General features: G+C 58.7%; 67 protein-coding genes and 1 pseudogene (1 of these 68 only partly in view). 19 read left to right on the top strand and 49 right to left on the bottom strand.

Annotated elements, in window-relative coordinates; all coding sequences use genetic code 11:
• Positions 1-197 precede the first annotated feature (197 nt).
• From tssD (LC531_RS20910) to LC531_RS20885, 6 genes and pseudogenes are all read left to right on the top strand, one after another.
• Positions 198-596: pseudogene (gene tssD, locus LC531_RS20910) on the top strand (type VI secretion system tube protein TssD).
• A gap of 89 nt (positions 597-685) precedes the next feature.
• Entirely contained in the window at positions 686-1,015 is a 330-nt protein-coding gene (gene tssD, locus LC531_RS20905) for a type VI secretion system tube protein TssD (protein WP_223653759.1), read from the top strand.
• A gap of 140 nt (positions 1,016-1,155) precedes the next feature.
• Positions 1,156-1,698: a hypothetical protein gene (locus LC531_RS20900; protein WP_223653758.1), complete on the top strand. Its 543-nt coding sequence runs from the start codon at positions 1,156-1,158 to the stop codon at positions 1,696-1,698.
• Positions 1,699-1,921: 223 nt separating this feature from the next.
• Complete coding sequence (locus tag LC531_RS20895) at positions 1,922-2,137, top strand: hypothetical protein (protein ID WP_223653757.1); 216 nt, start codon at positions 1,922-1,924, stop codon at positions 2,135-2,137.
• A 101-nt stretch (positions 2,138-2,238) separates the two neighbouring features.
• The gene (locus LC531_RS20890) at positions 2,239-2,541 is read left to right on the top strand and encodes a hypothetical protein (protein ID WP_223653756.1); all 303 of its coding nucleotides are present in this window, start codon (positions 2,239-2,241) and stop codon (positions 2,539-2,541) included.
• A 29-nt stretch (positions 2,542-2,570) separates the two neighbouring features.
• On the top strand, positions 2,571-2,729 hold the full coding sequence (locus LC531_RS20885) for a hypothetical protein (protein ID WP_223653755.1): 159 nt from the start codon (positions 2,571-2,573) through the stop codon (positions 2,727-2,729).
• Positions 2,730-2,906: 177 nt separating this feature from the next.
• Here LC531_RS20885 and LC531_RS20880 read toward each other — a convergent pair whose 3' ends face one another.
• The 30 genes from LC531_RS20880 to rpsH all read right to left on the bottom strand — a co-directional run bounded on the left by LC531_RS20880 (position 2,907) and on the right by rpsH (position 24,074).
• Positions 2,907-3,362, bottom strand: coding sequence for a hypothetical protein (locus tag LC531_RS20880; RefSeq protein ID WP_223653753.1), 456 nt, complete (start codon positions 3,360-3,362; stop codon positions 2,907-2,909).
• 547 nt (positions 3,363-3,909) lie between these two features.
• The gene (locus LC531_RS20875) at positions 3,910-4,062 is read right to left on the bottom strand and encodes a hypothetical protein (RefSeq protein WP_223653751.1); all 153 of its coding nucleotides are present in this window, start codon (positions 4,060-4,062) and stop codon (positions 3,910-3,912) included.
• A complete protein-coding gene (locus tag LC531_RS20870; protein WP_223653749.1) occupies positions 4,059-4,973 on the bottom strand; it encodes a hypothetical protein in 915 nt (304 codons plus the stop codon). The genes LC531_RS20875 and LC531_RS20870 overlap by 4 nt, the downstream gene beginning before the upstream one ends.
• A 376-nt stretch (positions 4,974-5,349) precedes the next feature.
• Positions 5,350-6,093, bottom strand: coding sequence for a hypothetical protein (locus tag LC531_RS20865; RefSeq protein ID WP_223653741.1), 744 nt, complete (start codon positions 6,091-6,093; stop codon positions 5,350-5,352).
• Positions 6,090-7,004: a hypothetical protein gene (locus LC531_RS20860; RefSeq protein WP_223653738.1), complete on the bottom strand. Its 915-nt coding sequence runs from the start codon at positions 7,002-7,004 to the stop codon at positions 6,090-6,092. Before LC531_RS20860 ends, LC531_RS20865 begins: the two co-directional genes overlap by 4 nt.
• A gap of 181 nt (positions 7,005-7,185) precedes the next feature.
• Positions 7,186-7,923, bottom strand: coding sequence for an SDR family oxidoreductase (locus LC531_RS20855; protein WP_223653730.1), 738 nt, complete (start codon positions 7,921-7,923; stop codon positions 7,186-7,188).
• Positions 7,924-8,019: 96 nt separating this feature from the next.
• Complete coding sequence (locus LC531_RS20850; protein WP_223653728.1) at positions 8,020-8,856, bottom strand: helix-turn-helix domain-containing protein; 837 nt, start codon at positions 8,854-8,856, stop codon at positions 8,020-8,022.
• Positions 8,857-8,954: 98 nt separating this feature from the next.
• Positions 8,955-9,080: a hypothetical protein gene (locus LC531_RS22790; RefSeq protein ID WP_262903310.1), complete on the bottom strand. Its 126-nt coding sequence runs from the start codon at positions 9,078-9,080 to the stop codon at positions 8,955-8,957.
• 358 nt (positions 9,081-9,438) lie between these two features.
• Entirely contained in the window at positions 9,439-10,308 is an 870-nt protein-coding gene (locus tag LC531_RS20845; RefSeq protein WP_223653726.1) for an oxidoreductase, read from the bottom strand.
• Positions 10,309-10,408: 100 nt separating this feature from the next.
• The gene (locus LC531_RS20840) at positions 10,409-11,311 is read right to left on the bottom strand and encodes a helix-turn-helix domain-containing protein (protein WP_223653725.1); all 903 of its coding nucleotides are present in this window, start codon (positions 11,309-11,311) and stop codon (positions 10,409-10,411) included.
• 27 nt (positions 11,312-11,338) lie between these two features.
• Complete coding sequence (locus LC531_RS20835) at positions 11,339-11,869, bottom strand: PaaI family thioesterase (RefSeq protein ID WP_223653723.1); 531 nt, start codon at positions 11,867-11,869, stop codon at positions 11,339-11,341.
• Between the two features lie 26 nt (positions 11,870-11,895).
• Entirely contained in the window at positions 11,896-12,414 is a 519-nt protein-coding gene (locus tag LC531_RS20830) for a PPC domain-containing DNA-binding protein (protein ID WP_223653721.1), read from the bottom strand.
• A 12-nt stretch (positions 12,415-12,426) separates the two neighbouring features.
• Entirely contained in the window at positions 12,427-13,626 is a 1,200-nt protein-coding gene (locus LC531_RS20825; RefSeq protein ID WP_223653719.1) for a hypothetical protein, read from the bottom strand.
• On the bottom strand, positions 13,616-14,374 hold the full coding sequence (locus LC531_RS20820) for a hypothetical protein (protein WP_223653716.1): 759 nt from the start codon (positions 14,372-14,374) through the stop codon (positions 13,616-13,618). Before LC531_RS20820 ends, LC531_RS20825 begins: the two co-directional genes overlap by 11 nt.
• Positions 14,375-14,517: 143 nt before the next feature.
• Positions 14,518-15,093, bottom strand: coding sequence for an RNA polymerase sigma factor (locus LC531_RS20815; RefSeq protein ID WP_223653714.1), 576 nt, complete (start codon positions 15,091-15,093; stop codon positions 14,518-14,520).
• A gap of 215 nt (positions 15,094-15,308) precedes the next feature.
• A complete protein-coding gene (rplQ, locus tag LC531_RS20810) occupies positions 15,309-15,944 on the bottom strand; it encodes a 50S ribosomal protein L17 (protein ID WP_223653712.1) in 636 nt (211 codons plus the stop codon).
• A gap of 213 nt (positions 15,945-16,157) precedes the next feature.
• On the bottom strand, positions 16,158-17,147 hold the full coding sequence (locus LC531_RS20805) for a DNA-directed RNA polymerase subunit alpha (protein ID WP_223653710.1): 990 nt from the start codon (positions 17,145-17,147) through the stop codon (positions 16,158-16,160).
• A 182-nt stretch (positions 17,148-17,329) separates the two neighbouring features.
• Positions 17,330-17,935 carry a 30S ribosomal protein S4 gene (rpsD, locus tag LC531_RS20800; RefSeq protein ID WP_223653708.1) on the bottom strand — a complete coding sequence of 202 codons (606 nt, stop codon included), beginning with the start codon at positions 17,933-17,935 and terminating at the stop codon, positions 17,330-17,332.
• A gap of 26 nt (positions 17,936-17,961) precedes the next feature.
• Positions 17,962-18,354 carry a 30S ribosomal protein S11 gene (gene rpsK / locus LC531_RS20795; protein ID WP_068340513.1) on the bottom strand — a complete coding sequence of 131 codons (393 nt, stop codon included), beginning with the start codon at positions 18,352-18,354 and terminating at the stop codon, positions 17,962-17,964.
• A gap of 126 nt (positions 18,355-18,480) precedes the next feature.
• On the bottom strand, positions 18,481-18,858 hold the full coding sequence (rpsM, locus tag LC531_RS20790; protein ID WP_223653707.1) for a 30S ribosomal protein S13: 378 nt from the start codon (positions 18,856-18,858) through the stop codon (positions 18,481-18,483).
• A gap of 108 nt (positions 18,859-18,966) precedes the next feature.
• The gene (rpmJ, locus tag LC531_RS20785) at positions 18,967-19,083 is read right to left on the bottom strand and encodes a 50S ribosomal protein L36 (protein WP_068340511.1); all 117 of its coding nucleotides are present in this window, start codon (positions 19,081-19,083) and stop codon (positions 18,967-18,969) included.
• Between the two features lie 23 nt (positions 19,084-19,106).
• Entirely contained in the window at positions 19,107-19,325 is a 219-nt protein-coding gene (gene infA, locus LC531_RS20780; RefSeq protein WP_035567874.1) for a translation initiation factor IF-1, read from the bottom strand.
• A gap of 6 nt (positions 19,326-19,331) precedes the next feature.
• Positions 19,332-20,117, bottom strand: a complete 786-nt coding sequence (gene map, locus LC531_RS20775; RefSeq protein WP_223653706.1) for a type I methionyl aminopeptidase — start codon at positions 20,115-20,117, stop codon at positions 19,332-19,334.
• Between the two features lie 10 nt (positions 20,118-20,127).
• The gene (secY, locus tag LC531_RS20770) at positions 20,128-21,444 is read right to left on the bottom strand and encodes a preprotein translocase subunit SecY (protein ID WP_223654025.1); all 1,317 of its coding nucleotides are present in this window, start codon (positions 21,442-21,444) and stop codon (positions 20,128-20,130) included.
• A 22-nt stretch (positions 21,445-21,466) separates the two neighbouring features.
• Positions 21,467-21,913 (bottom strand): 50S ribosomal protein L15, encoded by a 447-nt coding sequence (gene rplO, locus LC531_RS20765; protein ID WP_223653703.1) that lies wholly within the window; start codon positions 21,911-21,913, stop codon positions 21,467-21,469.
• A 15-nt stretch (positions 21,914-21,928) separates the two neighbouring features.
• Positions 21,929-22,108 (bottom strand): 50S ribosomal protein L30, encoded by a 180-nt coding sequence (rpmD, locus tag LC531_RS20760; protein ID WP_223653701.1) that lies wholly within the window; start codon positions 22,106-22,108, stop codon positions 21,929-21,931.
• A 7-nt stretch (positions 22,109-22,115) separates the two neighbouring features.
• The gene (rpsE, locus tag LC531_RS20755) at positions 22,116-22,730 is read right to left on the bottom strand and encodes a 30S ribosomal protein S5 (RefSeq protein WP_133656913.1); all 615 of its coding nucleotides are present in this window, start codon (positions 22,728-22,730) and stop codon (positions 22,116-22,118) included.
• Between the two features lie 6 nt (positions 22,731-22,736).
• The gene (gene rplR / locus LC531_RS20750; protein ID WP_223653693.1) at positions 22,737-23,087 is read right to left on the bottom strand and encodes a 50S ribosomal protein L18; all 351 of its coding nucleotides are present in this window, start codon (positions 23,085-23,087) and stop codon (positions 22,737-22,739) included.
• A gap of 9 nt (positions 23,088-23,096) precedes the next feature.
• Positions 23,097-23,654 (bottom strand): 50S ribosomal protein L6, encoded by a 558-nt coding sequence (rplF, locus tag LC531_RS20745; RefSeq protein ID WP_223653691.1) that lies wholly within the window; start codon positions 23,652-23,654, stop codon positions 23,097-23,099.
• 21 nt (positions 23,655-23,675) lie between these two features.
• A complete protein-coding gene (rpsH, locus tag LC531_RS20740) occupies positions 23,676-24,074 on the bottom strand; it encodes a 30S ribosomal protein S8 (RefSeq protein WP_223653689.1) in 399 nt (132 codons plus the stop codon).
• A 282-nt stretch (positions 24,075-24,356) separates the two neighbouring features.
• Here rpsH and LC531_RS20735 point away from each other — a divergent pair, with 282 nt between their 5' ends.
• The 5 genes from LC531_RS20735 to LC531_RS20715 all read left to right on the top strand — a co-directional run bounded on the left by LC531_RS20735 (position 24,357) and on the right by LC531_RS20715 (position 32,477).
• On the top strand, positions 24,357-25,031 hold the full coding sequence (locus LC531_RS20735) for a response regulator transcription factor (RefSeq protein ID WP_223653687.1): 675 nt from the start codon (positions 24,357-24,359) through the stop codon (positions 25,029-25,031).
• 38 nt (positions 25,032-25,069) lie between these two features.
• Positions 25,070-26,446: a sensor histidine kinase gene (locus LC531_RS20730; protein WP_223653685.1), complete on the top strand. Its 1,377-nt coding sequence runs from the start codon at positions 25,070-25,072 to the stop codon at positions 26,444-26,446.
• Positions 26,447-26,588: 142 nt separating this feature from the next.
• A complete protein-coding gene (locus LC531_RS20725; protein WP_223653684.1) occupies positions 26,589-27,989 on the top strand; it encodes a TolC family protein in 1,401 nt (466 codons plus the stop codon).
• Positions 27,990-28,028: 39 nt separating this feature from the next.
• On the top strand, positions 28,029-31,286 hold the full coding sequence (locus LC531_RS20720) for an efflux RND transporter permease subunit (protein WP_223653683.1): 3,258 nt from the start codon (positions 28,029-28,031) through the stop codon (positions 31,284-31,286).
• 66 nt (positions 31,287-31,352) lie between these two features.
• On the top strand, positions 31,353-32,477 hold the full coding sequence (locus LC531_RS20715; protein ID WP_223653682.1) for an efflux RND transporter periplasmic adaptor subunit: 1,125 nt from the start codon (positions 31,353-31,355) through the stop codon (positions 32,475-32,477).
• 143 nt (positions 32,478-32,620) lie between these two features.
• On the opposite strand, the gene LC531_RS20710 is transcribed toward LC531_RS20715, so the two are convergent.
• The 16 genes from LC531_RS20710 to LC531_RS20635 all read right to left on the bottom strand — a co-directional run bounded on the left by LC531_RS20710 (position 32,621) and on the right by LC531_RS20635 (position 41,135).
• The gene (locus LC531_RS20710; protein ID WP_223653681.1) at positions 32,621-32,995 is read right to left on the bottom strand and encodes a hypothetical protein; all 375 of its coding nucleotides are present in this window, start codon (positions 32,993-32,995) and stop codon (positions 32,621-32,623) included.
• A 122-nt stretch (positions 32,996-33,117) separates the two neighbouring features.
• Complete coding sequence (gene rpsN / locus LC531_RS20705; RefSeq protein ID WP_223653680.1) at positions 33,118-33,387, bottom strand: 30S ribosomal protein S14; 270 nt, start codon at positions 33,385-33,387, stop codon at positions 33,118-33,120.
• Complete coding sequence (gene rplE / locus LC531_RS20700) at positions 33,387-33,944, bottom strand: 50S ribosomal protein L5 (RefSeq protein WP_133656908.1); 558 nt, start codon at positions 33,942-33,944, stop codon at positions 33,387-33,389. The genes rpsN and rplE overlap by 1 nt, the downstream gene beginning before the upstream one ends.
• A 12-nt stretch (positions 33,945-33,956) precedes the next feature.
• Positions 33,957-34,220, bottom strand: coding sequence for a 50S ribosomal protein L24 (gene rplX / locus LC531_RS20695; RefSeq protein WP_223653679.1), 264 nt, complete (start codon positions 34,218-34,220; stop codon positions 33,957-33,959).
• A gap of 3 nt (positions 34,221-34,223) precedes the next feature.
• Positions 34,224-34,592, bottom strand: coding sequence for a 50S ribosomal protein L14 (gene rplN, locus LC531_RS20690; protein WP_223653678.1), 369 nt, complete (start codon positions 34,590-34,592; stop codon positions 34,224-34,226).
• 9 nt (positions 34,593-34,601) lie between these two features.
• Complete coding sequence (gene rpsQ, locus LC531_RS20685) at positions 34,602-34,901, bottom strand: 30S ribosomal protein S17 (RefSeq protein WP_133656906.1); 300 nt, start codon at positions 34,899-34,901, stop codon at positions 34,602-34,604.
• On the bottom strand, positions 34,901-35,113 hold the full coding sequence (gene rpmC, locus LC531_RS20680) for a 50S ribosomal protein L29 (RefSeq protein WP_223653676.1): 213 nt from the start codon (positions 35,111-35,113) through the stop codon (positions 34,901-34,903). The genes rpsQ and rpmC overlap by 1 nt, the downstream gene beginning before the upstream one ends.
• A 4-nt stretch (positions 35,114-35,117) precedes the next feature.
• Positions 35,118-35,546 carry a 50S ribosomal protein L16 gene (rplP, locus tag LC531_RS20675; RefSeq protein ID WP_068340453.1) on the bottom strand — a complete coding sequence of 143 codons (429 nt, stop codon included), beginning with the start codon at positions 35,544-35,546 and terminating at the stop codon, positions 35,118-35,120.
• A gap of 93 nt (positions 35,547-35,639) precedes the next feature.
• Positions 35,640-36,551 carry a 30S ribosomal protein S3 gene (gene rpsC / locus LC531_RS20670; protein WP_223653674.1) on the bottom strand — a complete coding sequence of 304 codons (912 nt, stop codon included), beginning with the start codon at positions 36,549-36,551 and terminating at the stop codon, positions 35,640-35,642.
• A gap of 6 nt (positions 36,552-36,557) precedes the next feature.
• Entirely contained in the window at positions 36,558-36,980 is a 423-nt protein-coding gene (gene rplV, locus LC531_RS20665) for a 50S ribosomal protein L22 (protein ID WP_223653672.1), read from the bottom strand.
• A 1-nt stretch (position 36,981) separates the two neighbouring features.
• Positions 36,982-37,260 (bottom strand): 30S ribosomal protein S19, encoded by a 279-nt coding sequence (gene rpsS / locus LC531_RS20660; protein WP_068340444.1) that lies wholly within the window; start codon positions 37,258-37,260, stop codon positions 36,982-36,984.
• Positions 37,261-37,263: 3 nt separating this feature from the next.
• Positions 37,264-38,091: a 50S ribosomal protein L2 gene (rplB, locus tag LC531_RS20655; protein WP_223653667.1), complete on the bottom strand. Its 828-nt coding sequence runs from the start codon at positions 38,089-38,091 to the stop codon at positions 37,264-37,266.
• A gap of 33 nt (positions 38,092-38,124) precedes the next feature.
• Entirely contained in the window at positions 38,125-38,412 is a 288-nt protein-coding gene (gene rplW / locus LC531_RS20650) for a 50S ribosomal protein L23 (RefSeq protein WP_223653664.1), read from the bottom strand.
• Positions 38,412-39,059 (bottom strand): 50S ribosomal protein L4, encoded by a 648-nt coding sequence (rplD, locus tag LC531_RS20645; RefSeq protein WP_223653662.1) that lies wholly within the window; start codon positions 39,057-39,059, stop codon positions 38,412-38,414. The genes rplW and rplD overlap by 1 nt, the downstream gene beginning before the upstream one ends.
• Positions 39,060-39,078: 19 nt before the next feature.
• Positions 39,079-39,699, bottom strand: coding sequence for a 50S ribosomal protein L3 (rplC, locus tag LC531_RS20640; protein WP_223653660.1), 621 nt, complete (start codon positions 39,697-39,699; stop codon positions 39,079-39,081).
• Positions 39,700-39,884: 185 nt separating this feature from the next.
• Complete coding sequence (locus LC531_RS20635; protein ID WP_223653657.1) at positions 39,885-41,135, bottom strand: O-antigen ligase family protein; 1,251 nt, start codon at positions 41,133-41,135, stop codon at positions 39,885-39,887.
• Positions 41,136-41,283: 148 nt separating this feature from the next.
• Here LC531_RS20635 and LC531_RS20630 point away from each other — a divergent pair, with 148 nt between their 5' ends.
• Positions 41,284-42,105, top strand: coding sequence for a glycosyltransferase (locus LC531_RS20630; RefSeq protein WP_223653655.1), 822 nt, complete (start codon positions 41,284-41,286; stop codon positions 42,103-42,105).
• 40 nt (positions 42,106-42,145) lie between these two features.
• On the opposite strand, the gene proS is transcribed toward LC531_RS20630, so the two are convergent.
• Positions 42,146-43,621: a proline--tRNA ligase gene (gene proS, locus LC531_RS20625; RefSeq protein ID WP_223653653.1), complete on the bottom strand. Its 1,476-nt coding sequence runs from the start codon at positions 43,619-43,621 to the stop codon at positions 42,146-42,148.
• A 261-nt stretch (positions 43,622-43,882) separates the two neighbouring features.
• Here proS and LC531_RS20620 point away from each other — a divergent pair, with 261 nt between their 5' ends.
• From LC531_RS20620 to LC531_RS20600, 5 genes are all read left to right on the top strand, one after another.
• Positions 43,883-45,286, top strand: coding sequence for a hypothetical protein (locus LC531_RS20620; RefSeq protein ID WP_223653651.1), 1,404 nt, complete (start codon positions 43,883-43,885; stop codon positions 45,284-45,286).
• Between the two features lie 90 nt (positions 45,287-45,376).
• Positions 45,377-47,011, top strand: coding sequence for an OmpP1/FadL family transporter (locus LC531_RS20615; protein ID WP_223653648.1), 1,635 nt, complete (start codon positions 45,377-45,379; stop codon positions 47,009-47,011).
• Between the two features lie 165 nt (positions 47,012-47,176).
• The gene (gene serA / locus LC531_RS20610) at positions 47,177-49,078 is read left to right on the top strand and encodes a phosphoglycerate dehydrogenase (protein WP_223653646.1); all 1,902 of its coding nucleotides are present in this window, start codon (positions 47,177-47,179) and stop codon (positions 49,076-49,078) included.
• A gap of 63 nt (positions 49,079-49,141) precedes the next feature.
• Positions 49,142-49,402 carry a DUF6364 family protein gene (locus LC531_RS20605; RefSeq protein ID WP_223653644.1) on the top strand — a complete coding sequence of 87 codons (261 nt, stop codon included), beginning with the start codon at positions 49,142-49,144 and terminating at the stop codon, positions 49,400-49,402.
• Positions 49,399-49,815 carry a type II toxin-antitoxin system VapC family toxin gene (locus LC531_RS20600; RefSeq protein ID WP_223653642.1) on the top strand — a complete coding sequence of 139 codons (417 nt, stop codon included), beginning with the start codon at positions 49,399-49,401 and terminating at the stop codon, positions 49,813-49,815. Before LC531_RS20605 ends, LC531_RS20600 begins: the two co-directional genes overlap by 4 nt.
• Before the next feature lie 4 nt (positions 49,816-49,819).
• Here LC531_RS20600 and LC531_RS20595 read toward each other — a convergent pair whose 3' ends face one another.
• Positions 49,820-51,292, bottom strand: coding sequence for a D-alanyl-D-alanine carboxypeptidase (locus LC531_RS20595; RefSeq protein ID WP_223653640.1), 1,473 nt, complete (start codon positions 51,290-51,292; stop codon positions 49,820-49,822).
• A gap of 81 nt (positions 51,293-51,373) precedes the next feature.
• Here LC531_RS20595 and LC531_RS20590 point away from each other — a divergent pair, with 81 nt between their 5' ends.
• A complete protein-coding gene (locus LC531_RS20590; protein WP_223653638.1) occupies positions 51,374-52,372 on the top strand; it encodes an alpha/beta hydrolase family protein in 999 nt (332 codons plus the stop codon).
• Between the two features lie 247 nt (positions 52,373-52,619).
• Positions 52,620-53,423 (top strand): TraB/GumN family protein, encoded by an 804-nt coding sequence (locus LC531_RS20585; RefSeq protein ID WP_223653636.1) that lies wholly within the window; start codon positions 52,620-52,622, stop codon positions 53,421-53,423.
• Between the two features lie 41 nt (positions 53,424-53,464).
• On the opposite strand, the gene LC531_RS20580 is transcribed toward LC531_RS20585, so the two are convergent.
• Positions 53,465-53,786, bottom strand: partial view of a hypothetical protein gene (locus tag LC531_RS20580; RefSeq protein WP_223653634.1) — the 3' portion only. The gene runs 1,190 nt beyond the window's last position; 322 of the gene's 1,512 nt are visible here — the last part of the coding sequence; its start codon lies beyond the right edge, outside the window; it ends in the stop codon at positions 53,465-53,467.

Raw genomic sequence — 53,786 nt, 5'->3', positions numbered from 1 at the left:
CTTTTTCCTTCCCGAAGCCCTCGTAAGCATCTTGAAAGTATGGGTAGCCCGGAGGGGCTTAGGAGCCCTTTGGCGGTACTTACGGAGGCTTCGGGAGGACTAGCGGGTCCTGATGGGGCAAGCGGAGATATTTTACTGCTTTCCTATCTAGCTTTACCAGAGGTATTCATTAGCAGCTTTCTCCTAAACTTTCCCCAATGGCCTTTACCGCAACCCTCCAACTTACGACCGAAGCGGCCACCTGGGCCGTCCGCGAGTTTCACTGGGCGCTCGTGCAAAATATCGACGAGCAGACCCGGCCCCAGGCCGGCGTACACGGCGGCCAGCTCAGCCTGGCTCTCGACCACCTGCACCACCCCGTGCTGGATGCCTAGATGGCCAGCCCTACCAAGCTGCTTGATGGCAGCCTCACCGTGCTGGCGGCCGATGGGCACCGCTTCCGCACGGTGCGCTTCGAGAATGCCTTTTGCGTGAGCGAGGGGCTGCACTTCGACTCCACCGGCCTCGGCCCCTCCGCCACCATGTCGCTGCTGATTTCGGCCGAGCGCCTGGATATCGATGGGGCCGTGCAGGTGGATAATCACTGGCCCCTCTAGGTATTTTTCACTTGCTTTTCTCCTCCTTCGATGGCCTCCTTTCATGCCCTGCTGGTGCTCGGTGACTACTCGTCGCCGGGCAGCCTGGCTTGAGCCAGCCCCATTACCCGCTCGACATCTGCACTCACCACGTGCAGCAGAACACCGGCCCGCGCGGCAAAGCCAGCGCCGCCGATGCCGACCTGCTCCACTGGGCCAACGACCCGCTCAAGCGCCTGACGTGCTGCGTGGTTTTTGTGGACCTCGACGGCCAGGGGCCTTCCCTGGTGCTGCGCCTCGACCGGGCCACCTGCGTGAGCTACTCCGAGCACTTCCAGCCCGATGCCAGCGGCAACGTGGCCTACTTCTGCCAGCTCAGCATCGTGGCCGAGCGCTTTACCAAGCAGGGCACCGAGTTTTTGAACAACTGGCCGTCGTAGCCGGCCGGCTGTCACTTTTTATTTCTGCGCCCATATCTCCCCGCGCCCTACCCGGCTGGCCGCCCGGCCCCGGCCCTACCCCCCCCGCCCAGGCCCAGGCGGCCCACCAGGCCCAGCTGGCCGCCACCCTCCGGCGGGCCGTGACCAACAGCGAGCGCGCCCTGCGCGCCCTGCGCGTGCCAGATGCCCCCGCCCGCGCCGCCCGCCAGCAGCTGGCCCTGAGCGCCGGTCGCCGCGATGCTACCCGCCGCAATCAGCTCGATACGCTGGCGCGGGCGGGCCACGCCCGCTACGCCAGCCGGCTCACGGCCCAGCCCTACGCCACCATTGGGCCGGGAATGACCCCAGAGCAAAGGCTCTGGCAGCACGTGGTGGCCACCATGCCCTACGAGTTGGCCCTGATGGCCCGCCTGGACCCGGTGACGCGCTCGATAGGCGGGGCCGTGGTGGTGGGCAGCGTGCAGGCCGCCCCGCTGGCCTACACCGCCGTCGAAGATGCCACGCTGGCCGGCCTGCAAAACAGCGCCGCCCTGCTCAAAAATAATGGCGCGGCCATCGCGGCTCATTTGCGGGCCGTGACTTTGAAGACGTTTCTCCAGGGAGCTGTTATCAATGGGGGTCGGGCAAGGGGTAGGCAACTACATTGTCAAGCACGATGCTATCGAGGCCGGGCTGAACATTAACCTTTTATCTGCTGCTGCATCTGGCTTGGGCGTCCCATTAACTTATAATTCGTTATTTTCAGCAGGCTTTAGCTTCTCTCCGTCAAAGGGTTTCAAATCAATAGTCACTGGTAGTATCAGCACTTATGAGTTTGAGCGGGATGCTGTTTTCAACTACACCTTCGGCAAAGTAGCGGCGGGCTTTAAGCTGCCGGAGGGGTGGGGCGGGCGCGCGTGGTTCGGCTTGAACAATCTGCCCAAAACGCAGCTCATGAGCGACGGGGTGGGCTTTGGCACCTACCAGGCCATGCTGCGCCTGGGCCCTGTCACGGGCTACGGGATGGGCGTGGGCCTGAACACGGGCCTGGAGCAGGGCAACCGAATCCTGCTAGGGGCGGCCAAAAAAGTGCTCAGTGCCAAGCTGAAAGAAAAACTTCCAGATGCCCATAAAAAGCCATGAGCACGCATGATGAATTTATCAACAGCCTACCTAAATGGCTTCAAGATGTATTAGCAGTAGCAGGAGCAGTCATGTTCATTGGTGGCTTTGGCTACTACTTTGTGTCTTCTCATGCCCTCAATGCTAACCCCCGCTACACGATTGGCTATGTAACGGGCACGGATTACGTCGTCGGCCCCAGCTCGCACAGCGTGGCCTTCTTCACCTACTCAGTAGGCGACTCCACCTACCATAGCAGCTCGGACGGCGACCTGGCCGAGGGCTGCACCCGCTGCCTGGTCAAGTTCGCCGCCGCCGACCCCACCAACAAGGAGTTTTTTAACAAAGTCTGCGTGCCCGACAGCATCGCCCGCGCCCCGGCCCTGGGCTGGACCGAGCCGCCCTTCCCCGTGCCGGGGGAGTAAGACGGGCCGGGTCATAAAAGGCGGCCCAATTGGTCGCTACCCTGGCCCCCGGCCGGGCGCTCTTCCCCAACCACCACCCGAGCCTGCCCAATAAAACAATTTTTTCTATCAACCCCTGCCTGGTGGTGAGCGAAGACGGCATGGTGGACGTGCTCACCAAGGAAAACCTGGCCGAAACCCGGCAGTAAAATTCTGACAAAGCCACTTAAAAAGACCGCCTCAATACTCCGGACGGTCTTTTTAAGTGGCAAAAGTCTTACCCCCATGCCCGCCAAGGTACTTGTCCGTATATCTTAGCTTTCACTGCCGGCCCTGACGAAAGCCGCCGGCCAGTAGTAACCCTTCGGCAGAGCAGGTAGTGCAGGCTAAGGCTTGCCTTTAGTAGTATCGCGGGGCACTTTGGCAGTATCGCGGGGCACTCGGATAGTGTCATGGGGCAACACCGGCGGCTTGGGTAGGCGCGTGGTGTCAGCGCTCAGGCAGGTGAGGCGCACGGGCCGACTTAGCGGCACCCGGCACCCGGAGCTGCTCGAATCAGTGGCTGTTACGTATTCAATGAACACGCGCTGGCCATCACGGGTTTTGGGCAGGAAAGACTGCCACAGCTGCCCCGTAGGCCGAAGCAGCGCGCCCGGTTCGCTGGCCAACTGAAGGACGAAACTGCGGCAGCTGTCGCGGGTGACGAAGCTGCGCACCGTGGCCGGAATGGAGCAGTGCGGGCCGGGTACTTCGGACTGGTGCTGGCAGGAGGCCAGCAGGCTACCGAAAGCCAGGGCCGGCAGCCAAGCGGCGGCGAGCCGCGTAAAAAAACGTTGTAGCATAGGAAAGAGGGGGGCAAGTGGAATCTCCTAGGCTTGACCGCCCGCTCGCCGGGCGCGTTGCGTGAGTCAGAGATATTTTTGGAGCCGACCGCAGCAGGACCGCGCCGACAAAAATGAAGACGAAAACGCCCAGCATGAACCAGGGATACACGTTCGAGCGCATCCCCCAGATGCGCGAGACCGAGGGCAAAAAGCCCACGTACTCGACCGAGACTTTGGAGCCGCTCCTGACCGGCTCGTATCCTCCGGTGGTATCTGCTGAAGCGCCCTCAATCAGGAGGCCGTCGCGGAGGTCGTCCCCTGCATCGCCGGCATTATCTCCTACGTAAGGGGTTCCTCGTCTCAACTGGCCGCCGGGCAAGGCGTAAGTGTACTGAAATGCGACTATTGGCCGAGTGCCATAGTCCTTATGCAAGCCGCCGACGGAGGAACTTGAGCCGGTGCTTCCCAGAATTGGCGTTGCTTCCAAGCTTGTCACCGTGCCTAAAGCGTGCTGCGGGGCCAGAAATAGCAGGGACTTGACATCGGCCCCAAAGGCGCAGTTGAATCAGAACAGCAGCATACCAAAGTTCAGAAAAAGCCAACCGAGCTGGGTAGCCAGCAGCAGATATAGCACTACCCCCAGCGGCACGGGGCGCGGCGGCGGGGCGAGCAGGCGCGGGGTGGGGCGCGGTGCTGCGTGGGGGTCCTGCTGGCTCATTTCACGATTACCCAGTGGCCATTAATCAGAGAGAGGTAGACATCGAAGGTGGTGGTCCCGCCATCTTTGTCTGGCGTGGACGTAAAAGCCGGGTGGCCGTTCGGGGCGTGAACGCGGACTACTCGCCCGCCGCCATACAGAGCGTACTCCAAAGCCTCGTAGTTAATCGGGCTGAGCCCCCAATTCGGCCAGCGGAACTGCTCCTCGTAAATTTTGCGCTGGTCGCCGGCAGGGTCTCCCAGCGGCAGGCCAAAACCGACTTCCTGGTCGTGGGCTTCGGAGGTGAGTAGTGCCGTGGTTTCTGCCGCATTTTTAGTTTTAAGTGCCTCATAAAGCCGTTTAGTCTGGGCGTTGATGCCGGCCTTGTCCAGCGTCGCCAAGCTTAGCTTGGTGGCATTCTGCCAACTCAACGGCTCCGAAAGCGGGGTGGTCTGGAACTGGCCGCGGACGCTCGGCAGGGGCAGCTGAGCGTCTTTCATCTTCCAGTCATAGCTATAGAGCACCTTGCCCTTCCCGTCGCCGCCGCCCTGACCAGGAAAGGCGGTGACATCAACGTGGATGGCGGCATTTCCGAGGGGCTGGGCCTTACCCTGGGGCGGTTTTGCCATCACGGTGATGATGTTTTCCGAACCGGTGAGCAGGTCGTTGACAACGTGTATCCCGGCTCCGTTTTCCTCTTCGTTCATAATAACGGGCATGTCATTGACCCGCACATCCAACCGGACGCCATCGTAATTGGCCGTCAACTGGTAGTAGTCCCTGGCTTTCCTTTTTGCGGAGTTGCCAGGGCTGGGCGCTGAGACCGGCGCAACAGCTTTCGCTGCTGCGGTTTGAGTTGCGGGCTCGGCCTGGCAGGCACCCAGCAATGCTGCTCCCAAAATCACCCATAAAGCGTAGCGAAGAGTATCCATATTTTTCTCGCTCCTTTCTCAGGAGATTAAATTGACAGCGGTGACAGGCAGGAAAGCATCCTTCCCGAAAGTTGTGGAGTAATTACGTTTACCCCAAACGTAAACAAGCAAGCAAGAAGCGGCTTTACTCCTATCTCCGAGACGGCTCGCGGCCGGGGCCGGGTCCTCTTTAAGCTCGAAGCCAACTGACCCTACCCGGTGAGCGCGTGCCAGGTGTAGAAGATTGCCGCCCAGTGATACCAGAGGTAGGCCGCGCTGATGAGAAAATCCCCAACCGGCAGCAGCAACACTACTACCCACGCCAGCGGGCCAGGCGCGTGGAGCTACCCGTCCCGGATGCCCAGCAGGCGGGGGGCCGGGTCCGTCAGCGGCAGGCTCAGGAGGTGTCCGGCCGGTCCTCCAGGGTCTGGCGCTTGGTATTCTCCACGCCCGCCCCCAGCAGGAACCCGACGCGGCGCAGGTTCCTGGGCGTGGACCACAGCAGCCCCACCCCAATGAGCGCGAAGACGAGTACCCCCAAGGCGTAAGCGGGGTAGACGTTGGAGCGCATTCCCAGGACGCGGGAGGCCGTGGGGAAGGCGCGGACGTACTGCACCGGCACCAGCAGGCCGACCGCGACATCCTCGCGTTCCCCCGTGTACTGGTCGGGGGGTAGCGGCTGCGCACCCGTCCACAAGTTACTCCCGGCGGTCTCGACGGTCAGCCCGAACTCCGCGGTATCGCCCTGGCAGGAAGTCCCGTGCCCGGTCCTGCCGCCGGGGAGGGGGTAGGTGTAGTGGACGGTAAAAATCGGCTGGGTGCCGGTCGAGTAGCGCGGGTCGCCAGCGACGTAAGAGGTGCCGGTTCCTGCGATGAGCGGTGTCCGCTCGAATCCGGTGACGGTGGCGGCGACGGTGCGGGTGGGGGCGAAGAACAATACGGCTTTAACGTCCGCCCCGAACGCGCAGTTGAACCAGAAGGCAAACAGGCCGACGCCTAAAAAGAGCCAGCCCAACTGGGTCGCCAGCAGAACGAGGTACAGCGGAAGCAGGCGCGGCACCGGCCGCGGCGGCGCGGCCAGGCGGGGAGCTTCGGTACCCGCCTGGGGTAGGAACTCATCCGCTGGGGGTCGGTTTTTCAAAGCACCAGGGTCCACTGGCCGTGGAGCAGGGCAACGCGGACGGTAAATTCGGAGGTGCTCCCATTGGCGTCCGGGGCGGAGACGAGCGGGGCGCTGCCGTTAGGGTTCGCCACGGCCACAATTCGATTATCCGCACAAAGATGATACTGAAGATGGGCGTAATCCACGGGCTTGACGCGCCAGTGTGAATCAGCAAACTCTTCCTGGTACCGCCGCTTTTGGCCGGCCTCGATGTCGGCCAACGGGCGTCCCAAGGCAATGGACGCATCCCGTGACGAATTGCGCAGCAGCTCGCTGAGCTGGCCCGCGTCCTTGGCCGCCAGGGCAGCGTAGTAGCGCTTGACGAGTGCGTTGATAGCCGCTTCCGATTGGGCATTCAGGGTAATTTTCGGCGCGGCCTGCCAGCTCAAAGGCTCGGCGCGCACCACCGGCGGCAGCACGGCGTGAATCGTGGCGGGCAGCGGCTTGGCCGGGTTAGTCTGCCGCCACTCGTAGTGGTAGACCAGCTCCGGCTTGCTGGTTCGCACGCGCCCGAAAGCATTGATGTTGAAGATGACAAACGCGCCAGCGGGCGGCCGGGCGGCCCCTTTGGGGGGATGCAGCGTAATGGTGAGGTGGTTTGGCTCACCCAGCAGAAACGTGTTCAGGAGTTGCCCGCCGCTGCCGCCCTCGTCGGACTCGACGGAGATGCCATTAATCTCAACGTCGAGGCCGAGTTCGTCCGAATGCACCTCAGACTGATAGAATTTCATGCTCCCGCTTTCTGCGGGTGAAGTAGGTTTTTGGGTCTGGGCGCGAACGAGGCCGCCCGCCACCGGAGCTGCCAGCACCGCTACGCCGGTGAACAGGGCAACGCCAACGAGCTTGGTGGCAATGCCGATACTTTTTGACTTGATGATGCGCCTTATCATACTAATGATTTGGTGATATTGTCTCGGTTCAAGCTGCTGCCTGCTGCGAGTTGCAGCCAAGTAAAAACAAAAGTAAGTGGCTCTTATGCGTGGTGTTAGTCTTCAGCAAGGAGAGTGCCTTTTGCCCAAACCGTACCTGAGGGAGTCGGGTAAAAATGGACACGGAGAAAGCGCCTGGAGCTTACCACGGGCACATTGCCGGGGCCGGGAAGTATTCTTCGCTGAAGAACTTCCCGGTTGGCCCGTCCGGGCCCAGTAGCGCGTACTTCACGATGCGCTGCCCGGCCTCCTCCACCGTGCTGGTGCCCTGGTGGCCCGTGAAGTCGGTTTTGGTGTAGCCGGGGCACACCGCGTTGACCTTAAAAGGGGTGTCGCGCAGTGCGTAGGCTAGGTTGATAGTGTACATATTCAGGGCCGTTTTCGACGCCTGGTACACCGGAAAACGGTAGGCGAAATTATCATTGTCGAAGTCGGCGTACAGCGTCAGGGACGCCATTGCGCTGCTCACGTTGACGATGCGCGGCTGCGGCGACTTGCGCAGCAGGTCCACAAACGCCTGCGTGACCCCGGCCACGCCGAACAAGTTGGTTTCAAACACGGCTCGGAATTGCTCCAGCGTGGCTTCCAGGGCCAGCTGCGACATGCCGCCGGAAATACCGGCGTTATTCACCAGCACATCCAGAACCGGCGTTTTCTCGCCAATCGTCACCCTGGCTGCCCGGATGGAATCGGGATTAGTGACATCCAATTGCACGGCTGCGAGGTTAGCGAGCCCGGCGGCTTGGAGCTGCTGAACGGCGGCTTCCCCGCTTGCCAGCTCGCGGCTGCCGAGGTACACGAAGAATCCGTGCTGAGCGAGGAGTTTGGCGACTTCCAGGCCAATGCCCTTATTAGCACCCGTTACCAAGGCTGATTTCATGTGCGGAACTACTTGAATTTAAAAAGAAAAATGAACCGGCGGAATCCTTCCGGCCGGGCAAACTAGTGGGTATGCCAGGGTTATTGCCGCGTCGGCTTAGCCAACTGCCGGCCGGTGGCCCGCCCCCGGCCCAACCAGGGCGGTAGGGGGGTAGCCAAACTGCTTTTTGAAAGCCACCGAAAAATGCGCTAGGTTCTCAAAGCCCACCTCCAGGTACAGCTCCGCGGGCTTGCGCTTTTTCTCCGCCAGCTGGTAATGAGCCAGCGTCAGTCTTTTCTGCGTGAGCCAGCGCTGAGGGCTTAGCTCAAAGGCTTTTTTAAAGTCCCGCTTGAAGGTGGTCAGGCTGCGGCCGGTCAGGTAGCTGAACTTGGCCAGGGGGATGTTGAACCGATAGTTAGCTTCCATAAAATCGACCAGGTTGATTTTGCCGGGCTCGGCGAAGTCGGCCAGCACGCCATCACTGCGCGGGTCGAGGCTGCGCAGTATCTCCATAACCTCCGTTATTTTCACGGCGAGAACCCGCGCTGGCAAGCGGTGTTCCAGCTCTAGGTAGGGCAGCAGGGAGGCGAACAGGCTCCGTAAAAGCGGGCTTTGGGAGAAAACCAGCACGCCGGTGGCCGCCGGCCGGCCGGGCTCCGGGGCGTGTTGCGCGTAGTACGCCCGCACCAGGGCCGTGGGCAGCTTCATCAGCACGGCCTGATACGCAACGCCGTCCTTCGGATATTTCAGCAGGGTTGCCGGTTGGTGGCGGGGTAGCAGCAGCGTGTCGCCCGCGCCGCAGTAATGCGTGCGGTCGGCCTGCACCACCTTCAGTTCGCCGGCCAGCACCCCCACCAAAACGTTATCCTCAAAGGTCGTCTCCCGCCCGTAGCGCCGGTCGCCGCTGCACACGACAACCATTTCCGCGTAGCGATTCAGCTGCTTGACGTTCATCGGGGAGTGCGGTTAGTTGCCTGCCGGGCAGCCTGCTTAAATTAAGAAGCGCTGCTTGACCATGCAAAATTAGTCCGCCCTGAACCGGAGAGCTTTGCTCAAAAGGCCGGATATGCTTTGCTCAGCGGGCCGCCTGCGCCGTGGGCTACCCCGCCGGCTACGCGCTGGCCCGCGGCCGGGCGCTCCTCCCCTACCCCCTCTACCCGGCCAAACAATTTCTCCACCCAGCCCCCGCCGGCCCTAACTTCTTTGCCCTGGCCCGGCCTGCCGCCCGCCCAGCCAGCGCCGGGGTGCGCCGGAGGCTTCTATTTGGTTAGTTAATAACCTCCGAAGTACCGTCGCCTACCCCCTAGGTAGCGCGACGTACTTCGGAGGCACCTTTTGCTACTTCGGAAGTACGTCGCGCTACCTCGGAAGCACGTCGCGCTACTTTCGAAGTAGCAAAAGGTGCTTCCGAAGTGCGCTGCGCTACTCCGGAGATAGCAAAAGCTACCCCGGAGGTACGCGCACGTACCTCCGGGGTAGCAAAAGGTGCCCCGGCTGGCTCTACTTATCGGCGGCCGATGGCGGGCGGCCCACCCCCTAAGCCGCGGCCGGCTCGGCGAAGCCCGTGGAAACGGTCAGGTCCTTCCACTGCGCCATATCGGCCTGCATCGCCTTAATTTTCCTGTTCGTCACGTCGTAGGCATCCTGGCCCAGCAGCAAGTGCAGGGGCGGATTTTCGGCGGCGGCGACCTGGATAATGGCGGCTACGGCCTTCTGCGGGTCGCCGGGCTGGTTGCCCTTTAGCTGCTGGGTGTGCGCCGCTTCCGACTCGCGCACCGCAGCGTATGCATCCAGCTTGCTTTCGGCCAGCCGAAGTGAGTCGGCCGACAGAAAATCGGTGCGGAAATAGCCCGGCTCCACGATGGTGACCTTGATGCCGAACGGCGCGACCTCAGCCGATAACGACTCGGACAGCCCCTCCACAGCAAACTTGGTAGCGCAATAAATACCCCAGCCGGGAAAGGCCCCGGTAATACCCGCGATGGAGGAGAAGTTGATAATGTGCCCGACCCGCTGCCGGCGCAACTGCGGCATCGCCTGGCGAATGACGTGGAGCGTGCCGAACACGTTCACGTCGAAATTGGCTCGCGCCTCGCCGTCGGTCAACTCCTCTAAGCTGCCCAGCTGCCCGTAGCCAGCGTTGTTCACCACCACGTCGAGCCGCCCGAACCGCGCGATAGTGGCCGCGATGGCCGCGCCCACGCTGCTTTCGGTGGTCAGGTCCACAGCCAGGGGTAGAAAGTTGGCTGAGTCGGTGTTGGCGGCGCGGCGCAGCTCGGCCACGTCGCGCGAAGTGGCGGCTACCTGGTGGCCTTGGTGCAGGAGCTGGTTAACCATTTCCAGCCCGAAGCCTTTGGAAGCCCCGGTAATAAACCATACCTGGGGGTTGTTTTGGGAAGTATTCATAAGAAGGAAAGAGGTCCGCGAAGTGGCTCGCCGGACGCCCACAAAGGTCCGCCGCCCTACCCCCCCGAGCTTACCCATTCCAAACGAATACTTACCCAATTCAAACCCGCCGCACGGACGACGGGGCCAGCCCGGTCTGCTTCTTGAAAAAGTAGTTGAAGTGCGCCGGCTCGTCAAAGCCCAGGCTATAACCCACCTCGGCCACGTTCCAATTGGTGTGCCGGAGCAGGGCTTTGGCCTCGCCGGCCAGGCGCTCGGCGATGTGGGCGGTGGTGGTTTTGCCGGTTGTGGCCCGCACGCAGCGGTTGAGGTGGTTGACGTGCACCGCCAGCTGCCCGGCAAAGTCACTGGCCGAGCGCAAACGCACCCGCTGCGCCGGCGACTCGATGGGAAACTGCCGTTCCAGCAATTCCGTGAACACGGCCGTGAGGCGCGACTGCGCATCGGGGTGCTGGTAGAGCGCGTCGGAAGGCCGCAGCTTCAGGGCGTAATGCACCAGCTCGGCCGCGTAGTTGCGCACCAGGTCGTATTTGAGGGGGTAGTCGGAATTAATTTCGGCCAGCATCTTCCCGAACAGTGCACTCACCTCCGCATCCTGCGCGGCCGTAAGGGGGTAGGCCGGCCGGCCGCCGGGCCGGAAAATTGGCAGTTCCGTGAGCCCCGGCCCCGCCTGCCCACCAAAGAATTCCTCCCGAAAGATGCAGAAAAACCCGGTCGCGTCGTCCGAGAGGGCCTGCCAGGTGTAGGGTACCTGGGGGTTGAAAAAGAGCAGCGTCGGCCCGTCCACCTCCAGGCTTTTGTCGGCGTAGTGGTAGGCATTGCGCCCCCGGATGAGGGTGATTTTATAAAAATCGCGCCGGCTGTACTGTACCGGCTTCTCGTTTGGGGCCAGGCAGTCTTCCAGCCGAAACACGTTCACCTGCCCGCTATCGGGCGGTAGGTTATCGGGGCGCTTTTTGAAGTTGTGCTGGTAAAAGTCGGTCAGGCTCTCGGGCTTCGGCATCCGGCAAAGTTACCTAATTCAAGCCGCCTACCCCACCTCCTTCTTCGCCCGAAACGACCACGTGACCCGGAACACGGCCACCACGTCGCCGGCCTCGTCGCGCCCGGTGCTGGTGCAGACTACCGTGCGGCCCTCGCCGGTGGCGCGGCTCTCGGCCACGGCCTGGGCAATGGCCGCGCCGTCGGGGCAGGTGAAGGCGATGGTGCCCACGGCTTTCTTGCTGAATTCGGCCGTGAGGCCCACCACCAGCATGGATACTGCCCTACCCCCCTGCACCTGCATCATGGCCTGCATGCCGGAGGCCAGCTCGGCCGCCATCGCCAGGCAGGCGAAGTAGATGCTGCGAAAGGGGTTTTGGGTCAAATACTTATAGCGCACCGTTACGGTCGCCGCCTCAGGCGTGAGGCTCACCAGGCGCAGGCCCGCCAGCCAAGCCATCGGCAGCTTGCGCAGCATAAAAAGCCGCAGCTTGGCCGGGCTCAGCACCTGCCGGCGAAAAGCCGCGGCGGCCGGCGAGTCGGCGGTCGGGGCAGGGGGTAGGGCGGCGGAGTCAGGCATGGGGCAGGGGGTAGGGCGGCGTAAAGCTACCTTTTTTTGGGAATGCGCGCCGGCGCGGGCTTTATGACCAGTTCCTGGTACCCGAAGGTAGAGTCGGTTTCGCGGGTAAAAATCAGGCCCGGCAGCGCGGCCAGCACGATTTCGGCGGTCGTGTACACCCGGCAGCCGTCGAGCAGGTGGCCGCCCAGCGTGCGCCCGGTACTGTCGCTCACGCTCAGGTGCAGGTGCCCGCCCCCACTCGCCGCGAGCGTACCCACCAGCGACACTATCTCAAAATGCCCCTGATACAGCGTGGCGGCCTCCTGGTTGGCCAGGCGCAAGCGCACGCTGGTGAGGCTGCCCACGCAGGTCAGCACCGCGCCCGCCTCCATGCGGTGCGCCGCCACGAAGGCCAGCAGCTGCTGGCGCAGGTCGTCGCCGGGCCGTAGGCGTAGCGCGTAGGCTTGCAGGCTGGAGGAGGGGGTAGGAGGCATGGCCGGGGAACCTGCCTGCCCCAGCGCCGGGCCGGCCAGGCAGCTGAGTAAAAGAAGAAAGAGGGGACGCATCACCCCACAAAGCTATTTGCTAAAGCGCACCGTGCCGTAGCGCACCTTAATGTTGACGTTGCCCGCGCCGCGCGCCGGCAGCTGCCCGCCATATATACCCATCACGTCGGCCACGCCATCGACCTGGCCGCCGGTCGAGAGCACGCGCACTTGCTTTTTATCCACCAGCAGCTGGCCCTGCTCGGTGCTCACGTCGAAGCGAAAGCTGGGGGTAGCCTCGGCAAAACCCAGCCGGATGGTGCTGTAGCCGCCATCGAGCGTCACCTGCCGGAAGTTGGCCCCCAGGTCGCGCACCTCAAAGTCGGGGCAATAGCGCACGGCCATATCCAGGCCCTCACTCAGCTTATCGACGCTAAAATGCGAATAGCCCGACGAGCCCCGCAGGGTGCGCACAGTGCCCAGCGCCACGTCGCCGTACTTGCTGTGCACGGTCAGGTCGCGTACCGTGCCCATGTCCACGTCCGAATAATTGGTGCGTAGCTCAATCTGCTCGCCCGCGTCGAGGCGCAGCCGGGCGTAGTCGGCTTGCAGCAGCGCCTGCCGGACAAAGGGCAGCGTTGCGTCGCCGTTGGCAATGTGCACTACATTGCCGGTACTGTTCAGGCGCGCCGTGCGCAGCGTGCCGTAGTTCACATCGAGCTGCACCGGCCCTTGCCAATCGTCGGCCACTATCACTTCCACAAACGACGTTTTGAGGGCCAGCGCCGTCGTATTCGGCAGCCACACGGTGTAGTTGACCTCGTAGCGGCAGCCCGCGCCGCTGCACCGGCCCTTCAGCCCCGGCCCAAACTGCGAGCTGACGGCCACGCCGCCCGTGCGCGCATCATAATCGAGCCACTGCACACTCAACCCCGCTAGCAGCTGGGCAGCAGCGGCCGGCGTCTCGGCGCGGGCAATTAGCTCGGCCTCTACTTTCATTTCGGGCTTGTTCCAGGTGTTTATCCGCACATGCCCGTAGTGCGTATCCAGCGAGAAAGCCTGCCCCGGCTTCGTCACTCGCAGGCTCCGGCTGAAGCGCCGCCGCTGCTCGATGGGCGGCGCGGCGTCGTCGGCTCCCGTGCGCGGGGCGGCAGTCGGGCCGTCTTGGCTACCGCCCGTCACGGGGGCCAGGTAATACGTTTCCGGCCCCGGCTGCCCTTGGGCTCGCGCCCCGCCGGCCAGCATAACCAGGCACAGGGCTACCCCCCCCGCCCAGCTTCGGCTATCGTGCATGGCGAGGCACTGCATTATCGGCTACTACCCGGCTATCGGCCAGCGAGTAGTCGCTACCGGCACCGCCGGCCAGCTTCGTGGGGTCGGTGCCGTGTAGCTCCAGTTGCCGGTCCAGGATGTCAAGGCGAATCTGCAGGTTGCGGTTCATGGCCGTCAGCACCACGTCGGGCTGCGGGTGCCGGGGTAGCTCGCGCTTCAGCTGCTGGTAGCTCGAATCGAGCCCCACCAGCTCGCGTGCCCACTCGGCCGTGGCGGCCGGGGCCAGCTGCGCCAGCTGGGTTTTGCGGTCGTTCAGCTGCGCAATGTAGTAGCGCTCCATGCCATGCACCGCCGTGTCGAGGCGCGCGTCATCGGCTCCGTTGCTTTGGGCGGCTAGTATGGCGGCTGGCTCACTGGTATAAAGCGCGGCATCGGAACCAGTGCCCAGCGCGGCGCGGCCAGCGGGCGTAGCTACTACCACTAGGCTTTGCTTGGCTTTCCAATTTTCCCCTACCCCCGCCGCCACTACCAGCGCCGCCAGGGCCGCCGCGATGCCATAGTGCTGCCACCGCTCCCACCACGCGGGCAGCGGCGCTACCACTGGTGGGGCAGGCGAAGCGGCGTGCAACAATGGCCGTTCAGGCGCAGCCTCGCCATGCAGCTGCTTGTCGAGCGCCGCCCATAGCTCAGGCCGCGGCTCATGCAGGTCGAAATCGGCCCGGTGCCGCTCGGCGTATTTTTCTAGCGAATAAGGATTAATAGGTTCCATAGTACATAAGCTCCCCGTTGCGGCCTGCTTTGCTTGTAAAGGCGGGGCTAATACGGTTACCCGGCAGCAAAGGCCGGCGGCAATGGGTGGGAAAAGGTAAAGAAAAGAGCCTCTGCGAACTGTCTGATAGAATCAGCCGGGCCTCAGCTGAGCCCACGCTCGGCAGCCAGCTCGCGTAGCCGCTGCCGCGCCCGACTATACTGTGACTTGGAAGTTGATTCCGTGATGCCCAGGATACCAGCTATCTCCAGGTGGTCGTAGCCTTCCAGTAAGTATAAGGACAACACTACCCGATAGCCATCCGGCAGTTCCTGAATGCAGCGCCGCAGCACGTCAGCCCGATACTGCTGCTCGGCGGCATCTTCTCCGGCGTGGGGTAGGGCGGTTTCGGCGGGGGTAGCTTCGTGGTGAAAGTCTTCGAGCGGCACCAGCTGCAAGCGCCGCTGCCGCAGGCAATTAATACTCTTATTAACGACTATCCGCTTGAGCCAGGCCCCGAATGACGAGTCACCCTTATACCCGCTCAACTCCCGAAACGCGCTCAAAAATGACTCCTGCAACACGTCTTCTGCCTCCGCATAGTCACCCGTAATGCGTAGCGCCGCGTTAAACATCGCCTTTGAGTAGCGCCGGTACAACTCGGCCTGTGCCTGGCGGTCATTCACGCGGCACCGCTCCACCAGCGGCGCATTTATATCAATGTACGCGACGGCTTCCATACGGGCTGCTTGGCGGGGGTAGGCTAGGATAGTTGGAATACTTACACAGACAGCGCCCACCGGCGCAAGGTTGCACGGCATGTGGCGTAGGCTCTGCGAGTCCGCGCGTGGAAACGTTGTTCAATAATATCACTCACGGACTCACAGAGTCCATGCCACAAAAAAAGGGGACGCTCCTTACGGTGCGTCCCCTCTCTTACATTAAGAAGCTGAAACTACTCAGCATTCGGCGTCTGCGGCTCGTTGCTTGGCACGTCTAGGGTAGTAGCCTCGGCCTGAGTAGGCGAGATAATGCCCGCCTCCGTGTGGTTTTCCTCTTGATTGGTATTGCTTTCGTTGTCCAGCTTAGGCACAAACTCACGGGCCTCCGTCCCGGCCTCGTTGCCAGTAGCTGCTTCAGCAGTAGTCTCAGCTTTGCCCCCGCGGCGACGCGAGCGGCGGGTAGTGGTAGACTTGCTTTCGGCGGCGTTCTTAGCCTCCAGCAGCGTTTCGTTGAAATCCACCAGTTCAATAATGCACATATCGGCGTTATCGCCAGCGCGGCTCGCACTTAGCTTCAAAATGCGCGTGTAGCCACCGGGCCGGTCAGCAATGCGGCCGGCTACTTCACCGTACAGCTCCTTGATGCTTTCCTTGTTTTGCAGGGTAGCAAACACAGTCCGGCGCGAGTGCGTCGTGTCGTCTTTGGCCTTGGTCAGCAGCGGCTCCACAAACTGGCGCAGGGCCTTAGCCTTGGCTACGGTCGTTGTTACGCGCTTAGAAATAATGAGCGACGATGCCATGTTCGATAGCATTGCGTTGCGGTGGGCGGCAGTGCGGCCCAAGTGATTGATTTTTTTACCGTGTCGCATCGGACAAATGGGTAAGTGCTACGCTTGCGGACTGGGACCACGGCGGGTCGCTAGGACCTCATTAGAACCCCAATCCCGAGGGCGTAGCGGGATGAAAAAAATTGCTGATTGCTTAATTTGCTATTTTTAAGAAGATAGTAATACCTCTCAAAAAGCAGATGTGCTGACCCGCCGGACCAAGCCAGCACATCAGCACATCTACTACTCAACACACTAGTCCTCGTCCAAGCGGTACTTACTCAGGTCCATACCGAAGTGCAGACCCTTCTCTTCCACCAGGTTTTCCAACTCAGTCAGGCTCTTCTTACCGAAGTTGCGGAACTTCATCATATCAGCCATGTCGAGCTGCACCAGCTCGCCCAGGGTCTTGATGTCAGCCGCCTTCAGGCAGTTGTAAGCCCGTACCGACAAGTCCATCTCACCAAGCGAGGTTTTGAGCACCTTGCGCATGGCCAGCGTTTCCTCATCAATAGGCTCGGCCACGGCCGGACGGTTACCGCTGAGTTGTATGGTGCTATCCGAAAATAGCATGAAGTGCTGAATCAGAATATTCGCTGCACCTTTCAGAGCTTCTTCGGGGTGAATGGAGCCGTCAGTTTGAATCTCGATAAGCAGCCGCTCATAGTCAGTTTTCTGCTCTACGCGGGTGTTCTCGATGCTGTACTTTACGTTTTTGATGGGCGTGTAAATTGCATCAATCGCAATTTGCCCGAAAACCTGGTCGGTTGGCTTATTCTCATCGGCCGGCACGTAGCCGCGGCCGCGAGCCACCGTTAACTCAAATTCCAGTTCCTTGGCCGGGTCCAGGTTGCAGATAACTAGCTTCGGGTTCAGAATCTGAAAGCCTACGGCAAACTTGCTGATATCACCAGCAGTGAACGTATCCTGCCCGCTAATGCGCACCGTAATCTTATCCTCGATGGCATCGCTGATTTTCTTGAAGCGTACCTGCTTCAGGTTGAGGATGATTTCGGACATGTCCTCAATCACGCCCTCAATTGTCGAGAATTCGTGCAGCACCGAGTTTGTGCGCACCGACGTAATGGCGAAGCCCTCCAGCGACGAGAGCAGAATGCGCCGTAGCGCGTTCCCAATCGTAACGCCGTAGCCCTTCTCCAAAGGCTTAAACTCAAACGTCCCGGTAAAGTCGTCGGATTTCTCCATCACCACTTTCTCCGGCATCTGAAAAGCTAAGATTGACATATGTAGGGGCAATTAGTTAGGTAAGAAGAAAGCAAGCCGCGGCTTGCCTTGAATATGGTTGCCAACCACCACCAAAAGCTTGGTTTTGCCCGCCTGGTCCCTACCCTAAGTAGCTGGACCAGAGGTATCGGCTCAGCACAAATGCGGCCCGAACCAGGTTCGGGCCGCACTCGGTGCCGATATTACTTCGAGTAAAGCTCGACAATGAGCTGCTCGGTAATTTTTTCCGGAATCAACTCCCGCGACGGCATATTGGTGAATACGCCCATCATTTCCTTACCGTCCCACTCCAACCACGAGAACTGGCGCGAGTTGCGCACCGTCAGGCTGCTCGTGATGGCTTCGAGCGATTTCGACTTCTCACGCACCCCAACTTGGTCGCCGGCGCGCAGCTTATACGAGGGAATATTTACTACCTCGCCGTTAACTGTGATATGCTTGTGCGACACTAACTGGCGCGCAGCACGGCGCGTGGTAGCAACACCTAAGCGATATACCACGTTATCGAGGCGCGATTCCAGCAAGCCAAGCAAGTTGTCGCCGGTAATACCGGGCAACACTGCGGCCTTATGAAAGAGGTTCTCGAATTGCTTTTCGAGCACCCCATACATATACTTTACTTTTTGCTTCTCCATGAGCTGCACGGAATATTCTGACTGCTTTTTACGGCGGCCGCGGCCGTGCTGGCCTGGAGGATAGTTCTTCTTATTGAGCGCTTTGCTCGGACCGAAAATCGGCTCCGAAAAGCGGCGGGCGATTTTGGCGGTAGGGCCAGTATAACGTGCCATGAGGTACTACTATCAGAAATGAAAAATCAAACGCGACGACGCTTGGGTGGGCGGCAGCCGTTGTGCGGCAACGGCGTCACGTCGCGGATGGTCGTCACTTCAATGCCCACGTTACCTAGCGCCCGAATAGCCGATTCGCGGCCCGCGCCCGGACCTTTTACGAAAATCTCAGCTTTGCGCATCCCCAAGTCATGGGCTACTTTGCCACAATCCGTCGCAGCCATCTGCGCGGCGTAAGGCGTATTTTTCTTCGAGCCTCGGAAGCCCATCTTGCCCGCCGAAGCCCAGGAGATTACCTGCCCGTTGGAGTTGGTTACCGAGATGATGATATTATTGAAGGAAGCGCGGATGTGGACTTGGCCCACCTGCTCTACCACGACAAGCCGCTTTTTGGCTTTGTCTTTTCTCTTTTGTGCCATTTGGTTATCGCTAAAAACACGGCAGGTGTTAGGTTCAGCTAAGAAGTATGAGTTAAAGGTTAAAAATTGTCGTTTAGCCAACTCTGAACCCTTAACCCTTAACTCAACTCTGATTGCCGCTATGAATTATTTCGTTGCTTTCTTCTTACCAGCTACCGTTTTGCGCTTGCCCTTGCGGGTACGCGAGTTGTTTTTGGTATGCTGCCCGCGCACCGGCAGGCCCTTGCGGTGACGCAGGCCGCGGTAGCAGCCAATATCCATCAATCGCTTGATGTTGAGCTGAATCTCTGAGCGCAATGCGCCCTCAGTCTTATGCTCAGCAGCGATAATGTTCCGCACTTCCGTTGATTCAGCCTCAGTCCAATCCTTCACCTTCTTGTTGACATCAATGCCAGCTTTGATGAGGATTTTTGCCGAGTTGCTCCGGCCGATGCCGAAAATATAAGTCAGGGCGATTTCGCCGCGCTTGTTGTCCGGGATGTCTACCCCTGCGATACGAGCCATAATGGTTGTAAGATGTTTGCGGACCAGAAAGCCCGGCAGCGGCTTGGAAGGCGACTAAGCAAAAGCAGCTTAGCCAGTACCCAAGGCTCCGGGTTTCTGAAAATTGATTTAGCCCTGACGCTGCTTGAAGCGGGGGTTCTTCTTGTTGATAACGTAGAGCTTACCGTTGCGACGGATGATTTTGCAATCAACACTACGTTTCTTCACCGAGGTTTTTACTTTCATGACCTTGAAAAGAACGAAAAAATTTACTTGTAACGATACTTAATCCGCCCCTTTGATAAGTCGTAGGGCGACATTTCGAGCTTCACCTTGTCGCCGGGCAGAATCTTGATGTAGTGCATCCGCATCTTGCCCGAGATGTGGGCAATCAACTGGTGTCCATTTTCCAATTCCACGCGAAACATGGCGTTGGACAGGGCTTCGAGGATGGTACCGTCCTGCTCGATAGAGGCTTGTTTGGCCATAAAGGGCTACTGCGAAAGGGCTTTTTCTATGTATTGGAATGAGGTCAGAATTTCTGCCTTATCTTTTCTAACAACAACCGTGTGCTCAAAGTGCGCAGCAGGTTTTTTATCGCGGGTACGGATAGTCCAGCCATCTTTCTCCTGTACTACGTCCTTTTTACCAAGGGTTACCATAGGTTCTATGGCAAGCGTCATACCGGTTTGCAACAACGGCCCAGAACCCCGTTTACCATAGTTCGGCACTTCAGGCTTTTCGTGAAGCTTAGTACCTACTCCGTGGCCAACTAGCTCGCGCACCACACCGTACCCTTTTGAGGCAACATGATTCTGAATGGCGTAACTAATGTCACCAACGCGGTTGCCGCTCACGGCCTGCTCGATGCCCTTATACAGCGAAGCCTCCGTCTCCTTCAGTAACTGCCGAACTGCCGGCGCTACCTCCCCGATTGGGTAAGTATAAGCACTATCCGCGTGATAGCCATTGAAGAATACCCCGCAGTCTACTGATAGGATATCGCCGCCTCGCAACGGCTCATCAGTAGCAAATCCATGCACTACCACCGAGTTAGGGCTCAGGCAGAGACTATACGGAAAATTATTGTAACCTTTGAATGAAGGCGTAGCCCCGTGGTCTCGGATAAATTCTTCTGCACGGCGGTCGAGTTGTCGGGTAGTAGCTCCTTCGCGAACTAAACCAGCTACTTCTCCATGAACTTGAGCCAGCAGCTGTGCGGCAGCGCGCATGAAGTCTATCTCTTCCTCGGTCTTAAATTGAACAGTACCCGTTGCCATTATGCGTCCCTTATGAGGCGAGCGCTATGCGCTCGGTGGCCCGACCACGTAACTTACCCGATTTCATCATACCATCATAATGACGCATGAGTAGGTAGCTTTCAATCTGATTTAGCGTATCCAATACCACGCCGACCATTATTATTAAGGAAGTACCCCCGTAGAATAAAGAAAGCGGACGAGTTACCCCTAACAATAAAGCTAGGGTAGGAAAAATAGCAATCAGCGCCAAAGCCATAGCTCCCGGCAATGTAACACGAGTCAGAATTTCATCAATAAACTCCGACGTGTCGCGACCCGGCTTCACGCCAGGCACAAAACCACCACTGCGTTTCAAGTCGTCCGCAATCTGATTAGGATTAACGCTGATGGCGGTGTAGAAGTAAGTAAACACAATAATCAGTAGCGCGAATACCGTATTATACACCCAATGTTCAGGTGAGAAATAAGCTGCGATGGTTGCTGCTAAGTCACTATTCTTATCCCAAGCGGAAGCCGCAATGCTCGGCACAAACATCAGCGACTGCGCGAAGATGATAGGCATTACACCAGCTGCATTGACTTTCAGAGGAATAAATTGGCGTTGAGCATCCAGTTGGGTCGTACCGCCTACTTGCTTAGCATATTGCACCGGGATACGGCGCACAGCCTGGGTCAGCACGATAACGGCCATTACAACTAAGAATAGCACGACCAATTCGAGCAGGAAAATCAACGACTTGTTAATACCCTTTGCAGCAGCTTCGCCGATAAGCGCACCGGGCAGACGCGATACAATACCAATCATGATAATCATGGAGATACCGTTACCAATTCCCTTATCAGTAATTTTCTCGCCTAGCCACATGCAAAACAGCGTACCTGCCGTGATGATGAGCATAGTGGAAATCGTGAAGAAAGTACCGGGATTGACCAGAGCCTCTGCGTTGATAGTAGCTAGAAAACCTATTGACTGCGCCATTACAATCGGAATGGTCAGCAATCGCGTATACTGGTTGATTTTTTTGCGGCCGGATTCCCCTTCTTTTTGCAGCTTCTGGAAATAAGGAACAGCAATTGTAAGCAGCTGCAACACGATGGAAGCCGAGATATAGGGCATAATACCCAACGCAAAAATGGACGCATGGCTAAATGCTCCACCCAGCAACGTATCTAATATACCAAATACCCCCCCACTACCAGCTTTCAACTGGGTAGGGTCAACGCCGGGCAATACCACGTAGCAACCCAAGCGATAGATAGCAATGAAAAATAGCGTATTGAGGATTCGCGTGCGCAAATCCTCAATCGCAAAAATGTTTTTTATCGTGTTGATAAACTTATTCATTGCTACTAACCGATAAGCTAAGTTATAGCGTAACTGCTTTGCCACCAGCTTTTTCGATGGCTTCAACAGCCGACTTCGAGAAAGCATGTGCATGTATTTCCAGAGCGACAGTAAGTTCACCGCGGCCCAAGATTTTGACTTTAGCATTTTTCGATACTAGGCCAGCAGCTACAAAATAGCTTTGGTCCATCGAAGATACTGTACCTTTTTCGAGCAGACCTTGAAGCACGTCCAAGTTGATGCCCATATATTCGATTCGGTTAATGTTCGTGAAACCGAACTTCGGTACGCGGCGCTGCAGCGGCATCTGGCCACCTTCGAAGCCTGACTTGCGCGAATAGCCCGAGCGTGACTTAGCACCTTTGTGACCGCGGGTAGCAGTACCACCACCACCTGAGCCTTCACCCCGACCGAGGCGCTTGTTGTTGCGCGTTGAACCGGCGGCAGGTTTTAGATTAGAAAGATTCATGACTGGGATAAACGCTTACAGTTCGGTTACTTCCAGCAAGTGCTGAATCGACTTCACCATGCCCAAAATGCTGGGATTGGTTTCGTGCGTAGCAGTGCTGTTCATCTTATTGAGGCCGAGGGCCTGCACGGTGCGCTTCTGACGCTCGGGGCGGTCAATGGCGCTGCGCACGAGCTTTATTTGAATCTGTGGCATGGTCAACTTAACCGTTAAAAACGCGAGCAAGAGAAATACCGCGAGCCTGAGCAATTTGCATAGGGTCACGCATTTTAGCGAGTGCAGCAAAAGTAGCCTTTACCACGTTGTGGGGGTTTGAAGAACCTTTTGACTTGGCAAGTACGTCCTTAATGCCCGCTGATTCGAACACGGCGCGCATAGCACCGCCAGCAATTACGCCCGTACCAGCGGCAGCGGGCTGTACGAGTACAAAGCCTCCACCGTAGCGACCTTCCATCACGTGAGGAACAGTATGCTTATACAGCGGTACTTTCACTACGTTTTTGCGAGCGTCATCAATGCCTTTGGCAATGGCGTCGGTTACTTCATTGGCTTTGCCTAGGCCGTAACCTACGTTGCCTTTGCCGTCACCTACCACCACGATAGCCGAGAAGCTGAAGCGACGACCACCTTTCACCACCTTAGCGACGCGGTTGATAGCTACTACTTTTTCTTTGAAATCCGAGTCGCCCTGAACCGAGCTATCGTTGCCGCGTCCACCGCGGTCGTTGCCGCGACGGTCGTTACCCCCCCGATTGTTGCCACCGCGGTCGTTTCCACCTGGAGCGCCACCACGATTATTGTTATTATACTCTGCCATGATGCGTTAGAAATTGAGGCCGCCTTCGCGGGCTCCTTCTGCCAATGATTTAATACGACCGTGATAGAGGTAACCCGAGCGGTCGAATACCACTTTCGTGATACCAGCTTCCTGCGCCTTGGCGGCAATTTCGCGGCCTACGGCAGCAGCCAGAGCCACTCCGTTTCCGCCTTCGGCAGTTACCTTCTTCGACGAAGCAGCAGCCAGCGTGCGGCCAGCCGTATCGTCAATAATCTGGGCGTAGATGCCCGTATTGGAGCGGAACACCGACAAGCGCGGGCGCTCCGACGTACCGGACACTTTCGTGCGGATAATGCGCTGAATGCGCTTCCGGCGGGATGTTTTATCGAAAGCCATGATACTGAATTACTTTTTAGCGGCAGTCTTGCCAGCTTTACGACGAACAATCTCACCCACAAAACGCACGCCTTTGCCTTTATAAGGCTCTACCTTCCGTAGTGAGCGGATTTTAGCGGCTACCTGACCAACAAGCTGCTTGTCGATGCTGGTCAAAGTCACGATAGGGTTTTTACCTTTTTCGGTAACGGCAGTGGCCGATACTTCGGGAGGCATAGCCAAGTATACGTTGTGCGAGTAGCCGAGCGATAATTCCAACGACTTACCCGATAAGGTGGCTTTGTAACCTACGCCGACCAGCTCAAGCTTGTGCTCGTAACCGGTATTAACGCCGGTAATCATGTTGTTGATGAGCGAGCGGTACAGGCCGTGCATGGCCTTGTGGCGCTTCTGCTCGGTCGGACGAGTCACTACCACCTGACCGTCTTCCAGAGCTACCGCGATGTCGCGGTCTACGGCCTGGGTCAGGGTGCCTTTCGGGCCTTTCACCGTTACGGTGTTCTCTTTGTCAACCGATACCTGCACGCCGGTGGGCAAGCTAATCGGCAGTTTACCAATGCGGGACATATAGATACTAGGGCTTAGCGGTTAGTATACGTAGCACAGCACCTCGCCGCCCACGTTCTCATTTTTAGCCTCTTTTTCTGTCATTACCCCTTTCGAAGTAGACAGAATGGCTACGCCCAAGCCACTCAATACGCGGGGCAAGTTGCCCACATGCCGGTACTGGCGCAAGCCAGGAGTGCTCACCCGCTCCAACTTGGTGATAGCCGGCGCTTTAGTGGTAGGGTTATACTTGAGGGCGATTTTAATTACGCCCTGCGCCGAGGTGTCATCAAACCGGTAGCTCTGAATGTAGCCCTTGTGATAGAGCACTTTCGTGATTTCCTTTTTGATGTTGCTGGCCGGGATTTCCACTACCCGGTGGTTCGCCTTGAGGGCGTTGCGCAACCGGGTGAGGTAATCGGCAATCGGGTCAGTATTCATTTAGTTTAAATAGGCCCTGGTTTTGGGACCGCAAAGATAAGAAAATTTCGACGCACGAGCTCTACTGCCGCACAACGAAATTTCGGTTAAGACTACTGGGCTCAGCTTTCGGGGCCGGCCCATGGTTTCTTTCGGCAACCTGCCAAATGAGTGGGCGAACCCACGGAATACTTAAGCTTTTTCGGGGTGCAAAGGTAGCAGGAAGTGTGACACTTATGCAAGTATCGGTGCTAAAATTGCAAAACTCTCGTGCTTTGGCAGTAAGGTGCGTATAGTTAGGTTATGACTATTCTCCTTGTCGAAGACGAAGTAAGCTTGGCTTCCTTTATTCAAAAAGGCATTGCCAGTGAAGGCTACGACCTTAAAGTGGCTTACGACGGCCTGATGGGACAGCGCTTATTTGACCAGCAACCCTATGATGTGGTAGTGCTGGATGTGAACCTACCCCTACTCAACGGCTTTGAGCTGTGCCGCTACATTAAGCAGCATTCACCGCGGCAGGCAGTATTGCTGCTGACGGCGCTCGATGGATTAGCCGATAAGGAAAGCGGCTTTGGGGCGGGGGCGGATGACTACCTGGTAAAACCGTTTGAGTTTCGGGAGCTGCTGCTGCGCATTCGGGCGCTGGCGCGCCGCAGCGCCGACTACGCAGGCCAGCAGCCGGTACTGCAGTTAGCCGACCTAAGCTTGGACACGAATACCCGCACGGTGCAGCGGGCCGGCCGGCGCATTGAATTGACCAGCCGAGAATACGCCTTGCTGGAATATTTACTGGTGAACAAGGGCCGGACAGTTAGCCGCATTGATATCGCGGAGAAAGTGTGGGATTTGCATTTCGATACTAATACTAATATTATAGACGTTTATATTAACTATTTGCGAAAGAAAATTGATAAAAATTTTGAGCAAAAGCTCTTGCACACGGTGGTGGGCATGGGGTACTTAATGCAAGGCTAGTTTTTTTCGTTTTCGTTGCTGGCTTAGTGGCCTTTACTATGCAAATCCGCCATAAACTGCTGCTCTGGTTTGCGGGGCTGGTGAGCGTGCTACTGCTGGCTTTTTCTACCTACGTATATTTTGGCTACGCCGAATTTCGGCAGCAGGCTTTTCAGCAGCGGCTGCTGCGCAAGGCCAGCTTGCTGTACCAAGTGCTTGAGGATGCGAATGTGGGCGTGGTGCTGGCTTCGCTGCCCGAGCAGGCCGACTACGTATACGGACCGGGTGGGCAGCTCTTATATAAGAATGCCGCAGCTACCGATTTTGAGGCATCTTCAGAATTAAGAAACCGTGCGCAACGGCAGGGCCAGGCTGCGTTTGAGTTTACCAGCCCTGGGCACGCCTACCCCAAAGATGGCGTGGTGCTGGCCTACGAGCGGCCCGGCCAGCCAGGCACTTACCTAGCCATCGTTACGGCTTACGACGCGGCCGGCTTTACTCAGCGGCGCACGCTGCTGAAAACGCTGCTTTATGGCTACCTGGGAGCCGTGGCGCTGGTAGCCCTGTTGGGGCTGGTATTCGCGCGCTGGGCGTTGCAGCCCTTTGACCGCCTTATTGGGCAGTTGCGGCGGCCGGGCGATACGCGGGCTTTTCGGCTACGCCCCATGAGCCCGCACGACGAAGCCGGCGTGCTGGCCAGCGCCTTCAACGACCTGCTGGCCCGGCAGGAGGCCCTGGCGCAGAGCCAGCAGGCGTTCATTGCGCAGGCTTCGCACGAGTTGCGCACGCCACTTACTACCATCAAGGGGTGGCTCGAAACTTCGCTGATGTATGACGCGGATGCGGCCAGTTTGCGCGAGGGCATTCGCCAAGCGGCTCAGGAGTTGGATAAGCTCACGGCCTTGGCCAATGGGCTGCTGCACCTAGCTCACCTCGAAGGGCTAGGGACCCAAATGGAGCGCCACCCTTTGGAGTTAATGGATGTGCTGCTCGACGTGGTGGATACCGTGCAGCACCAGCGCCCCCAGCAACGGCTGGCTTTGGCGGTGGGCGAAGGGGTGCAGCAGCAAAATGCCGCCCCCATTGTGCTTGGCAACACCCATTTGCTGCGCACAGCCCTTACTAACCTCATTGATAATGCGTGTAAGTATTCGGGCGAGCAGCCCGTAACCTTGCGCTTGGAAATGCATACCGACCAGGCTATTCAGTTGTTTATTGAGGACCAGGGAATTGGCATCGCTCCGGCTGATGCGGCGCGCATTTTTCAGCCCCTCACCCGCGGTAGCAACGTGCAGCATATCAGCGGGTTTGGCATTGGCCTGACCCTGGCACAGGAAATTATTCAGCTGCACCAGGGGCAGCTGCGGCTACGGCCCCGCCCCGGCGGGGGCACCGTGGCGGAGGTTATGCTGCCGCTGCTGGCGGGGGGGGGGTAGGGGGGTAGGAGGGAGTTTGCCACGTTACTCGCAATGACAAACGCCCTCCTACCCCCCTACCCCCCGAGCTTCAGCCGGCTCTAATAACTTCTAATCTGCCGCTAACGTCAGTCTAATACCGGCGGGGGAAGTTTGCGGCATCATGCACGCATTCCGTTCTCTTTTATGGGTGGCGCTGGGGTTGCCGCTGGCTGGCTGGGGCCAGTCGCCTACCCCCCTCACCCTATCCCAAGCGCTGGCTACCGCTCGCACTTCCTACCCGGCTTTGCGGGCGCGCCAGGCCGGCATTGCGGCGGCGGCGGCCGACGTGCGCACGGTGCGGTCGAACTACCTGCCGCAGCTCACGGCGCAGGCGCAGGCGCTCGACGGCACTTCCAACCAGGTGCGCGGGGCCTCGCTGGGGGGGGTAGGCATCAGCGAGTCGGGGGTGCGCGACTACACCAGCAGCCAGGCTTCCTGGACCAGCCAGGGCACGCTGTTTATTGACTGGCCGGCCGTGACGTTTGGCCGCTTCCGCGCCGACGTGCAACGCGCCCAGGCCGGCGTGAGCCAGGCCCAGGCCGACTATGAGCAGGAGCTATTCACGCACCAGGTGCAGGTGGCCGATGCCTACCTGCTGGCCCTATCCGCGCAAAAAGCCGTGGCCTTGCAGGAAGCCAACCTGCACCGCACTCAGGCCCTGCGCCGCGTGATTCGGGCGGGCACGCTGTCGGGCATTCGGGCGGGCATTGATAGCTCAACGGCTAATGCCGAAACCTCGCGGGCGCAGCTTCAGCTGCTGGTGAGCGAGCAGCAGGCCGAGCAGCAGCGCGTGCGGCTGGCGGGGCTTCTGGGCACACCCACGCAGGCGCTCAATCTGAGCGACTCAGCGCGGTTTTTTACGCACCTGCCGGAGTTGCCGGCGGCGGCGGCTGATACGGCCAACCTGCTCCATCACCCTACCCTGCAAGCGTATCAGCAGCGCGTGGCGGCCTCTAATGCACTAGCTAACTCCTTGTCCTTCAACAATCTTCCTACCCTATCGGTGGTTGGCGGCACCTGGGGCCGGGGCTCGGGCGCGGCCACACCAGCCAACGCGGACGGTACTTATAACATCGACTCAAGTCCGGGCGCGGGCCTGCCCTTCAAGGTCTATAACTACGCCGTGGGGGCGGCGCTTACCTGGCACGTGACGGAGCTGATTCATACCCGGCGGGCCGTGGTGGCGCAGCTGGCCCGCTCGACCCAGGCCCGCGCCGACTTCGACCAGCAAGCCTTGCAGCTGCGCACCGAGCAGCATAATGCGCAGCTCCAATTGGAGCTGGTGCGCCAAAGCGCCCGCGAGGCCCCGGTGCAGCTCGATGCCGCCCGCCGGGCCTACGTGCAGGCGCAGGCCCGCTACAACGCCGGCCTCGACAACCTGGTAGTGCTTACGCAAGCCACGCTGGTGCTCAACCGGGCCGAAACCGACCAGGCCATCGCCCTCAACAATGTGTGGCGGGCGCTGCTGCTGCGGGCCGCTACGAGCGGCGACCTCGGCATTTTTACCAGCCAGCTACCCTAGCGCGGGCCGGTTTTTCCTCCTTTTGCTACCCCTGCTCCCATGCTCAAAGCTTCTCTTTCCAGGCCGATTGCCGTTATCGTGGCGCTCCTGGGTGTTCTCGTGTTTGCAGCGCTGGCGCTGGGGCGCATTCCGGTGGATATTTTTCCGCGCCTCAACCTGCCCACCATCTACATCGCGCAGCCCTACGGCGGCATGACGCCGGCCCAGATGGAGGGCTTCATCGCCACCCGCTATCAGAACCAGATGCTCTACGTGTCGGGCATTCAGAGCGTGGAGGTGAAGAATATTCAGGGTTTGTGCCTCGTCAAATGCACGTTTTACGAAGACACCAACATGGCGCAGGCCGCCGGCGAGGTGGCCTCGCAGGTGAGCCGGGTGCTCAGCTACTTCCCGCCCGGCACGGTGCCGCCCGTGGTGGTGCGCTTCGATGCTAGCTCGCTGCCGGTGGGTGAGCTGGTTTTCAGCAGCAAAACGGCCTCGCTGGGCCAGATGCAGGACCTGGCCTCGACGCGGGTGCGACCGCTGTTTTCGCAGATTCCGGGGGCCTCGGCACCGTCGCCCTTCGGTGGCAACGAACGCACGGTCGTCATTCGGGTGGACCCCGAGCGCATGAAAAGCTACGCCCTCACGCCCGACGCGATAGTGGCCGCCATTGTGCGCAACAACCAGATATCGCCGGCCGGCGCGGTAAGCATCGGCGACTACACGGTGCTCACGCCCAGCAACACGACCGTGAGCAAGGTGCCCGATTTCCTCAATATCCCGCTGCGGACGGGGGTAGGGCCGACGGTGTTCGTGCGCGACGTGGCCAAGGTGGAGGACGCGACCGATACGCCAGTGGGCTACGCCCTCATCAATGGCAAGCGCTCAGTCTATATTCCGGTCACGAAGTCGGCCGATGCTTCCACCATGAGCGTGGTGAAGGACCTGCGCGCCAAGCTGCCCGAAATGCAGGCCCTGCTACCCCCCACTATCAAGCTGACCTACGAGTTTGACCAGTCGGTGTACGTGACGCAGGCCGTGCGCAGCCTAGCCTTCGAGGGTGGGCTCGGGGCGCTGCTGACGGGCTTGGTAGTGCTGCTATTCTTGCGCGACTTCCGCAGCTCGGCCATCGTTATTCTGACCATTCCGGCTTCCATTCTGGCCGCCATTCTGCTGCTTCAACTCACGGGCCAGACTATCAACCTAATGACGCTTTCGGGCCTGTCGCTCGCCATCGGCATCCTGGTGGACCAGGCCACGGTGGTGATTGAGAATATTCACCAGCACCTGGAAATGGGCCAACCCAAGGCCCGCGCCATCCTGGAAGCCAGCCAGGAAGTGTCGTTTCCGCTGCTGCTCATTACCCTTAGCATTCTGGCCGTGTTCGCACCCTCATTTTTGATGACGGGCGTACCGCGGGGCATGTTTATTCCGCTCTCACTATCAGTGGGCTTTTCGATTATCGTCTCGTACCTGCTTTCGCAAAGTTTCGTACCGGTGGTGGCTAACTGGTGGCTCAAGGCGCACCCGCACGCTACCCCGCACGAGCTAACTGTGCTCCCCGACCTGACCGGGCCCGCTGAGCAGCAGCAGGAACGCTACGAGGTGACGCACCCCGAAAAGGTATCAGGCTTTGAGCGCGTGAAGCTGCATTATTTGCGAATTCTTGATAAGTTATTGGCTCACCGGGCTTTAGTTATCACGATTTACGGGGTAGTCTGCCTAACCGTGGCGGGCCTGTGCTTCTACTTCATTGGGCAGGATATGATGCCCGAAATCACTCACTCGAAGCAGTTTCAGGTGCGCCTCATCGCGCCGCAGGGGATGCGCATCGAGCGCACCGAGGAGCGCACCAAGCGGTTGATTGACATCATCGGGCAGTTGGTGGGGCCGCAGAACGTGACTATCACCTCAGCCTTCGTGGGCCTGACCCCTAGCAGCTACGGTACGAGCGCACTGTACGTGTTCAACGCCGGCCCCCATGAGGCCGACCTGCAAGTGAACCTGGCCGAAGAGTATAAAGTCAAAAATCTGGACGACCTCAAGGACCGGATTCGCCAAGCTGTGGCCAAGCAATTGCCCGATGTGCAGCTCAGCTTCGAGCCTATCGACTTGACGGACAAGATAATGAGCCAGGGCGCGCAAACGCCCATCGAAGTCTTGATTGGGGGTAAGGACCTCACCGACGGCGAAGCCTTTGCCGAGCGCCTCGTAGCGCGCCTGCACCAGATTCCCTACCTGCGCGACGTGCGCATCAACCAGCCCCTGCGCTACCCCACCGTGCAGATTGACATTGACCGCGAGCGGGCCGCGCAGTTTGGCCTGACGCCCGACCAGATTTCGCGCTCGCTGGTGGCAGCCACCAGTAGTAGTCGCTTCACGGCCAAGAACTTGTGGCTCGACCGCAGCAAGGGCTTCGCCTACCAGGTGCAGGTCCAGCTATCGGCGCAGGATATGAACTCGAAGGCCGATATGCTCAACATTCCCTTGGTGCCGGGCCAGCTGCGCCCGACCCTCGGCGACGTGGCAACGTTGCGCTCGGCCACCATGCCGGGCGAATACGACCGCATCGGCCCGCGCCGCATTATTACGGTATCGGCCAATATCTCGCATAAAGACCTGGGCACCGCCACCCGCGCCGTGCAACGCGCCGTGCAGGCGCTGGGCACGCCGCCGCGGGGCGCGGTCGTCACGATTCGTGGCTTGGCGCAACTGCTGCAAGAGACCCTAGGCAGCCTGCAAACCGGCCTGGGCCTGGCCGTGGTAGTTATTTTCCTGCTGCTGGCCGCTAATTACCAGTCCCTCAAAGTGGCGGGGGTAGTGCTGGTAACCGTGCCGGCGGTGCTGGCGGGCTCGCTGGGCCTGCTGCTGGTCACGGGCGAAACCCTCAACTTGCAATCCTACATGGGCCTCATCATGTCGGTGGGCGTGTCGGTGGCCAACGCGGTGCTGGTTGTCACGAACGCGGAGAGCCTGCGCCTGCGCTACCACGATGCCGTAGCCGCCGCCCGCGTGGCCGGCGCATCGCGCCTGCGACCCATCCTGATGACCAGCATCGCTATGATTGCCGGGATGCTCCCAATGGCTTCAGGCCTGGGCGAGAGCGGCGAGCAAACCGCCCCGCTGGGCCGCGCCGTTATCGGCGGCCTGCTGGCTTCCACGGTGGCCGCGCTGTTTATCCTCCCTGTCGTGTTTGCCGCCGTGCAGCGCAAAACCAGCTTCGTCTCCGTCTCACTCGACCCCGACGACCGCGAAAGCGCCACCTACGATGGCGAGCCGCTGCCGGTAGCTGAGCGCGAATTGGTGGCACATTAATTTTCAGGCTAGTAGCTATTCCTTTGTTCGCTTGGCGTGTGAACCCCCGTTTTTTCCTTCCTTGTGATGTCTTCCCGCTTTCTTTCCTCCGCCTGCGCGCTCCTCTGTTCTGCGGCTTTAGTCGCTGGCTGCTCCTCCGCCGAAAACCCGGTCAATGGGTCAGCGGCCGACGACCCTACCCCCCCCGCAACCGCCAAGGCTCCACTGGAGGCGGTGCGTGTCACGGCCTCGCAGCCATCGCAATCGCTCAACCTGCCGGGCGAGTTGGAGAGTTATTTCCAAACGGATATTTCGCCCCGCGTGGGGGCTTACGTTAAAAAACTATACGTTGATATTGGCGACCACGTACACCAGGGCCAGGTGCTGGCTGACCTTGACGCGCCCGAATTAACCGCCGCCCTTAACGAGGCACTTTCGAAGGAAAAAGCCGCCGAAGCCATCTTTCAGGCCAGCCGGGGCAGCTACCGCCGCCTGCGCCAAACGGCTCGCACCGCCGGGGCCGTCGCGCCCCTCAACCTCGACCAGAGCCGGGCCCAAGCAGCCGCCGATAGCCTCAACGTGGTAGCCGCCCGCGCCCACTACAATGCCGCCGCCCAAATGGCCAGCTACCTGCACCTCACAGCCCCCTTCGCCGGCGTCATCACCGAGCGTAACCTCTCGCCCGGCGCGGCCGTGGGCCAGGGTGGCCCCGGAGCCTTACCCCTCTTCAAAATACGGCAAATCAGCCGGTTACGCCTGCGGGTAGCGGTGCCCGAGGCTTACGTCGCCGATATGCACCAAGGCAGCACCGTGCACTTTTCAGTGAAGTCCTACCCCGGCCGCACCTTCACGGGCCACATTACCCGGCTCGCGGGCAACGTGCAGGTTGCCACCCGCTCCGAGCAGGTCGAAATCGACATTCCCAATCCCGGTGATGAGTTGAAGCCCGGTATGTTCGCCTCGGCCATCCTCCCTATCACGCAGCCGCAAAGCAGCCTGTTCGTCCCCAAATCGGCCATCGTCAACACGTCCGAGCGCACCTACATCATCCAGGTAGCCGGCGGCCGCACTAAGCTAATTGACGTGCAAGCCGGCGACGAGAACAACGGTCAGGTGCAAGTATTCGGCAACCTGAAAGCGGGCGATGTAGTGCTGAAATCCGGCAGCGAAGACATCGCCGCGCAACAGCCGGTGCAGATAGCCATGCGGTAGTATTTCTACCCCCTCCTACAGTTATTGATATAGGCTTACGGCTGCTGAGGTTTCTCGCACTGTGTATCAGATTAGCATTCCCAAATCAGTGGCTAGCCAACGGCATCTACTAACTTGGTAATTAGAGTTTTAGCTACCTTGCATTATTCCTTAGGCTGTCTAGGCACCAAGCTGATATGCCTCAATAAGAACGTATCGTTAATAACTATTCTGTCTTGGGTAGGCAGGTATGATATACGTAGCGCATAATGTTCGGTGCAGCCCTGTCTACCCAAAAGAGTGTTTCGGTCATCAGATAACCAAGCCGAGTAGCCCCGCCACTTCCCGGTTAAATCATCATGGGCAAATAAACCACCGTCATCTATTAGATAAATCAATAAATTGGGTTCTTTGCTTTTCGCCCCAACTATTTGCCACTCCCCAACTAACTTTCCTTTAAAGTCCGCCGGGTTCTGCTGTTTACAGGATGCCCCAATTACAGCAGATAAAAAGACTAAAAACTTACCTGTATTTTTCATGCTGCTGAAACTTGTTCATAGAATCAGCCAGAAGATGCTATAGTAGAAGAATTTGCACACGAAAAAGCCCATCGCAACTGAAGTTACAACGGGCTTTTAAAATATATAAAACGAAAACCGGCTTACCAGCTCGACTTCGTTACGCCGGGAATTTTACCAGCCAACGCCATTTCGCGGAAGCGAACGCGGCTGATGCCAAACTTGCGCATGTAGCCACGGGGGCGGCCGTCAATCATGTCGCGGTTATGCAGGCGCACGGGCGACGAGTTGCGGGGCAGCTTGTCGAGGCCAAGGTAATCGCCTGCTGCTTTCAGTGCCTTACGCTTCTCAGCATAGCGGGCTACCAGGGCAATGCGCTTGCGAGCCCGGGCTTTGATGGATTCTTTAGCCATTATTCAGCTTCCTTTTTAGCGTTGGCGAAGGGCATACCGAAGGCGCGGAGCAACTCGTAGCTCTGCTCATCGTTTTCGGCAGTCGTTACGAAGGTGATATCCATACCGGAGATTCCTTTGATTTTATCAATCGAAATCTCGGGGAAGATAATCTGCTCTTTCACACCAAGGGTATAGTTACCCCGGCCGTCGAAGCCCTTGTCATTGATGCCTTTAAAGTCCCGTACGCGGGGCAAGGCTACCGTCAAAAGACGGTCCAGGAATTCGTACATCCGCTCGCCGCGCAGCGTAACGCGCGCACCGATTGGCATACCTTCCCGGAGTTTGAAGTTCGAAACCGAGCGCTTGGCGATGGTAGGAACAGCTTTCTGACCAGTGATAGTCGTCAACTCCTCTACCCCGTTGTCAACCAATTTCTTGTCAGCAACAGCGGCACCGATGCCCCGGTTGATGCAGATTTTGGTGATACGCGGTACCTGCATGATGCTCTTGAACTGGAATTTCTCCTGGAGCGCGGGTACTACTTCTTTCTGATATTTATCTTTCAGTCGAGCCATTATCGTAACGAATTAAGAGTTGGCCGAATCAACCTTCTTCACGTTTGACACGTGCATCGGGCTCTCGATTTTGGTGATACCACCCTGGGGATTCTTGGCACTCGGCTTATTGTGCTTCGTTACCAGATTCAGTCCTTCAATGATAACGCGCTGCGTAGAGCGATTCACCGATTTGATGGTGCCGGTTTTGCCGCGCTCGTCGCCGGCAATAACCTTCACGAGGTCGCCGGATTTCACGTGCAGGTGCACGGCCGGGGCTTTTGCTTTGGTTGCCATTGGTTAGATTACTTCAGGGGCCAGCGATACGATTTTCATGAACTGCTTCTCGCGCAGCTCGCGGGCCACCGGCCCGAAAATGCGCGTGCCGCGGGGCTCGTCATTGTTGTTGAGCAGTACAGCAGCGTTGTCGTCGAAGCGGATGTAAGAACCGTCCTTACGACGGATTTCTTTCTTCACGCGCACAATAACAGCTTTGCTAACAGTACCTTTCTTAGCATTGCCCGAAGGAATTGCCGACTTGATAGCTACTACGATTTTATCACCAACCGTAGCGTACTTCTTGCCCGTGCCACCCAGTACGCGGATGCAGAGCACTTCCTTGGCGCCGCTATTGTCGGCCACCATGAGGCGGGATTCTTGCTGTATCATCGTTCAGGATTATTTAGCACGTTCAACAATTTCAACCAGGCGCCAGCGCTTGGTCTTGCTCAGGGGGCGGGTGCTCATGATACGCACCAGGTCACCTTCGCCGCACTCGTTTTTCTCGTCGTGGGCGTGGAACTTGGTGGTCTTGCTCACGAACTTACCATAAATTGGGTGCTGGTGTTTCGCAACTACCGCAACCGTGATGGACTTGTCCATCTTGCTGCTGGTCACCTTACCCACAATCTCCTTGCGCATGTTGCGGTCAGAAGCATTGTCGTGGGCCGGCAACAGGTTTTCTTGAGTCGGTTCCATTATTGAGCGGGGTTAGAAGCCTGCTCATTGTTCCGACGCGAAACTTCCGTTTGCAGGCGAGCAACGGTTTTGCGGTTGGCCTTCAGGCGGCCGGGGTTTTCGAGCGGGCTGATAGCATGCGCAAAGCGCATCTGCTGACCGTTGGTTTGCTCGGTTTTAAGCTGAGTGCGCAGGTCGTCTACCAACAGGGCGCGGATTTCTTCGTTTTTCATCGGATTAAGCAGCGTTCTCTACGTAGTCGCGGCGAACTACAAATGAGGTACGAACCGGCAGCTTCTGAGCAGCCAAACGCAGCGACTCTTTTGCGGTCTCGAGGCTCACGCCATCCGATTCAAACATGATTTGGCCAGGCTTCACGCAGGCTACCCAATACTCGGGCGAACCTTTACCCTTACCCATCCGCACTTCAGCAGGCTTCTTGGTAATTGGCTTATCTGGGAAAATGCGAATCCATACTTGCCCTTCGCGTTTCATGGCACGGGTCATGGCAATACGGGCAGCCTCAATCTGGCGAGCCGTAATCCAAGAGATTTCCAGTGACTTAAGCGCGAACGAACCGAAGTCTATGGAGCTGCCGCGGTAGGCTAGGCCTGTTACGCGACCCTTTTGCATCTTGCGATACTTGGTCCTTTTCGGTTGTAACATTTGAATAAAAAAAGAAAACTTGAAAAATATTAGCTGTGAACCGTACCCTAAACGAAATGATTCAGGATACGGCTCAGACTAGTTTATTATAACCTAGCGACGGGGGCCGCCACCCTGGCCGCCGCGGTTGCCACCGCCAGCGGGGCCACCACCTTGACCACCACGGTTGCCACCGCCAGCAGGAGCACCACCCTGGCCACCACGGTTACCGCCACCGGCGGGACCATCACGACGAGGGCCACGGTCACCACCACGGTCGCCATCGCGACGCGGGCCACGGTCGTTGCGGTCACCATCGCGGCGCGGGCCACGGTCGTTGCCGCGTCCACCTTCGCCACCTTGCTGACCAGCAGGAACCTGGTTGGGTGAGAGGTCGGGCTTGCCGAACACCTCACCGCGCATTACCCACACCTTGATGCCGATTTTGCCATAAACCGTTTGGGCTTCCGACAAAGCGTAGTCGATATCAGCGCGCAGCGTGTGCAGCGGGGTACGACCTTCTTTGTACTGCTCCGAACGGGCAATCTCAGCACCACCTAGGCGACCACCGCACTGGATTTTGATACCTTCAGCACCAGCCCGCATCGCAGCCTGGATAGACATCTTCATCGCGCGACGGAACGAGATACGAGCAGCCAACTGCTGAGCAATGCTCTCACCTACCAGGCGAGCGTCCAGCTCGGGGCGCTTAATCTCGAAGATGTTGATTTGAACGTCCTTCTTGGTGATTTCCTTGAGTTCGTCCTTAATCTTATCTACTTCCTGGCCACCTTTACCAATTACCACACCCGGACGAGCCGTGTTGATGGTGATGGTAATCCGCTTTAGGGTGCGCTCGATAACGATGCGCGAGATACCACCCTTCTGGATACGGGCGTTGATGTACTTGCGAATTTTCTCGTCTTCAACGAGCTTGTCGGCAAAATCCTTGCCGCCGTACCAGTTTGAGTCCCAGCCTTTAATAACGCCGAGTCGGAAACCAACGGGATTTACTTTCTGTCCCATGATAAATTAAGCGTTGGCGGGGGTTTCAGTGGGGGTAGCAGCGAGGCGAGTTAGCGCGTTAAGCTCTTTCTTCGACATCTGCGACTCACGCTGCGGACCAACCGTCAGCGTGATGTGGTTCGAGCGCTTGCGTATGCGGTGACCACGGCCCTGGGGGGCGGGGCGCAGGCGCTTTAGCTGACGACCTTCATCAATCATGATTTCGGTCACACAAAGGTTGGCATCTTCAATGCGCTCCTCGGGGTTCTTCTGCTGCCAGTTGGCCAGGGCCGACAGGAGCAGCTTCTCGACGCGCTCAGCGCCCGAGTTTGCCTCGAAGCGGAGCAGACCGAGGGCCTGGGTTACGCGCTTACCGCGAACCAGATTGGCTACCAGGCGCATCTTGCGCGGCGAGGTAGGCACGTTACGGAGTTTGGCTACTGCTTCCATCTTAACGCTTGCCTTTATCTTTTTTGGCGACGTGACCACGGAAGTTGCGCGTAGGCGCAAACTCGCCGAGCTTGTGGCCGACCATGTTTTCAGTTACATAGACCGGGATGAACTTGTTCCCGTTGTGGACTGCGAAGGTGTGGCCTACGAAGTCGGGCGAAATCATCGAGCGCCGCGACCAGGTTTTAACCACCGACTTCTTGCCAGCGCTTTCCAGCGCTTCTACCTTTTTCTCGAGCCGGAAGTCAATGTACGGCCCTTTTTTGAGTGAACGTGCCATATATTACTTCTTGCCTTTGCGGCTGACAATCAGGGTTTCGGAATGCTTTTTCTTGTCGCGAGTCTTGAAGCCTTTTGCCAACAAGCCTTTGCGACTACGTGGATGACCACCCGACGATTTACCCTCGCCACCACCCATTGGGTGGTCAACCGGGTTCATCGCTACCCCACGAACGCGGGGGCGACGACCAGCCCAACGGTTACGGCCAGCTTTACCCATCACCACGTTCATGTGGTCACCGTTCGATACTGTACCTACCGTAGCGGTGCAGGTAACGAGTACCATACGCATCTCACCGGAAGGCAATTTCAGTGTAGCGTACCGGTCTTGCCGAGCTACGAGCTGGGCATACGTGCCAGCTGAGCGCGCAATGGCGGCACCCTGACCGGGCTGCAACTCGATGTTATGCACGATAGTACCGAGAGGCATTTCGCGGAGCGGCAACGCATTGCCAACTTCGGGAGCTACACCCGGACCCGATACGATAACGGTATCTACATTCAGACCCGCAGGGGCGATGATGTAGCGCTTCTCGCCGTCGGCGTAGTGTAGCAAGGCAATACGAGCGGTACGGTTAGGGTCGTACTCAATGGTCTTCACCGTGGCCGGAACGCCGGCTTTGTCACGCTTGAAGTCCACGATACGATACTGGGTTTTATGTCCACCGCCAATGTAGCGGTTCGACATTTTACCCGAAGCGTTACGGCCACCGCTCTTTTTGAGCGAGGTCAGCAACGACTTCTCCGGCGTCGACGTCGTTAGTTCGTCGAAGGCCGGGGCCACGCGGAAGCGTTGGCCTGGCGTGGTTGGTCTGAGTTTTTTAAGTGCCATTACTAGCTAGTTGGGCTTTTGCGGCGAAGGCAATTAAATATTGCCGTAGAAATCAATGATGTCACCATCTTTCAGGGTCACGACGGCTTTTTTGCCGTGAGCGCGACGACCCGAAACCTGGCCACCTTTGGTAGACTTCGACTTGATTTTGCCAATTGTGCGCATCGTGTTGATGCTGGTCACGCTGACACCATAAAGCTGCTCGATGTCCTTTTTAATCTGCACCTTGTTGGCCGTGCGTTCCACTTCGAATACGTAGCGGCCGGTTTCGGTGAGGCTGGTAGCCTTCTCGGTGATAATGGGGCGTTTCAGCGTGCTCATTATTCGGCGGAGTTAGTAGTGTATAATTGCTCCAGCGAGCGCAGGCCGTCCTCGCTGATGAGTAGCGTATCGGTATTCAACAGGTCATGAGTATTAAGGCCCACGGCGGTCGAAATCTTCACTTTCTGCACGTTGCGAGCGCTGAGAAGCAGGTTTTTATCAGCAGCCTCGCCAGCCACGTACAAAGTCTTGCGACCATTGTTGAGCTTCAAGCCATTCAAAACGGCTACAAAGTCTTTCGTGCGGGGAGCGCTGAACGCCAGGTTTTCAACCAAAGCCACTTTGCCATCACGAGCCAGCACCGAAAGGGCCGACAGGCGCGCGACGCGCTTGGTTTTCTTGTTCAGCTTGAAGCCGTAGTCGCGCGGGCGCGGACCAAACATGCGACCACCACCCACGAACACACCCGACTTCATCGAACCAGCACGGGCACCACCGGTGCCTTTCTGCTTCTTCAACTTTTTGGTGGTGCGGGAGATTTCGGCGCGCTCCTTCGATTTGTGCGTACCCTGGCGCTGGTTGGCCAGGTACTGCTTCACGTCGAGGTACATGACGTGCTCGTTCGGCTCGTGGCCAAACACGGCGTCGGACAGCGTAACCTTGCGGCCGGTGTCTTCGCCTTTGCTATTGAATACGGACAGTTCCATCTCTAGTAAGCTTAGCAGGTTATTTCTCCAGAACCACGTAGCCATTCTTGGCACCGGGCACTGAGCCGCTCACCAGAATCAGGTTCTTATCGGCTACAATGCGCATCACCTTCAGGTTCTGAATCTTGACGCGGTCGGTGCCCATGCGGCCACCCATGCGCATTCCTTTGAATACGCGCGAAGGCCACGAGCACGCACCGATAGAGCCGGGGTGACGCAGACGGTTATGCTGACCGTGGGTTTGGCCGCCTACCCCCTGAAAGTTGTAGCGCTTCACAACCCCCTGAAAGCCTTTGCCTTTCGAGGTGCCCACTACGTCAACAAACTCACCTTCGGCGAACAGCGTGGTTTCTACCGTGCTGCCAAGCGTGAACGTAGCGAGGTCGTCGGTGCGGAACTCGACCAAACGTCTCTTAGGAGTGGTGCTAGCTTTAGCAAAGTGGCCAGCCAAGGCCTTGGTGGTACTTTTGGCTTTTTTCTCGCCGTAACCGAGCTGCACGGCGTTGTAGCCGTCGTTTTCGACAGTCTTAACCTGCGTCACTACGCACGGACCCGCTTCGATGAGCGTGCAGGGAATGTTTTTCCCGTCCGGAGTGAAGAGGCTTGTCATACCGATTTTTTTACCGATGATGCCAGGCATTCTGTGTGGATATTAAATGACACAAAAAGAAAAGGCCCGAGTGGCCTTTTCGCTAAGGGAGGGCAAAGGTAGGGTTTTTTCCTGAAAAAAACTAAGCCCGCCCAGAAAATAATTTCAAGTCAGGCAGTTAGCGCACAGCAGTTTTGCTTGCGCGGCGCTGGCCTCACGCTGAGTCACGGGGCTAGCTAGGGGCTGGGCCGCGGGGGGGGGGTAGGGGCGGCAGCTAACAGAATAAAAAACAGTCCGACGATGACACCGATGTTGCTTTCTAGTGTGTACTCCACTATGAAGGAGATGGAGACAATGAGGTACAAGAGCATGACCAGCATATTGTGCTGGCGGATACCGGTCAGTAGGGGGTAGTAAAATCCCAGCGTGAAGAGTAGCAGCCCGATAATGCCGTAGGCTGCTAGGTTATAGATAAATTGGTTGTGCGGCAGCACGTAGCGGTCGGGCTCAATCTCGGGGAAGCGGTAGCTATACTGCTGCGCCATTGCATCTGCCAGCTTTATCTTACTCACGCCGAGCAGCGGGTGCTGCCGAATAACCGTCCAGGCGACCTGGTAAGAATAGACCCGCGCCGTGACGGAAAAATTGTTGGCAGCGCGGACCGAGTCCCATTGCTCAGCATCGTCGCGGGTATTCGTGATTTTATTCTGGAGGGTAGGGAATAAAAGCAGGCACCCCACCCCCACCCCCGCCGCGAGCACCGCCCCCGTCAGCGCTGCTTTCCAGCGCCCTGGCTGCGTACCCAGCCAGACGAGCCACAAACCGCCCGCTGCGTACAGCGTGACAATGCCGCTGCGCACGGCAAGCAGGTGTTGAAACAGAAACAGTAGTACAATACTTAGCAGCGTGGCCTGCCGCCAGCGGAAGGATAGGCGGCCTTCAAAAAGCAGCACTACCCCCGCCAAAATTGCCATGCTCACGAGCAGGCTAAACCGGATGTGGTCGGGCTCGGTGGGCATCACCTTCGACTGCAAATACAATTGGGCTATCTCGGCGGCATGGCGTAAATAGTTGATGGTGGCCCCAATAGCGGCTACCAGGCAGCAGCCGATGAGCAGCAGCCACAGTAGGCGCTTATATGCAGCCGGCCAGTCGGGCAGCAGCAGAAAGGCTACCGGCAACAGGATGAAAGGCAGCTGCAAAAGCAGGTCCTGCTGCAAAGCCTTATCGGCCAGGCCGGCGTGCTGAAGGCCCGTAGCGGCATGGACCAGATACACCAGCGTGAAGGGTATCCACCGCGCCCAGTGCTGCCACTGCGCAATGCGCCGCTGCCGTAGGGCATAGCCGACGCCAGTCAGGAATAGGCCGGCTATGCCAATGCTCGGCAGCACCCGAATCCAGCTGGCGGCGAATAGCCCGACGATGATAAGCGCGCTCCAAAATACGCTTAGCTGCCGCACCCGCGCCTCGGAAAGTAGGTTCCACATCAAGGAAATGCTGGCAGCAAGCCACCTGACTGAAGTCCGCGTGCCACCAGTAGATGTGCCCGGCCAGACTGCCGTAAAGGTAGTGCGGGGCTCCACGCCGCCACCCGCTTCCGCCTGGCCAACCTGCCGGCCCCGGTTACTTTTGCGTATGCGCGTACCGAAGGCATCCATTATTATCTCCGTTTATAACCGGTTCGATTTTCTGGAACTGGTAGTAGCTGGCCTCGAAGTGCAGACGGAGCCCGACTTTGAGGTCATTATCTCAGACGATGGCTCGGGCGATAAGTTTATTGCTCAACTGAATGCCTTACGAGCTACCTCGCCCCTACGCCTCAGCCATCACTGGCACCCCGACGCCGGGTTTCTGAAGAACCGGATTCTGAACGTCTCCGTGCGGGCGGCACAGGGCGGCCAGCTTATTTTTCTGGATGGTGACTGCATTCCACACCCTGCCTTTGTGGCCGAGCACCTGGCCCACGGTGGCCCTGGGCGCTGCCTGGCCGGCCGGCGCATCGATATGTCGGCCCGGCTTACCCGGCTGCTAACGCCCCAGCGAGTGCGCGCGGGTATCTTGCAGCAGCCGCGCGTGATGCTGGGCCAGCTCAAGGATTTCCTGACGCGGCGGACGTTCCACTTCATGAACGGCTTCTACGTCACTCAGCCCTGGCTACGACGCTACTTCAACCGCAAGGAGCGCGGACTGCTCGGGGCCAATTTCTCGGTGATGAAAGCTGATTTAGAAGCCATTAATGGCTTTGATGAGCGCTACACGGCCCCTACTTTTGGGGAGGACTCGGACGTAGAATTTCGCCTGCGATTGAATGGCGTGCGCATTATTCCGGTACTCAATATTGCCGTCGCCTACCACTGCCACCACCGGCTCCTACCCCGCCCCGAAGCCAGCAAGGCGCTCTATGAGCAGGTGCTACGCGAGGGGATAGCCTTCACGCCCTATGGCATTAGGCAGTAATGGACGGGTAGGGCGTGAAGGCTACCCCTCCATTACTGCCTCAGTACGCCCTGGCAAACCAGGCGCGGCGGGCGCTGGGCCGGCCGGTCACCATGCACACGCCGGGCTCGTCGGCCACATGGAGGGGTAGGCAGCGCACGGTGGCCTTCGTTTCTTCTTTGATAAGCTCCTCGGTTTCGGAGGTACCATCATAGTGCGCCACCACGAAGCCGCCGGTCGTGTCGAGCACGGTTTTGAAGTCGGCGTAGGTTTCAACGTAGGTTGTGTGGGCCTCGCGGTAGGCGTTGGCTTTTTCGTAGATACTTAATTGAATGTCGTCCAGCAGCTTATCTACGCTGTCTACCACTTCGGCCAGGGGCAGCTGCAGCTTTTGCTTGGTGTCGCGGCGGGCGGCTTCCACGGTGCCGGCGTCGAGGTCGCGCGCGCCGATGGCCAGGCGCACGGGCACGCCCTTCATCTCCCACTCGGCAAACTTGAAGCCCGGCCGCTCGGTGTCGCGGCTATCAATTTTCACCGAAATACCGCGCTCCGCCAGCCCTTGCTGAATGGGCCGGATGCGCTCCAGGAGCGCATCCAGCTCGCCGGTCTTGTAAATCGGCACGATGACGACCTGAATCGGGGCCAGCTTGGGGGGTAGCACCAGGCCGTCGTCATCGGAGTGGGCCATGATGAGCGCGCCCATCAGGCGGGTGCTCACGCCCCAGCTCGTGCCCCACACATATTCCAGGCTGCCTTCCTTATTGGTAAACTGCACCTCAAAAGCCTTGGCAAAATTCTGCCCCAGGAAGTGGCTGGTGCCGGCTTGCAGCGCCTTGCCATCCTGCATCAGCGCCTCAATGCAATAGGTGTCCTCGGCCCCGGCGAAGCGCTCGTTGGGCGTCTTCACGCCTTTGATGACGGGTAGGGCGATGAATTCCTCCGCAAACTCGGCGTACACGTCGAGCATCTGGCGGGTTTCGGCTACGGCCTCGGGGGCGGTGGCGTGGGCGGTGTGGCCCTCCTGCCACAAAAACTCGGTGGTGCGCAGAAAGAGCCGGGTGCGCATTTCCCAGCGTACCACGTTGGCCCACTGATTGATGAGCAGCGGCAGGTCGCGGTAGCTCTGCACCCAGTTTTTATACGTGCTCCAGATGATGGCCTCCGAAGTAGGGCGCACGATGAGTTCTTCTTCGAGCTTGGCGGTGGGGTCCACGCGCAGCTTACCGGGGCGGTCGGGGTCGGCCTGGAGGCGGTAGTGGGTCACCACGGCGCACTCCTTAGCGAAGCCTTCGGCGTTAGTTTCTTCAGCCTCAAACAAGCTTTTGGGCACGAACAATGGGAAGTAGGCATTTTCGTGGCCGGTGCGCTTGAACATATCGTCGAGCTGGCGCTGCATCTTTTCCCAAATGGCGTAGCCGTAGGGCTTGATAACCATGCAGCCGCGCACGGCGGAGTTTTCGGCCAGACCGGCGCGCTTCACCAGTTCATTATACCAGGCCGAATAATCTTCCTGGCGGGTAGGCAACTTTTTGCTCATAATAGCATCTAAAAGCCAGCTGGCCGATGCAGGTTATTAGCCCGGCATAGCTGGTATAAGTTTTGTATCAGTAACTTTATCGCAAAGGCACCGTTTTGGGGCGAAATTACGTTACAAGAGTGCGCCCGCCATGCCCAGCCGCAAATGGGGCAAATTACGCTGGAGCAGGCAGTTTGGCCGGCCCTTCATGTAGCCTCCACGCCTGGCGCTTTTACTTTACTCACCCACTCGGCATTTAGCTGGGTATCTGCATTCTCACTCATGAAAAACCTGCTCATTGCCACTTTGCCGGCTTTGGCGCTGCTCGCTCTGGGCGGGTGCGCCACCACCGGGGCGCTGACGACCTCTACGGAGACCGACGGTGTGTATTATTCGTCCAAAGACAAGACTACCACCTTGGGGGCTACCCCACCAGCTGCCGGGGGCTACTACGCCGGCCCAAGCGCAGCGGCTACTCCTACCCCTGCGGCGGCCCCTACCCCTGCTACCACCGACGATGCCAACCCCGACTACCAGGGCGGCAGCACGGCTGCTACAACGGGTAGCACTGATTATTACAGCAATAACTACTCGCAGTCGTACAGCCCCAGTGGCTTTAACCAGCCTTATAATGGGCCGGGTGTTAGCTCCTACAACTACGCACCGAGCAGCAACTACAACTACGCGCCTTCCTATTATGGCTCACCCTACGGCTATAGCAGCGGATTTGGCTACGGCTTTTCGCCCTATGGCTACGGTGGTGGGTTTGGCTCGCCCTACGGTGGGTTTGGTTCGCCGTTTGGCTACGGCTTCGGCTCGCCGTTTGGCTATGGCTCAGGGCTGAGCATTGGGTTTGGCTATGGCGGCGGGTTTGGTGGCTTTGGCTATCCTTATGGTGGGTTTGGTGGCTTTGGCTACCCCTATGGCATTGGGTATTCGCCCTTCTATGGCGGTTATGGTGGAGGGTATGGCTACGGCTACGGTGGGGGCTACGGCTATGGCGGCGAGTATTATGGCCGCCCAGTTATTCGGGCCAATGGGGTAAATGGTATGGTAGGCGGCACCTCAGGCAATGGCGCAGTGCTGATAGGCTCGCGTCCCGGCCGTGGTGGGGCAGTCATGAATGCTACTAATGGCACCATGAGCCCCAACGCCCAAAATAATTCGAGTGCCGGCCGCGTTAACAATTATAGCAATGGCCTGTACCCGGCGGGTAGTGCTATCAACCCCGCTAATAATGGCTCAAACGGTGCCTATAATAATACACCGGTAGGCCGGGGCGGCCGTGCCGTAAACTTTGGCAATGCTACGGGCCAGCCTACTTATTCCAATCCTTCGAGTGCAATTTCGGGCGCGCAGTTGAACAGTGCTGCGCAACCAAATGCCGCATCTGCTGGTCGGCGTGGGTTCTTTAGCGGCTTCTTTGGGGGCGGCAATGGAACTGCCAACGGGGCTCAGCCCAATACGAATGCTAGCCAGTCGGGCAACTATGGCGCTCGCCAGCGTAGCAATTACAACTACGGCAGCCAAGGGCAGCCACAGCAACGCACATACAGCCAGCCGAGCCGCTCGTTCTCGCAACCCTCTCCGTCCCGCTCGTTTGGGGGCGGCAGCTTTGGCGGCGGGGGTAGCCGCAGCTTCGGTGGCGGCGGCGGCGGCGGTGGTGGAGGCCGTGGCCGGCGCTAGCCACCTAAGGTGGGGTAGGACCCACAATAGCTTGATTTAACCCGAGCCGGTCCCTCGGACCGGCTCTTTTTTGCCCATTACTTTCTTTTTATGAAGCACGCATTTATGGGCCTGGCTACGCTGCTAGGCGTTTTTCTGACTATCAGCTTCTCGGCTCACGCGCAAGGTGGCTACGCCGATGATGCCCTGCTTTATATGCGCCAAAACCCCAGTGGCTCGGCCCGCACGCTGGGCTTGGCGGGGGCCAACGTGTCGCTGGGCGCCGATTTTGGTAACCTGACCAGTAACCCGGCTGGCTTGGGCTTCTACACCAAGTCAGAGGTAACCCTGACGCCTGGCCTGGGCCTGGGCACTACGAAGTCGGTGCAGGTAGCTAATTCGGCCGCCGTTGGCACTAGCTTTCCTTCCATTTCGGCAACTGCTAACAGCTTTCACATCGCGAGCGCAGGGGTAGTATTTGCTACCCGGCGGGCCGATAATGACCAAAGAAGCGACTGGCGCGGTGGGGCGTTCGCACTGGGCTTCACCCGGCTGGCCGATTTTAACCAGCAGGTGCATTACCAGAATTCGACGGATGATAACCATTCGTTCTTTCAACGCCTACGCGAGCCTTATAACAATAGCGACTATACTTCCAGCAGCTACCAGGCAGCGGTCAATGATATTTACAATCAGTACAATAATACCCGTACTGCGGGAAGCAGTCAATACACTAATATCGATGGCCTGGCATACGGCACGGGCTTAGTGGACCAGGTACTTATTGTTAGGGCTCCAGGTGACACTATATATCGCGTAGGTACGCCCGCTCCTACTAATAATACTCAGGCTTCGGCTGCCCTACGTAATGCGCGCAAGGGGACCATTACGCAGACGGAAGATATTCTGACGAAGGGCTCGCTTTCGCAATTTGACCTGGGCTACGGTGGTAACTACCGCGACCGGGTTTACATCGGTGGGGGCGTCGGAATAGTGTCGATGAACCGCACACGTACCAGTACGTTCAGCGAAAGCTCGGGCGGCGACCAGGACTTCGTATCTACCGACTACCTCAAAACCACGGGCACGGGCATTAACGCCCGCCTGGGCGTCATTGTGCGGGCTGCCGATGTGCTCCGCCTCGGGGCTTCCATTCAAACGCCCACTTACATCCACCTTACCGACACGTACAGCACCTCGCTCACGGCCAACGATAAGTATGCCGCCCCCCGCACCGTAAGCTCACTCTCTACCGCGCCGGGCTCCTTCGACTACAGTATCACTACCCCCTTCCGGGCTAATGGTGGAGCCACGGTACTACTCAACAAGTATGGCTTTATAACTGCTGATATTGAGTACGTTGGCTATTCCAGCGCCAAGTTTAATACTACCGATGGCTCGTCGGATGCCGGCCTCGACTACGCCAACTCCGTTATCGGGAACAGTTATAAGAATGTGGTGAACTACCGGGTAGGAGCCGAGGGCCGCTTCGAGGTTTTCCGCGCCCGACTGGGCTACGCCTACTACGCCGACCCCTACCTCAACAGCGTGTACGACCGCTCACAGAACTACTTCACGGCGGGTCTGGGTATCCGCACCAAGCAGTTCTTTGTAGATGTTGCCGGCGTTTACCTCGATACCAAAGACGTATACCAGCCCTACTCGCTGGCGAGCCGCGTGCCGCCCACTGTCAATATTACTAACAATCGTTTTACCACCAGCTTGACGGGTGGGCTTATCTTCTAGATTTCAGTTAGTTAGGAATACTCAGGAGCCGGGGGTGGGAGTTATCCCACCCCCGGCTTTTTCTGTTTTAAGCGCCAGAATTAGCCAAGGCAGGAAGTTAGTTTTTATAAATTAATTGCTTACCTAATACTTTGATAAGGTGTTGTGGCGCGCATCTTTGCGCCCATGCCCGACGTTGCCCCGCTTCTACCCTACCTCGTTTTCGACTTCGATTCCACCTTTACCCAAGTCGAAGGCTTAGACGAGCTGGCCGCCATTGCCCTGCAAGGCCAGCCTGACCAGGCCGCGCGCGTGAGCCAGATAAAAGCGCTCACCGACCGCGGCATGGCCGGCGAAATCGGCTTTCAGGAGTCGCTAAGCCAGCGGCTGGCGCTACTGGGGGCGCACCGGCGGCACCTGGCCCCGCTGGTGGACCACCTGCAAGCCAAGGTGAGCGAAAGTATTCGGCGCAACGGCGACTTTTTTAGGCGCTACGCCGACCGCATCTACGTGGTCAGCAGCGGCTTCCGAGAGTTTATCGAGCCCGTGGTGGCCGAGTTTGGTATCGTGCCCGGCCACGTGCTGGCTAATACCTTCACCTTTGATGAGGGGGGTAGCATCACGGGCTGCGACAGCGCGAACGTGCTGAGCCGCGACGGGGGCAAGATTCAGCAGCTGAAAGACTTGCACCTCGACGGGCCGGTGTACGTGCTCGGCGACGGCTACACCGACTACCAGATGCGGGAGGCCGGCCTGGCGCACCGCTTCTACGCCTACACCGAAAACGTGAGCCGCCCAAATGTGGTGGCCCACGCCGATGAGGTGCTGCCCACTTTTGACGAATTTCTCTACCAACTGAAACTACCCATGACCCTGAGCTACCCCAAAAACCGCATCAAGGTGCTGCTGCTTGAAAACCCCGATGCCCGCGCCGCCGAGCTATTTCGGCAGGAGGGCTACCAGGTGGAGCTGGTGCCCGGCGCGCTCGATGAGGACGAGCTGGTGGCCCGCATCGAGGGCGTGAGCATCCTGGGCCTGCGGTCGAAAACGCACGTGACCGAGCGCGTATTGGCCGCCGCCAACCGTCTCATCGCCATCGGGGCCTTCTGCATCGGCACCAACCAGATTGACCTGCCGTCGGCCATGCGCAAGGGGGTAGCCGTGTTCAACGCGCCCTTTTCCAATACCCGCTCGGTGGTCGAGCTGACTCTGGCCGAGCTAATTATGCTGGCCCGCCGCATCCCGGAGAAAAACCCCAAGATGCACCGCGGCGAGTGGGATAAGTCGTCCGGCGGCTCGTTCGAGATTCGGGGCAAAACGCTGGGTATTATTGGCTACGGCAACATTGGGGCGCAGCTCTCGGTGGTGGCCGAGGCCGTGGGCCTGAAGGTGCTCTACTACGACACGGCTGAAAAGCTTCAGCTTGGCAACGCCGTGAAGAGCAAGACCCTGGAAGAAATGCTACCCCTGGCCGACATCGTAACGCTGCACATCGACGGCCGGCCCGAGAATCAGGACTTCTTCGGAGCCAAGGAGTTTGCCCTCATGAAGCCGGGCGCGCTATTTATCAACAACGCCCGCGGGCACGTGGTGAGCGTGCCAGCTCTGGCCGAGGCTCTGCGGAGCGGCCACCTCGGCGGCGCGGCCATCGACGTGTTTCCACACGAGCCCAAAACCAACCACGAGGCGTTTGAGAGCGAGCTACGCGGCCTGTCCAACGTGCTGCTTACCCCCCACATTGGCGGTAGCACAGCCGAGGCCCAGCGCAACATCGCTGAGTTCGTGCCCGAGCGCATTATGGAGTATATCAACACCGGCAACACGCAGCAGAGCGTCAACTTCCCCAATATCCAGCTGCCCACGCAGCAGGCGCACCGCCTCATCCACATTCACGCCAACGTGCCCGGCGTACTGGCCCGCATCAATAACGTGCTGGCCGCGCACCATGTCAATATTTTAGGCCAATACTTGAAAACCAACGAGTTGATTGGCTACGTGATTACCGACATCAACCGCGAGTACGACCAGGACGTGATTCAGGCCCTGCGCGAAGTAGAGCACACCATTAAGTTTCGGGTGCTGTACTAGCCGCGGCCGGCAAACTACTTCGCCGCAGTGGCCGTTATTCTTCGTTCTTAACTTGCTTTTACCATGTCTCAGCTCACTATTACCCTCGATGACGACCTATTGCAAGCCGCCCAGGAATACGCTCAGCGGCACGGCCAGGAGCTGGATAAGCTGGTGGCGGAGCTACTGCAAGCGGCCGTGCGGCCGCTTGTAGCGCCGGAGCCTGCGCTAGTGCGCCCATCGCTCGCTACCGTTCAAAATCTATATGGCTCTCTGAAAGCCCCGGCCGATTTTGACTATAAGAAAGAACTAGAAGATGGCAGGGCGGAGCAATATGGCTTATGAGACATTTATTCTTGGATACCAATGTGTTGCTCGATTTCATTTTGCAGCGCGACGGTTTTGGTCCGGCGGCCCGCCAGCTGTTTATAACTGCTGAGGCTGAGGAAGTAGTGCTGTACGCGGCGGCGCTGTCGTTCAGCCACATCTATTACACCCTTCGCAAGACCAACCCGCCCGCCGAGCGCATTCTTGCGCTGAAAAATCTGGCTTCCGCCGTCAACGTTATTCCTTTGACGCGCCCCGTCATCGAAGCCGCCCTCGCACTTGGCTTCGCCGATTTTGAGGATGGCTTGCAGTACTGCGCCGCCCGCGCCGTGTCCGCCATCGAAGCCATCGTTACCCGTGATGCCAAAGGCTTCGCGGCCGGCACCCTGCCCATCCTAACGCCCCCGCAAGCGCTGGCGCGGCTAATCTAATAGCTCACAGCCGCTGGCGCACCTCGCTCAGCAGCCACTGCATGGCGTTGCGGGTGCGCTGGTCGTCGCCGGGAATGCCGTTGTTGAAGAACGTGACGGCTACCAGCCGGCCGCTTTTGCAGCGCACGTAGCCAGCCAGGTTGCAGGTGTGGGTAAGGGTACCAGTTTTGCCCCAGAACCACGGCATTTTGGGCGGACCGGGCTCGAAGTAACGCCTACGCAGGGTGCCCTGGCCACCGCCGGCCGCCAGCAAGCTCAGCAGGCGGGCTTCGGGCACCTGCTGGTGCAGGCGTACCAGCACGGCCGTAAGGGTGCGCGGCGTGAGCAGATTGAGGCGCGAGAGGCCCGAGCCATCGACCCAATCGGGCCGGTCGGGCAGGCCCTTCAGTTGGTTTTTAAGTAGGTAGCGGATGATGCGGTCACTGCTCAGCGAGTCGCGGTAGCCCACGCGGGTACTGGCCATGAGTAGCAGTTGCTCGGCCAGAAAATTGTCGCTCACGCGCAGCATCCGGCGGTAGAGCGAGTCGGTGCGCAGGCCGTGCAGCGTGCGGATGCTATCGCGGCCCGCGTGCGGGTGCCACGGCCCTACCCCCACAATGGCCCGGCGCAGCGTGTCGCCGAGCAAACGCAGCAGCAGTGTGCGGCTGGTGCGGTAGGGCACCTCGTCAATCCATTTTTTGGGGGTAGGCACGTAGGTAAAGCGGTTTTCGAGGGGCGCGCGGTACACGTGCATCTCGTCGTCCTGGTCGGGCGAAAGCCTAAAGCCGGCCGCCGCCCGCTCAGTAAGCAGCGCAAAGCTGCGCGGCAGCACCCGCACGGACTGCGGCAGTACCCGCACGGCCGCGCCCGGCGCGTGGCGCAGCACCAGCGGCGCGGCAGCGTAGAAGCGCACCGTGTTGCCATACATCGGGAACGCCGTGCGCTCGGGCTGGAAATAGTAGCCAAAATCGTCCCAGGCCCAGCTGGGTCCGTAGACTGGTACGCAGGCGATATCGCAGTAAGCCAGCACTTTTTCGGGCCGGGTGGCCAGAAAGGCGTAGGCTCGCCGCGAGGGCACGTCGCCGTGCAAAAAGGTGGGGTCGCCAGTGCCCTGGAAAAACAGCGTATCGCCCCGCGAGAAGTAGCGCAGGCTGGGCAGCGAATCGCCGAGCAGCGCCAAGCCACCGGCCAGGCTCAACAGCTTCATGGTGCTGGCAGGCGTAAAGTACCGCGCCTCATTGTAGCCAAAGAGCGGCTGGCCGGTCACGGCATCGGCCAGGGCCACGCCCACCTGCTGGCGGCGAAAGGTCCAGGAGCTATCCAGGCGCTGGCGCAGCCAGGGCATATCCACTTTACCGGTGGCCGAGTCGGTGACGGTGGCGGGGGGTAGGGGCGGCGCGGAAGTGGTGGTTTGCCCGCAGGCGGTGGTAAGCGAGAGCAAGGCCAGCAACGTGGCGTAGCGCCGCACCAGGCAATGAGCAGCGAAAACGGGAGACATAAACACGGGACGCAACTTAAGCACGAATCCGGCAGTCGTTGGCCCAACTGCGGCCCTACCCCCGCTTTTTTACTCTATCGCGTGCGCTACCTCCTGCTTTTTCTCTGGCTGCTGGCCGGCCCGCGGCCCGCCCCAGCCCAACCCAAAACGCCCGCCGACTTTGGCTACCGCCACCTGCAAATGCGCTACAAGGGCGACACAGTAGATATTCTTGTGCTTTCCCAAAAAGGCGAGGAAATGAAGCGTAAGCCGGTGTTTCTGTTCGTGCAGGGGTCGCTGCCGTCGCCGCTCATCAAATATGATGTGAAGGGGCCTTACGGAGTTTTCCCTTTTGCCACCAAAGAATTCTTGCCGGATTATCACCTCGTCATCATCAGCAAGCCCGGCGTGCCACTGGTGGCCGACGTGCGGACCCTTACCCCCCGCTATGAATACAACGACCCCAAAACCGGCCGGGTGCCCGCCGCCTACTGCCAGCGCAACTACCTGGAATACTACGTGGCCCGCGACGCGGCCGTGCTGCGCTACCTGGCCCGCCAGCCTTGGGTTGATAGCCATAATATTAGCGCAATGGGCCACTCTGAAGGCACTTTTGTAGTTGCGCGCTTAGCCCGCCGGCCAGGAGTATTAAAGCGCGTAATCTACTTGAGTGGCAGCCCGCTAGGTCGGATATTGACAATTGTAGCAGGCATACGGGCAGCCGGTGACTCTGCCATCGCTGAGAATGAACTTCGCCATTGGTCGCAGACTGTGGCCGCACCTCACGCTTACGATTGCACCAACCCAGGTGACTCCAATCTTACGACGGCCTCCTTTTCCGAGGTACAAAGCCCTCTGCAAGATTTTTTACACACCAAAATCCCGGTCTTTATCGGCTACGGCACCCGCGACGATGCCGCGCTCACCAACGATTACCTACGCTTAGAATTAGCTCGCGCCGGCAAAACAAATTTCACTTTTCGCGCCTACCCCGGCCTGGAGCACAATTTCTTCGGCTTCACTAGGGGAGAGGTAGACCAGGAAAAGTGGAACTGGGACCGCGTGGCCCGCGATTTCTTCGCCTGGATGAAAACGCAGTAACTGCGGCGGCATAGCGGACGACTAAGCCCTAGTAGTTGCTAAAAGCTTGGTCGTCCGCTACTTTTGACCGCTTCGCTCAACGTCTTAATTCTACAGACGGGCAACATTTCATTCTTTCAACTCATTAGTCTTGGCAACCGTCGGCACGCCTCGTAAATGGGTTTGGCTCAGCGCAGGAATCTTACTGCTGGCGATAGCTAGCGTCGCGGGTATCACCGCCGCGCAGTTGGTCAGCTGGCAGCAGTTTATGCGAACGCCCGCCCGCCGCCCTACCATAGCTCACCACGGCGGCACGCAACTAATAGTGCTCGGTACCACGCACGAGCCGCACGCCAACCTGAACCCGGATAGCCTATACGCCGCCTTGGAAATCATAAAGCCGGATGTTATTCTCTTTGAGAGAGATAGCGCCTGCCTGCCGCAGCTGCGCCGCCCGCCGGGGCTGGTGCAGGCGCTGCTAGTGGCCCTGGGTGGCCCGGCCCCCGAAAACGAAAGCCAGGCGATACAGAAATATTTACGCTGGCACCCGGCTACCGCCTGCCAACCCTTTGAGTGGAACCGCCGCAACGTCTACCACCGGCAATACGGCCTCCTAACCAAGCCCGACGAAGTATTCCGGCAGCTACGCCACTTGCAGGCCGCTCAACAGCTGGCTCCCTGGCAGCTTCGCGTCCTGACGGCGTATGATAGTCTGAGCGCCCGCCTGAATACCCAGGCTCAACTACCACTCGCCTTGCTCAATACCACCGCGGCCGACTCGCTGGCAGCCCGGCGGCAATACGCTCAATACCAACTGATTGGCAAGATAGTAGCAACTCACCCTGCGCTCGCCGAATTCCGGGCTTTTTATCGAATAAACAAAGCCTACTGGACTATTCGCAACCGGGCAATGGCACGCAACATCGCCGCCTGGCTGGCCCGCTACCCCCGCAAGCGGCTGGTGGTACTCACGGGTTTCAACCACCGCTACTACCTGCTGCGGGAGCTATGCCCCCGGCAGCAAGCCCTCAAACTTACACTGGCAGAATACCCAGCTTTAAATATTTTATAGTGTAATTAGTATTTTCACCTATATTATTTTGTGATAAAATTTTACTTCAACGTCAGGAATTTCTGCTGCATTATCTCCTGCACCGAGCGGCCGCTTACCTTACTTTCCAGCCAGGAAATGATGTCGAAGTACAGGAACGGGCGACGGTCGTAGGGCTGAGCGGCAATTTCTTCCAGCTTGAGCTTGAGCTTAAGAAACTCCTCGCGCAGCCGGGCCGGCTCGAAGTGGCCTAAGCGGCGCAGGAAACGCAACACCTCGACTTGCATGGCCTGCTGGTCGTTCATCTTACCCAGGAAATGATACACCGAGCGCACCTGGTGTTCTAGCTCGGCATCGTCACCGGCCTCGTAGTGCGCCACCAGG

The organism is Hymenobacter psoromatis (genome assembly GCF_020012125.1).
GTDB lineage: Bacteria > Bacteroidota > Bacteroidia > Cytophagales > Hymenobacteraceae > Hymenobacter > Hymenobacter psoromatis.
This window is presented reverse-complemented; position numbering and strand designations above follow the sequence as displayed.

Excerpts from the sequence above, each read along its gene's own strand:
- rplE (WP_133656908.1), bottom strand. The coding sequence starts at position 33,944 with ATGGCTCGACTGAAAGATAAATATCAGAAAGAAGTAGTACCCGCGCTC.
- LC531_RS20875 (WP_223653751.1), bottom strand. The coding sequence starts at position 4,062 with ATGAGCCAGCAGGACCCCCACGCAGCACCGCGCCCCACCCCGCGCCTG.
- rplC (WP_223653660.1), bottom strand. The coding sequence starts at position 39,699 with ATGCCTGGCATCATCGGTAAAAAAATCGGTATGACAAGCCTCTTCACT.
- rplB (WP_223653667.1), bottom strand. The coding sequence starts at position 38,091 with ATGGCACTTAAAAAACTCAGACCAACCACGCCAGGCCAACGCTTCCGC.
- LC531_RS20830 (WP_223653721.1), bottom strand. The coding sequence starts at position 12,414 with ATGCGTCCCCTCTTTCTTCTTTTACTCAGCTGCCTGGCCGGCCCGGCG.
- LC531_RS20585 (WP_223653636.1), top strand. The coding sequence starts at position 52,620 with ATGCGAACGCCCGCCCGCCGCCCTACCATAGCTCACCACGGCGGCACG.
- rpsK (WP_068340513.1), bottom strand. The coding sequence starts at position 18,354 with ATGGCACAAAAGAGAAAAGACAAAGCCAAAAAGCGGCTTGTCGTGGTA.
- infA (WP_035567874.1), bottom strand. The coding sequence starts at position 19,325 with ATGGCCAAACAAGCCTCTATCGAGCAGGACGGTACCATCCTCGAAGCC.
- rpmJ (WP_068340511.1), bottom strand. The coding sequence starts at position 19,083 with ATGAAAGTAAAAACCTCGGTGAAGAAACGTAGTGTTGATTGCAAAATC.
- rplO (WP_223653703.1), bottom strand. The coding sequence starts at position 21,913 with ATGAATCTTTCTAATCTAAAACCTGCCGCCGGTTCAACGCGCAACAAC.
- LC531_RS20720 (WP_223653683.1), top strand. The coding sequence starts at position 28,029 with ATGCTCAAAGCTTCTCTTTCCAGGCCGATTGCCGTTATCGTGGCGCTC.
- map (WP_223653706.1), bottom strand. The coding sequence starts at position 20,117 with ATGGCAACGGGTACTGTTCAATTTAAGACCGAGGAAGAGATAGACTTC.
- rplV (WP_223653672.1), bottom strand. The coding sequence starts at position 36,980 with ATGGAAGCAGTAGCCAAACTCCGTAACGTGCCTACCTCGCCGCGCAAG.
- LC531_RS20600 (WP_223653642.1), top strand. The coding sequence starts at position 49,399 with ATGAGACATTTATTCTTGGATACCAATGTGTTGCTCGATTTCATTTTG.
- LC531_RS20595 (WP_223653640.1), bottom strand. The coding sequence starts at position 51,292 with ATGTCTCCCGTTTTCGCTGCTCATTGCCTGGTGCGGCGCTACGCCACG.
- LC531_RS20620 (WP_223653651.1), top strand. The coding sequence starts at position 43,883 with ATGAAAAACCTGCTCATTGCCACTTTGCCGGCTTTGGCGCTGCTCGCT.
- rplQ (WP_223653712.1), bottom strand. The coding sequence starts at position 15,944 with ATGCGACACGGTAAAAAAATCAATCACTTGGGCCGCACTGCCGCCCAC.
- LC531_RS20835 (WP_223653723.1), bottom strand. The coding sequence starts at position 11,869 with ATGCCTGACTCCGCCGCCCTACCCCCTGCCCCGACCGCCGACTCGCCG.
- serA (WP_223653646.1), top strand. The coding sequence starts at position 47,177 with ATGCCCGACGTTGCCCCGCTTCTACCCTACCTCGTTTTCGACTTCGAT.
- rpmC (WP_223653676.1), bottom strand. The coding sequence starts at position 35,113 with ATGAAAAACGAAGAAATCCGCGCCCTGTTGGTAGACGACCTGCGCACT.
- rplD (WP_223653662.1), bottom strand. The coding sequence starts at position 39,059 with ATGGAACTGTCCGTATTCAATAGCAAAGGCGAAGACACCGGCCGCAAG.
- LC531_RS20825 (WP_223653719.1), bottom strand. The coding sequence starts at position 13,626 with ATGCACGATAGCCGAAGCTGGGCGGGGGGGGTAGCCCTGTGCCTGGTT.
- rpsS (WP_068340444.1), bottom strand. The coding sequence starts at position 37,260 with ATGGCACGTTCACTCAAAAAAGGGCCGTACATTGACTTCCGGCTCGAG.
- LC531_RS20850 (WP_223653728.1), bottom strand. The coding sequence starts at position 8,856 with ATGAACGTCAAGCAGCTGAATCGCTACGCGGAAATGGTTGTCGTGTGC.
- rpsD (WP_223653708.1), bottom strand. The coding sequence starts at position 17,935 with ATGGCACGTTATACTGGCCCTACCGCCAAAATCGCCCGCCGCTTTTCG.
- LC531_RS20735 (WP_223653687.1), top strand. The coding sequence starts at position 24,357 with ATGACTATTCTCCTTGTCGAAGACGAAGTAAGCTTGGCTTCCTTTATT.
- rplP (WP_068340453.1), bottom strand. The coding sequence starts at position 35,546 with ATGTTACAACCGAAAAGGACCAAGTATCGCAAGATGCAAAAGGGTCGC.
- LC531_RS20845 (WP_223653726.1), bottom strand. The coding sequence starts at position 10,308 with ATGAATACTTCCCAAAACAACCCCCAGGTATGGTTTATTACCGGGGCT.
- rpsH (WP_223653689.1), bottom strand. The coding sequence starts at position 24,074 with ATGAATACTGACCCGATTGCCGATTACCTCACCCGGTTGCGCAACGCC.
- LC531_RS20870 (WP_223653749.1), bottom strand. The coding sequence starts at position 4,973 with ATGGATACTCTTCGCTACGCTTTATGGGTGATTTTGGGAGCAGCATTG.
- rplR (WP_223653693.1), bottom strand. The coding sequence starts at position 23,087 with ATGGCTTTCGATAAAACATCCCGCCGGAAGCGCATTCAGCGCATTATC.
- rpsM (WP_223653707.1), bottom strand. The coding sequence starts at position 18,858 with ATGGCTCGTATCGCAGGGGTAGACATCCCGGACAACAAGCGCGGCGAA.
- LC531_RS20630 (WP_223653655.1), top strand. The coding sequence starts at position 41,284 with ATGCGCGTACCGAAGGCATCCATTATTATCTCCGTTTATAACCGGTTC.
- rpsQ (WP_133656906.1), bottom strand. The coding sequence starts at position 34,901 with ATGGAACCGACTCAAGAAAACCTGTTGCCGGCCCACGACAATGCTTCT.
- rpsN (WP_223653680.1), bottom strand. The coding sequence starts at position 33,387 with ATGGCTAAAGAATCCATCAAAGCCCGGGCTCGCAAGCGCATTGCCCTG.
- LC531_RS20605 (WP_223653644.1), top strand. The coding sequence starts at position 49,142 with ATGTCTCAGCTCACTATTACCCTCGATGACGACCTATTGCAAGCCGCC.
- LC531_RS20715 (WP_223653682.1), top strand. The coding sequence starts at position 31,353 with ATGTCTTCCCGCTTTCTTTCCTCCGCCTGCGCGCTCCTCTGTTCTGCG.
- LC531_RS20710 (WP_223653681.1), bottom strand. The coding sequence starts at position 32,995 with ATGAAAAATACAGGTAAGTTTTTAGTCTTTTTATCTGCTGTAATTGGG.
- LC531_RS20815 (WP_223653714.1), bottom strand. The coding sequence starts at position 15,093 with ATGGAAGCCGTCGCGTACATTGATATAAATGCGCCGCTGGTGGAGCGG.
- rplW (WP_223653664.1), bottom strand. The coding sequence starts at position 38,412 with ATGAGCACGCTGAAACGCCCCATTATCACCGAGAAGGCTACCAGCCTC.
- rpsE (WP_133656913.1), bottom strand. The coding sequence starts at position 22,730 with ATGGCAGAGTATAATAACAATAATCGTGGTGGCGCTCCAGGTGGAAAC.
- proS (WP_223653653.1), bottom strand. The coding sequence starts at position 43,621 with ATGAGCAAAAAGTTGCCTACCCGCCAGGAAGATTATTCGGCCTGGTAT.
- LC531_RS20840 (WP_223653725.1), bottom strand. The coding sequence starts at position 11,311 with ATGCCGAAGCCCGAGAGCCTGACCGACTTTTACCAGCACAACTTCAAA.
- rpmD (WP_223653701.1), bottom strand. The coding sequence starts at position 22,108 with ATGCCACAGATTCAAATAAAGCTCGTGCGCAGCGCCATTGACCGCCCC.
- rplN (WP_223653678.1), bottom strand. The coding sequence starts at position 34,592 with ATGATACAGCAAGAATCCCGCCTCATGGTGGCCGACAATAGCGGCGCC.
- LC531_RS20635 (WP_223653657.1), bottom strand. The coding sequence starts at position 41,135 with ATGTGGAACCTACTTTCCGAGGCGCGGGTGCGGCAGCTAAGCGTATTT.
- LC531_RS20730 (WP_223653685.1), top strand. The coding sequence starts at position 25,070 with ATGCAAATCCGCCATAAACTGCTGCTCTGGTTTGCGGGGCTGGTGAGC.
- secY (WP_223654025.1), bottom strand. The coding sequence starts at position 21,444 with ATGAATAAGTTTATCAACACGATAAAAAACATTTTTGCGATTGAGGAT.
- rplX (WP_223653679.1), bottom strand. The coding sequence starts at position 34,220 with ATGGCAACCAAAGCAAAAGCCCCGGCCGTGCACCTGCACGTGAAATCC.
- LC531_RS20855 (WP_223653730.1), bottom strand. The coding sequence starts at position 7,923 with ATGAAATCAGCCTTGGTAACGGGTGCTAATAAGGGCATTGGCCTGGAA.
- LC531_RS20860 (WP_223653738.1), bottom strand. The coding sequence starts at position 7,004 with ATGATAAGGCGCATCATCAAGTCAAAAAGTATCGGCATTGCCACCAAG.
- LC531_RS20820 (WP_223653716.1), bottom strand. The coding sequence starts at position 14,374 with ATGGAACCTATTAATCCTTATTCGCTAGAAAAATACGCCGAGCGGCAC.
- rpsC (WP_223653674.1), bottom strand. The coding sequence starts at position 36,551 with ATGGGACAGAAAGTAAATCCCGTTGGTTTCCGACTCGGCGTTATTAAA.
- LC531_RS20805 (WP_223653710.1), bottom strand. The coding sequence starts at position 17,147 with ATGTCAATCTTAGCTTTTCAGATGCCGGAGAAAGTGGTGATGGAGAAA.
- rplF (WP_223653691.1), bottom strand. The coding sequence starts at position 23,654 with ATGTCCCGCATTGGTAAACTGCCGATTAGCTTGCCCACCGGCGTGCAG.
- LC531_RS20880 (WP_223653753.1), bottom strand. The coding sequence starts at position 3,362 with ATGCTACAACGTTTTTTTACGCGGCTCGCCGCCGCTTGGCTGCCGGCC.
- LC531_RS20725 (WP_223653684.1), top strand. The coding sequence starts at position 26,589 with ATGCACGCATTCCGTTCTCTTTTATGGGTGGCGCTGGGGTTGCCGCTG.
- LC531_RS20615 (WP_223653648.1), top strand. The coding sequence starts at position 45,377 with ATGAAGCACGCATTTATGGGCCTGGCTACGCTGCTAGGCGTTTTTCTG.